Origin of the sequence: Jannaschia aquimarina (assembly GCF_000877395.1) — a bacterium.
Taxonomy (GTDB): domain Bacteria; phylum Pseudomonadota; class Alphaproteobacteria; order Rhodobacterales; family Rhodobacteraceae; genus Jannaschia; species Jannaschia aquimarina.
In genome coordinates this window covers 1-54,132 of sequence record NZ_JYFE01000016.1, presented here as the reverse complement: position 1 = coordinate 54,132, position 54,132 = coordinate 1, and the positions used below count along the sequence as shown (strand labels likewise).

General features: G+C 66.3%; 62 protein-coding genes (1 of these 62 only partly in view). 36 read left to right on the top strand and 26 right to left on the bottom strand.

Going from position 1 to position 54,132, the window contains the following annotated elements:
- From jaqu_RS02805 to jaqu_RS02795, 3 genes are all read left to right on the top strand, one after another.
- A protein-coding gene (locus jaqu_RS02805; protein ID WP_043917419.1) for a lysine--tRNA ligase crosses the window boundary here: on the top strand, positions 1–577 show its end. Its footprint begins 998 nt before the window's first position; the window shows 577 of its 1,575 coding nt (coding positions 999–1,575); its start codon lies off the left edge, out of view; the stop codon is at positions 575–577.
- A gap of 60 nt (positions 578–637) precedes the next feature.
- Positions 638–1,033 carry a DUF4864 domain-containing protein gene (locus jaqu_RS02800; protein WP_043917418.1) on the top strand — a complete coding sequence of 132 codons (396 nt, stop codon included), beginning with the start codon at positions 638–640 and terminating at the stop codon, positions 1,031–1,033.
- A 189-nt stretch (positions 1,034–1,222) separates the two neighbouring features.
- On the top strand, positions 1,223–3,520 hold the full coding sequence (locus tag jaqu_RS02795; RefSeq protein ID WP_043917417.1) for a glycosyl hydrolase family 28-related protein: 2,298 nt from the start codon (positions 1,223–1,225) through the stop codon (positions 3,518–3,520).
- Here jaqu_RS02795 and jaqu_RS02790 read toward each other — a convergent pair.
- Entirely contained in the window at positions 3,492–3,980 is a 489-nt protein-coding gene (locus tag jaqu_RS02790) for a YdcF family protein (RefSeq protein ID WP_052500735.1), read from the bottom strand. The genes jaqu_RS02795 and jaqu_RS02790 overlap by 29 nt on opposite strands.
- Complete coding sequence (locus tag jaqu_RS02785; RefSeq protein ID WP_043917474.1) at positions 3,977–4,435, bottom strand: pyridoxamine 5'-phosphate oxidase family protein; 459 nt, start codon at positions 4,433–4,435, stop codon at positions 3,977–3,979. The genes jaqu_RS02790 and jaqu_RS02785 overlap by 4 nt, the downstream gene beginning before the upstream one ends.
- Before the next feature lie 94 nt (positions 4,436–4,529).
- On the opposite strand from jaqu_RS02785, the gene jaqu_RS02780 reads away from it, so the two are divergent.
- The 15 genes from jaqu_RS02780 to jaqu_RS02710 all read left to right on the top strand — a co-directional run bounded on the left by jaqu_RS02780 (position 4,530) and on the right by jaqu_RS02710 (position 17,050).
- Positions 4,530–5,390, top strand: coding sequence for a branched-chain amino acid aminotransferase (locus jaqu_RS02780; RefSeq protein WP_043917416.1), 861 nt, complete (start codon positions 4,530–4,532; stop codon positions 5,388–5,390).
- 65 nt (positions 5,391–5,455) lie between these two features.
- The gene (locus tag jaqu_RS02775; RefSeq protein WP_043917415.1) at positions 5,456–5,911 is read left to right on the top strand and encodes a universal stress protein; all 456 of its coding nucleotides are present in this window, start codon (positions 5,456–5,458) and stop codon (positions 5,909–5,911) included.
- Complete coding sequence (locus tag jaqu_RS02770) at positions 5,905–7,281, top strand: hypothetical protein (RefSeq protein ID WP_043917414.1); 1,377 nt, start codon at positions 5,905–5,907, stop codon at positions 7,279–7,281. Before jaqu_RS02775 ends, jaqu_RS02770 begins: the two co-directional genes overlap by 7 nt.
- Positions 7,282–7,362: 81 nt before the next feature.
- Positions 7,363–7,923, top strand: a complete 561-nt coding sequence (locus tag jaqu_RS02765; RefSeq protein WP_043917413.1) for a NifU family protein — start codon at positions 7,363–7,365, stop codon at positions 7,921–7,923.
- Between the two features lie 25 nt (positions 7,924–7,948).
- Positions 7,949–8,353, top strand: a complete 405-nt coding sequence (locus jaqu_RS02760; protein WP_043917412.1) for a GFA family protein — start codon at positions 7,949–7,951, stop codon at positions 8,351–8,353.
- Entirely contained in the window at positions 8,350–8,973 is a 624-nt protein-coding gene (gene tsaB, locus jaqu_RS02755) for a tRNA (adenosine(37)-N6)-threonylcarbamoyltransferase complex dimerization subunit type 1 TsaB (protein WP_043917411.1), read from the top strand. The genes jaqu_RS02760 and tsaB overlap by 4 nt, the downstream gene beginning before the upstream one ends.
- Before the next feature lie 19 nt (positions 8,974–8,992).
- Positions 8,993–9,466, top strand: coding sequence for a GNAT family N-acetyltransferase (locus jaqu_RS02750; protein ID WP_236687739.1), 474 nt, complete (start codon positions 8,993–8,995; stop codon positions 9,464–9,466).
- Between the two features lie 81 nt (positions 9,467–9,547).
- Positions 9,548–10,555: a BMP family lipoprotein gene (locus tag jaqu_RS02745; protein WP_043917409.1), complete on the top strand. Its 1,008-nt coding sequence runs from the start codon at positions 9,548–9,550 to the stop codon at positions 10,553–10,555.
- Entirely contained in the window at positions 10,555–10,914 is a 360-nt protein-coding gene (locus tag jaqu_RS02740; protein WP_043917408.1) for a hypothetical protein, read from the top strand. The genes jaqu_RS02745 and jaqu_RS02740 overlap by 1 nt, the downstream gene beginning before the upstream one ends.
- Positions 10,911–12,485 (top strand): ABC transporter ATP-binding protein, encoded by a 1,575-nt coding sequence (locus jaqu_RS02735; RefSeq protein WP_043917407.1) that lies wholly within the window; start codon positions 10,911–10,913, stop codon positions 12,483–12,485. Before jaqu_RS02740 ends, jaqu_RS02735 begins: the two co-directional genes overlap by 4 nt.
- A complete protein-coding gene (locus jaqu_RS02730; RefSeq protein ID WP_043917406.1) occupies positions 12,482–13,642 on the top strand; it encodes an ABC transporter permease in 1,161 nt (386 codons plus the stop codon). Before jaqu_RS02735 ends, jaqu_RS02730 begins: the two co-directional genes overlap by 4 nt.
- Entirely contained in the window at positions 13,639–14,280 is a 642-nt protein-coding gene (locus jaqu_RS02725; protein WP_043917405.1) for a LysE family translocator, read from the top strand. Before jaqu_RS02730 ends, jaqu_RS02725 begins: the two co-directional genes overlap by 4 nt.
- Position 14,281: 1 nt before the next feature.
- A complete protein-coding gene (locus tag jaqu_RS02720; protein ID WP_043917404.1) occupies positions 14,282–15,247 on the top strand; it encodes an ABC transporter permease in 966 nt (321 codons plus the stop codon).
- A gap of 127 nt (positions 15,248–15,374) precedes the next feature.
- Positions 15,375–16,298: a sulfite exporter TauE/SafE family protein gene (locus jaqu_RS02715; protein WP_043917473.1), complete on the top strand. Its 924-nt coding sequence runs from the start codon at positions 15,375–15,377 to the stop codon at positions 16,296–16,298.
- Positions 16,295–17,050, top strand: a complete 756-nt coding sequence (locus jaqu_RS02710) for a TIGR02186 family protein (protein ID WP_043917403.1) — start codon at positions 16,295–16,297, stop codon at positions 17,048–17,050. Before jaqu_RS02715 ends, jaqu_RS02710 begins: the two co-directional genes overlap by 4 nt.
- Here the strand turns inward: jaqu_RS02710 and jaqu_RS02705 are convergent.
- From jaqu_RS02705 to jaqu_RS02680, 6 genes are all read right to left on the bottom strand, one after another.
- Positions 17,047–18,570, bottom strand: coding sequence for an AAA family ATPase (locus jaqu_RS02705; protein ID WP_043917402.1), 1,524 nt, complete (start codon positions 18,568–18,570; stop codon positions 17,047–17,049). The two genes, jaqu_RS02710 and jaqu_RS02705, sit on opposite strands and share 4 nt — an antisense overlap.
- A gap of 24 nt (positions 18,571–18,594) precedes the next feature.
- Positions 18,595–19,200, bottom strand: a complete 606-nt coding sequence (locus jaqu_RS02700; RefSeq protein WP_043917401.1) for an acyl-homoserine-lactone synthase — start codon at positions 19,198–19,200, stop codon at positions 18,595–18,597.
- A gap of 113 nt (positions 19,201–19,313) precedes the next feature.
- Complete coding sequence (locus jaqu_RS02695) at positions 19,314–20,030, bottom strand: helix-turn-helix transcriptional regulator (RefSeq protein WP_236687738.1); 717 nt, start codon at positions 20,028–20,030, stop codon at positions 19,314–19,316.
- A complete protein-coding gene (locus jaqu_RS21830; protein WP_043917399.1) occupies positions 19,984–20,187 on the bottom strand; it encodes a hypothetical protein in 204 nt (67 codons plus the stop codon). The genes jaqu_RS02695 and jaqu_RS21830 overlap by 47 nt, the downstream gene beginning before the upstream one ends.
- Positions 20,188–20,345: 158 nt before the next feature.
- On the bottom strand, positions 20,346–21,632 hold the full coding sequence (ccrA, locus tag jaqu_RS02685; RefSeq protein ID WP_043917398.1) for a crotonyl-CoA carboxylase/reductase: 1,287 nt from the start codon (positions 21,630–21,632) through the stop codon (positions 20,346–20,348).
- Between the two features lie 98 nt (positions 21,633–21,730).
- Complete coding sequence (locus jaqu_RS02680; RefSeq protein ID WP_043917397.1) at positions 21,731–23,104, bottom strand: 1-acyl-sn-glycerol-3-phosphate acyltransferase; 1,374 nt, start codon at positions 23,102–23,104, stop codon at positions 21,731–21,733.
- A 124-nt stretch (positions 23,105–23,228) separates the two neighbouring features.
- On the opposite strand from jaqu_RS02680, the gene jaqu_RS02675 reads away from it, so the two are divergent.
- The 3 genes from jaqu_RS02675 (at position 23,229) to deoD (ending at position 26,433) form a co-directional block, all read left to right on the top strand.
- Complete coding sequence (locus jaqu_RS02675) at positions 23,229–25,247, top strand: methylmalonyl-CoA mutase family protein (protein WP_084629309.1); 2,019 nt, start codon at positions 23,229–23,231, stop codon at positions 25,245–25,247.
- A gap of 76 nt (positions 25,248–25,323) precedes the next feature.
- Positions 25,324–25,668: an H-NS histone family protein gene (locus jaqu_RS02670; RefSeq protein ID WP_236687737.1), complete on the top strand. Its 345-nt coding sequence runs from the start codon at positions 25,324–25,326 to the stop codon at positions 25,666–25,668.
- 60 nt (positions 25,669–25,728) lie between these two features.
- Positions 25,729–26,433: a purine-nucleoside phosphorylase gene (gene deoD, locus jaqu_RS02665; protein WP_043917395.1), complete on the top strand. Its 705-nt coding sequence runs from the start codon at positions 25,729–25,731 to the stop codon at positions 26,431–26,433.
- Positions 26,434–26,759: 326 nt separating this feature from the next.
- Here the strand turns inward: deoD and creD are convergent, their stop codons facing one another.
- Both creD and jaqu_RS02655 read right to left on the bottom strand, forming a co-directional pair.
- Positions 26,760–28,289: a cell envelope integrity protein CreD gene (gene creD, locus jaqu_RS02660; RefSeq protein WP_052500734.1), complete on the bottom strand. Its 1,530-nt coding sequence runs from the start codon at positions 28,287–28,289 to the stop codon at positions 26,760–26,762.
- An 84-nt stretch (positions 28,290–28,373) separates the two neighbouring features.
- The gene (locus tag jaqu_RS02655) at positions 28,374–29,546 is read right to left on the bottom strand and encodes a type III PLP-dependent enzyme (protein ID WP_043917470.1); all 1,173 of its coding nucleotides are present in this window, start codon (positions 29,544–29,546) and stop codon (positions 28,374–28,376) included.
- Between the two features lie 233 nt (positions 29,547–29,779).
- On the opposite strand from jaqu_RS02655, the gene jaqu_RS02650 reads away from it, so the two are divergent.
- Both jaqu_RS02650 and jaqu_RS21560 read left to right on the top strand, forming a co-directional pair.
- Entirely contained in the window at positions 29,780–29,962 is a 183-nt protein-coding gene (locus jaqu_RS02650) for a hypothetical protein (RefSeq protein ID WP_043917394.1), read from the top strand.
- A complete protein-coding gene (locus tag jaqu_RS21560) occupies positions 29,959–30,096 on the top strand; it encodes a hypothetical protein (protein WP_161793816.1) in 138 nt (45 codons plus the stop codon). Before jaqu_RS02650 ends, jaqu_RS21560 begins: the two co-directional genes overlap by 4 nt.
- Before the next feature lie 34 nt (positions 30,097–30,130).
- Here the strand turns inward: jaqu_RS21560 and jaqu_RS02645 are convergent, their stop codons facing one another.
- From jaqu_RS02645 to sdhC, 9 genes are all read right to left on the bottom strand, one after another.
- Positions 30,131–31,015, bottom strand: coding sequence for a hypothetical protein (locus jaqu_RS02645; protein ID WP_043917393.1), 885 nt, complete (start codon positions 31,013–31,015; stop codon positions 30,131–30,133).
- A 42-nt stretch (positions 31,016–31,057) separates the two neighbouring features.
- Positions 31,058–31,687, bottom strand: a complete 630-nt coding sequence (locus jaqu_RS02640) for a hypothetical protein (RefSeq protein ID WP_043917392.1) — start codon at positions 31,685–31,687, stop codon at positions 31,058–31,060.
- A gap of 9 nt (positions 31,688–31,696) precedes the next feature.
- Positions 31,697–32,476, bottom strand: coding sequence for a succinate dehydrogenase iron-sulfur subunit (locus jaqu_RS02635; RefSeq protein WP_043917391.1), 780 nt, complete (start codon positions 32,474–32,476; stop codon positions 31,697–31,699).
- A 64-nt stretch (positions 32,477–32,540) separates the two neighbouring features.
- The gene (locus tag jaqu_RS02630; protein ID WP_052500733.1) at positions 32,541–33,338 is read right to left on the bottom strand and encodes a sulfotransferase family protein; all 798 of its coding nucleotides are present in this window, start codon (positions 33,336–33,338) and stop codon (positions 32,541–32,543) included.
- Positions 33,335–33,484, bottom strand: coding sequence for a hypothetical protein (locus tag jaqu_RS21555; protein WP_161793815.1), 150 nt, complete (start codon positions 33,482–33,484; stop codon positions 33,335–33,337). Before jaqu_RS21555 ends, jaqu_RS02630 begins: the two co-directional genes overlap by 4 nt.
- Before the next feature lie 120 nt (positions 33,485–33,604).
- Positions 33,605–33,850, bottom strand: a complete 246-nt coding sequence (locus tag jaqu_RS02620; RefSeq protein ID WP_043917389.1) for a hypothetical protein — start codon at positions 33,848–33,850, stop codon at positions 33,605–33,607.
- A gap of 2 nt (positions 33,851–33,852) precedes the next feature.
- Positions 33,853–35,664 (bottom strand): succinate dehydrogenase flavoprotein subunit, encoded by a 1,812-nt coding sequence (sdhA, locus tag jaqu_RS02615; protein WP_043917388.1) that lies wholly within the window; start codon positions 35,662–35,664, stop codon positions 33,853–33,855.
- Positions 35,665–35,683: 19 nt separating this feature from the next.
- Positions 35,684–36,055, bottom strand: a complete 372-nt coding sequence (gene sdhD, locus jaqu_RS02610) for a succinate dehydrogenase, hydrophobic membrane anchor protein (protein ID WP_043917387.1) — start codon at positions 36,053–36,055, stop codon at positions 35,684–35,686.
- 5 nt (positions 36,056–36,060) lie between these two features.
- Positions 36,061–36,447, bottom strand: a complete 387-nt coding sequence (gene sdhC, locus jaqu_RS02605; RefSeq protein WP_043917386.1) for a succinate dehydrogenase, cytochrome b556 subunit — start codon at positions 36,445–36,447, stop codon at positions 36,061–36,063.
- A 202-nt stretch (positions 36,448–36,649) separates the two neighbouring features.
- Between sdhC and jaqu_RS02600 the strand changes: the two genes are divergently transcribed.
- Positions 36,650–36,994, top strand: a complete 345-nt coding sequence (locus tag jaqu_RS02600) for a DUF3140 domain-containing protein (protein WP_043917468.1) — start codon at positions 36,650–36,652, stop codon at positions 36,992–36,994.
- 34 nt (positions 36,995–37,028) lie between these two features.
- Here the strand turns inward: jaqu_RS02600 and jaqu_RS02595 are convergent, their stop codons facing one another.
- Genes jaqu_RS02595 through jaqu_RS02570 form a run of 6 tightly spaced genes read right to left on the bottom strand, consistent with a single transcriptional unit; the run spans position 37,029 to position 41,470 of the window.
- Positions 37,029–37,715 carry a DUF4344 domain-containing metallopeptidase gene (locus jaqu_RS02595; protein WP_043917385.1) on the bottom strand — a complete coding sequence of 229 codons (687 nt, stop codon included), beginning with the start codon at positions 37,713–37,715 and terminating at the stop codon, positions 37,029–37,031.
- Positions 37,716–37,753: 38 nt separating this feature from the next.
- A complete protein-coding gene (locus jaqu_RS02590; protein WP_043917384.1) occupies positions 37,754–38,854 on the bottom strand; it encodes a M48 family metallopeptidase in 1,101 nt (366 codons plus the stop codon).
- Positions 38,851–39,876 carry a MaoC family dehydratase gene (locus jaqu_RS02585; protein ID WP_043917383.1) on the bottom strand — a complete coding sequence of 342 codons (1,026 nt, stop codon included), beginning with the start codon at positions 39,874–39,876 and terminating at the stop codon, positions 38,851–38,853. The genes jaqu_RS02590 and jaqu_RS02585 overlap by 4 nt, the downstream gene beginning before the upstream one ends.
- A complete protein-coding gene (locus jaqu_RS02580) occupies positions 39,873–40,079 on the bottom strand; it encodes a DUF1737 domain-containing protein (RefSeq protein WP_043917382.1) in 207 nt (68 codons plus the stop codon). The genes jaqu_RS02585 and jaqu_RS02580 overlap by 4 nt, the downstream gene beginning before the upstream one ends.
- Before the next feature lies 1 nt (position 40,080).
- Positions 40,081–40,638: an NnrU family protein gene (locus tag jaqu_RS02575; RefSeq protein ID WP_043917381.1), complete on the bottom strand. Its 558-nt coding sequence runs from the start codon at positions 40,636–40,638 to the stop codon at positions 40,081–40,083.
- Position 40,639: 1 nt separating this feature from the next.
- Positions 40,640–41,470, bottom strand: coding sequence for an HpcH/HpaI aldolase/citrate lyase family protein (locus jaqu_RS02570; protein ID WP_043917380.1), 831 nt, complete (start codon positions 41,468–41,470; stop codon positions 40,640–40,642).
- Between the two features lie 242 nt (positions 41,471–41,712).
- Between jaqu_RS02570 and jaqu_RS02565 the strand changes: the two genes are divergently transcribed.
- From jaqu_RS02565 to jaqu_RS02555, 3 genes are all read left to right on the top strand, one after another.
- A complete protein-coding gene (locus jaqu_RS02565) occupies positions 41,713–42,075 on the top strand; it encodes a hypothetical protein (protein WP_043917379.1) in 363 nt (120 codons plus the stop codon).
- Between the two features lie 139 nt (positions 42,076–42,214).
- On the top strand, positions 42,215–43,177 hold the full coding sequence (gene mdh / locus jaqu_RS02560) for a malate dehydrogenase (protein ID WP_043917378.1): 963 nt from the start codon (positions 42,215–42,217) through the stop codon (positions 43,175–43,177).
- Between the two features lie 117 nt (positions 43,178–43,294).
- Positions 43,295–44,272, top strand: coding sequence for a glycosyltransferase family 2 protein (locus tag jaqu_RS02555; RefSeq protein WP_043917377.1), 978 nt, complete (start codon positions 43,295–43,297; stop codon positions 44,270–44,272).
- Here jaqu_RS02555 and jaqu_RS20400 read toward each other — a convergent pair.
- Entirely contained in the window at positions 44,254–45,021 is a 768-nt protein-coding gene (locus tag jaqu_RS20400) for an FkbM family methyltransferase (protein WP_052500732.1), read from the bottom strand. The two genes, jaqu_RS02555 and jaqu_RS20400, sit on opposite strands and share 19 nt — an antisense overlap.
- 226 nt (positions 45,022–45,247) lie before the next feature.
- Between jaqu_RS20400 and sucC the strand changes: the two genes are divergently transcribed.
- From sucC to jaqu_RS02505, 9 genes are all read left to right on the top strand, one after another.
- Complete coding sequence (gene sucC / locus jaqu_RS02545; RefSeq protein ID WP_043917466.1) at positions 45,248–46,441, top strand: ADP-forming succinate--CoA ligase subunit beta; 1,194 nt, start codon at positions 45,248–45,250, stop codon at positions 46,439–46,441.
- A gap of 116 nt (positions 46,442–46,557) precedes the next feature.
- Complete coding sequence (locus jaqu_RS02540) at positions 46,558–46,902, top strand: hypothetical protein (RefSeq protein WP_043917376.1); 345 nt, start codon at positions 46,558–46,560, stop codon at positions 46,900–46,902.
- Between the two features lie 317 nt (positions 46,903–47,219).
- Positions 47,220–47,606, top strand: a complete 387-nt coding sequence (locus jaqu_RS02535) for a hypothetical protein (RefSeq protein WP_043917375.1) — start codon at positions 47,220–47,222, stop codon at positions 47,604–47,606.
- A complete protein-coding gene (locus jaqu_RS02530; protein WP_052500731.1) occupies positions 47,599–48,126 on the top strand; it encodes a hypothetical protein in 528 nt (175 codons plus the stop codon). The genes jaqu_RS02535 and jaqu_RS02530 overlap by 8 nt, the downstream gene beginning before the upstream one ends.
- A 34-nt stretch (positions 48,127–48,160) precedes the next feature.
- Positions 48,161–48,751: a hypothetical protein gene (locus jaqu_RS02525; protein ID WP_043917374.1), complete on the top strand. Its 591-nt coding sequence runs from the start codon at positions 48,161–48,163 to the stop codon at positions 48,749–48,751.
- Between the two features lie 30 nt (positions 48,752–48,781).
- A complete protein-coding gene (gene sucD / locus jaqu_RS02520) occupies positions 48,782–49,669 on the top strand; it encodes a succinate--CoA ligase subunit alpha (protein ID WP_043917373.1) in 888 nt (295 codons plus the stop codon).
- A 71-nt stretch (positions 49,670–49,740) separates the two neighbouring features.
- Positions 49,741–50,292 (top strand): hypothetical protein, encoded by a 552-nt coding sequence (locus jaqu_RS02515; protein ID WP_043917372.1) that lies wholly within the window; start codon positions 49,741–49,743, stop codon positions 50,290–50,292.
- Positions 50,289–53,258, top strand: a complete 2,970-nt coding sequence (locus tag jaqu_RS02510) for a 2-oxoglutarate dehydrogenase E1 component (protein WP_043917371.1) — start codon at positions 50,289–50,291, stop codon at positions 53,256–53,258. Before jaqu_RS02515 ends, jaqu_RS02510 begins: the two co-directional genes overlap by 4 nt.
- 3 nt (positions 53,259–53,261) lie before the next feature.
- The coding region (locus tag jaqu_RS02505) for a biotin/lipoyl-containing protein (RefSeq protein ID WP_043917370.1) at positions 53,262–54,132 on the top strand (871 nt) is incomplete at its 3' end.

The window sequence follows — 54,132 nt, the reverse complement described above, 5'->3', positions numbered from 1 at the left end:
GGTAGACGAGTACCACCAACAATTGCGTGCCTATCCCGGTCAGGACGACGCACAGAAGGCGGCCAATCCCGTCTTCCACATCCATTCGGGCGACGTGCCCGAAAGCGACATGGTCGTCCCGTTCTCGATGCTCCTGAACCTCGCCTCGGTCGCAGGGGCGGAGGACAAGGAGACGCTGTGGGGATTCATCCGCCGCTATGCGCCCGAAGCCAGCCCGGACGGCAACCCGCAGCTGGATCGCGCGGCGGAAGGGGCAGTTCGCTACTACAACGATTTCGTCAAGCCGACCAAAGTGTTCCGTGCCCCGACCGGGCAGGAGCGAGAGGCGATGGAGGAGCTTTGCATACGATTGCAAGAGCATGATGGCCCGGTCACGGACGAGGCGATGCAACAGATCATCTACGATGTCGGCCGCGACCGGTTCGACCCGATGCGCGATTGGTTCAAGGCGCTCTATCAGGTCCTGCTGGGTGCCGATCAGGGGCCGCGCTTCGGGGGCTTCATCGCGCTTTACGGCGTGGACGAAACGATCGCCCTGATCCGCCGCGCCCTGGCGGGGGAGCTGGCGGCGGCGTGACGCAGGGGAATTGATCCCCTCGGGCCAAGAGCTACGGTTGCCGGCAGGAGGATCCGATCCATGCGCGCCATCCTGACAGCTTTCTCCCTTGTCCTCGTCTCGCCCGCCGCTGCGGACGAGGTGGCGATCCAGGGCACGATCGACAGCCAGATCGAAGCGTTCCGCGCCGACGATTTCGCCACAGCCTTCACCTTCGCGGCCCCCGGCATCCGGAGCATCTTTCGCACGCCGGGGAACTTCGGGACGATGGTCCAGCAGGGCTATCCGATGGTCTGGCGCCCTGCCGAGGTCGAGTATCTGGGGGCCCGCGACATCGGCGCAGCCTGGGAACAGGAGGTGCTGATCACCGACGGCTCCGGGCGGCTTCACAAGCTTCTTTACCGGATGATCGAGACGCCGGACGGCTGGCGCATCGCCGGCGTGCAGCTTCTGGAGTCGAGCGCCCCGGCCGTCTGAACGGCCTACCGCACGCTGCCCCGCCCCCCTTAACCCTCCGTTAGGCGCTCGAGGCGAAGAATCGCCCCCATCGGCCGCGTGGCATTTGCCTCGCATGCCATTCGCTCACGGACAGAGGATCGCGACCCGGGACAGGCCCGGCGCGATCCTCCTTTCGTTCCAGGGGGTCCGACGAAAGGGGTTCGGAACATGAACAAGGCGATCACCGAGGGTCTGCAGCTTACGCCGGATCCGTTCATCGACGGCTTGCAGAACTGGTCGAGCCAAAACGGCCGGCATGGCGACGACAGCTACATCAACCGCTCGGACGCGGTCGTAGTGCCCGCCGATCAGGATTTCGGCGGCTGTGTCGAGATCTCCAAGACCATGTCCGTCCAGCCTCTGCGCTGGTTCACGCGGATCCCCGTGACGCCCGGCTGCTACCTGCGGGTCCGGGCCCGGGTGAAGATGGTCTCGGGTAACCTGCCCGACGTGACGGTCTCGTGTGTGCCGATCAACAGCGGTGGAGGGGTCGTCAGCGGGCTGCCCCAGGATGCGCCCGCCATCTCGCTGCGGAGCTATGGCGATGTCGTTGTGGTCGAGGGGATCCTCGGGACCGGCGCGCGGGGCGGCGTCGATCTGGCCTGGGACGACCGGGTCCGGCATGTCCATGTGGGCCTGTCGCTGACCGGGCCGACGGGCGGGATCATCCGCATCGACGATCTGGAGGTCGAAGACATCACAGGCGCGTTTCTCCGTGACCTGATCGACGTCGTGGACGTGCGCGATTACGGCGCCGTGGGCGACGGGTCCACCGACGACACCGCTGCCTTCCTTGCCGCGGACAACGCCGCCGACGGGCGCACGGTGCTTGTGAGTGCGGGCACCTACCGGCTGACGGATCATGTCACGATCGACAGCGCGGTCCGGTTCGAGGGAACGGTCACCATGCCGCGATCCAAGCGGCTTCAACTGGTGCGGAGCTACGACCTGCCCACCTATATCGACGCGTTCGGCGACGAGCAGGAGGGCTTCCAGAAGGCGATCCAGGCGCTGTTCGACTTCACCGACCACGATACGCTGGACATGATGGGCCGCCGGGTCGAGCTGACCCAGCCGACCGACGTGCAGGCGGCTGTGGGCGACAAACGGAGCTACGCGAACCAGCGCAAGATCCGCAACGGGCAGATCCACATCCAGGATGGCCCGGCCTTCAACACCGAGACCCATAGCGAAGCCTGCACCTACGACCCGGATCGCCCGAAAGAGCTGTCGGATGTCGCGAATGTCAGTGCCATCCCGGTCGGCAGCCTTGTGGTCGCGGGCCAGGGCGTTGGCCGCGAGGTCTACGTGTCCGGCAAGGACGTGGCACGCAACCGACTCTATCTGAGCCAGCCGCTCTGGGGCGCGCCGTCATCGCAGACCTATACCTTCCACCGCTTCAAATACGCGCTGGACTTCTCGGGCTTCGACAACCTGCAACGCTTCGTCCTGCAGGACATCGAATTCCTGCTGGCCGACAAGGCGAGCGGAATCCTTCTGCCCAAGGTCGGTCTGATCTTCCACGTGAAGGATTGCTTCTTCACCGGACCGAAGGACCGCGGCCTGACAAGTCATGCAGAAGGCTGTCAGGGGCTTCTGATCGACCGGTGCCAGTTCCTGTCGTCCGAAAGCGGCCAGGACGTGGCCGACCGCCATACGATCGGCTTCAACACAAACAAGAACGACACCAAGATCCGGAACAACCGCGCCGTCAGGTTCCGCACCTGGGCCGTGATGGGCGGGACGGGTCACATCGTGACCGGGAACCACTTCTTCCAGGGCGACACCGTAAGCCTTGGGCCGCGGACCGCGGGCATCGTCTTCGCGGAGCCTCAGGCGAAGACGGTCTTCTCGGCCAACTACGTGGACAATTGCTATATCGAGTGGACGAACGAGTACGACCCTGCGCCCGACTTCTCCGGAGAGTTGAGCTTTGGCGGCCTTCACATCACGGGGAACATCATCTTCTCGTCGAATGTCAGCCGGAACTACGCACCGATCCATGTCAAACCCTTCGGATCAGGTCACTATCTGAACGGCATGAGCATCACCGCGAACACGTTCAAGACGATCAAGGGGCAGGCGCTGGACCGCGTAGATCTGGTCGATACGACCCACGCGGATCTCGACTACGGCCGGTTCGTGGATGTGGCCGTGCATTCGAACACGTTCCACGGGATCGGCAAGCAGATCCAGAACCCGGTCACGGTTCCGATCGTCAGCAGCACCGGCGACACGACCTGGGACATCGACCTGAGCGATTTCCTGCCCTTCGGCGGCGAGGCGCGGGTCGTGACCGCCATCGTTCCGGAAGGGCGCATCAAGGACAACGCCAATGCAACGATCTGGGACATGCCCTATTGCGCGGGCGGGATCGGAGCGAATCGGCGATCGGTCCGCGTGAACTGGCGGGTTCCGGCCCGCGGCAAGGTCTTCGTCACGGCCCGCTGCGACGCGCCCACCTGATTGCCCTGACCGCCGAAGGGGCCATGGCGGCCCCTTCCCGAAGCATCTGGCGCGCCGTCCAGAGAGGCGGCGCCTGCCCGGCCGGACCCGATCCGGCCGGGTCCGGCAGTCCGACGATGCGCGCGATCATAAGCGCGCGGGGAAGGTGCCACCGGTTCGAGACCAGGACCGTCTGCTCCACCCCGGCCGGCAACAGGGCCAGCGCATGGGTCAGGTTGGACAGGGTGGAGGTCGAGACGGTTTCCGGCAGGATCCGGTCCATCGGGACGCCCGCCTCGTGCATCAGAGCCGCCCCGATCCGACCTTCGGCTCTGTCTTCCGGGCCGCCCCCGGTCGGAACCAGAAGATCGACCGTTCCCCTGTGAAAGAGATCCGCGGCGTGCAGACAGCGCAGTCGAAGGGTCTCCGACGGCGTCCCGTCCGGCCTGACCGCAGCGCCGAGAACGATCGCCGCGATCACGCCCGCTCCAGATCCTCGGGGGACAGGCGATAGGCCTTTCCGAACCCCCCGTTCAGGAGCGCGTCATCGACCTCGATGCGCCAGACCGCGAAGTCGGCGAAGTCGAAATAGAGCTTCGTCTTGGGGCGTTGCTTGAGCCATTCGGTCCGCAGTTCGTCCTTGGCACAGACCGCGGCCCGGCCCCGGACCGTCAGGCGCGGGTGGGTCAGCGGATCCCCCTTGGTCCCCGGATCGCCCAGCAGCGCGGAACAGCGCGGGTCGGCCCGAAGCGATTTCGCGTGATCGGACAACGATGAGACCAGCAGGGTGAGGCCCACCCCTGCGACCCAGAGGCAGGCGGCGCGGCTGACGACCGGCGCACCGTCCGTCAGCGTCCCGAGCGCACAGGACTGAGACGCCCGCAAGGTGGCGGCAAGCGACAGGGCGTCCGCGTCGACGAGGCGATAGGGATCCATCCGAAAGACGGTGAAACCTTCGGCCCCGCAGCGCAAGGCCCGCTGGACGCCCCGGGTCCGCCGTCCTAGCGTCTTTCCGCAAAGGAGACACGGAATGGCATTCGGAAAGGCGATCTGCACCTGGTTCGACGGCACCTGGCATGACGGCGACGCCATGGTCATGCGCGCGGCCGACCACGGTCTGTGGCAAGGGTCGAGCGTCTTCGACGGCGCGAGGCGGTTCGAAGGGGTGACGCCCGACCTCGACCGGCATTGCGCCAGGGTGAACCGCAGCGCCGAGGCGCTGATGCTGAAGCCGACGATGACACCCGAACGGATGGTCGAGCTGATCCATGAGGGCCTCGAGGGCTTTGCGCCCGACGCGGCGATCTACATCCGGCCGATGTATTGGGGCATCCACGGCAGCGAGCTTGGTCTGGTGCCGTCGCGCGAGGAGACGGGCTTTGCCATCTGCCTCGAGGAAGTGCCGATGTACGGCCCGGACAAGACCACGACCCTGACGACAACGCGATTTCGACGCCCGGTCCTGGAAGACAACGTGTGCGACGCGAAGGCCGGATGCCTCTATCCGAACAACGCGCGGATGCTGGCCGAGGCGCAGGCGAAGGGGTTCGGGAACGCGCTGGTGGCGGACGCCATGGGCAACGTGGCCGAGAGCGCCACGTCGAACGTCTTCATCGTGAAGGACGGTGAAGTCTTCACGCCGATTGCGAACGGGACGTTCCTGTCCGGGATCACCCGCGCGCGCCATCTCTCCAATCTGCGCGCGGATGGTGTGGATTGCCATGAGACGGTCCTGACCTTCGACGATTTCCGCGACGCCGACGAGGTCTTCCTTTCGGGCAATCTGACGAAGGTGACCCCGGTGACCGCGTTCGATGATCGTCAATATCAGGTCGGCCCGGTCACCCGACGGGTTCGCGAGATGTACTGGGACTGGGCGCTCTCGGCCTGATGCATGGTGGACAGGGTCGGGATCGGGCGTCATCCTGACGCGGGACCATCAGGCCCGGGGGGAGCATGAGAAAATTCCTCGTCGTTCTCGACGATAGCCGCGAATGCCTCAACGCCATGCGTTTCGCCTCCATGCGGGCCCAGAAGACAGGCGGTGGGATCGAGGTTCTTTCGGTGATCCCGCCGGACGAGTTCAACCACTGGATCGGCGTCGGCGACCTGATGCGCGAAGAAGCGAGGGATCGCATCGTGGCGCATTTCGAGGTCTTCGCGAAATGGATGCGCGACAAGCACGATCTCGACCCGCATCTCGTCATCCGCGAAGGCGTTCCCGTCGAAGAGATCCTCAGTCAGGTCAGGGAGGACCCGGAGATCGGCGTCCTGGTGCTTGGCGCGAGCTCCGAAAAGGGCGGGCCCGGGCCGCTCGTCACGCAGCTTTCCAAGAGTTCAGGCACATTGCCCGTCCCGATCACCATCGTGCCCGGAAACCTTTCAAAGGAACAACTGGAGGCGATATGCTGATCCGGATCTTTGCTCTTCTTCTGATCTTGGCCGCCCCGTCCGCGATGGCCCAGGGCTTCGATGGTCGTGACCTACCGCCCGCCGATGTGAGACGTGTGCAGGCCGCGCTGGCTTATTCGGGCGACTATACCGCATTTCTCGACGGCGATTGGGGGCGCGGGACGCAAAGCGCGCTGGAAGAGTGGTCGCGCCGCGAGACGGGGCGTGCGCCGAACCGACGCGCGGTCGCTCGGCTGATCCAGGACTTCGAAGCCGAACGGGTTTCGGGAGGGTGGCGCCAGATCTGGCACGAGGACGCACGGATCTCTCATCTGCTGCCCGAAGCCCTGCTCGAGCGCCGGAATACGCCCGGAGAGATCCGCTACTCGTCTGCCGATGGCGGCCTCGTGGTGCGTTTCCAGCAGGATCCGTTCCTGCCGGAAGACGTCCACGACGCCTTCCGAGATGCGATATCGGGCTCGCCTTACGAAGCGCGCCGCAGCGACAGGCTGATCACCTCGGGGCGGTTGCGGCAAGGCGTCAGCGCCTATGTCCGCTCCGACCGGGAGGGCGTCCGGTGGTTTACGCATGTCATCATCGCGGACGATGCAAATGCGGGGCGGATGCGCCTCATCGCGGCCTCCATCGCGCGGGAGCGTCAGCCGTCGCTGGCGCCGCCGCCGGGCCGCGACGTGTCGGAGCGGATCGAACCGCGCGAGCAGCCTTCCGGACCGCCACAAGGTCCGCGCCGCGTCACGATCGAGGAAGCCCTGGAACTGGTCCTGCGGAACGCGGTCCGCAACCGGCGCGACGAACGGCCGGCCGCGCGAGATGACGAGGCGCGGACCGGGGTCGCGACCGCGTTCAGGGTCAACACGACGGACCTCGTGACGAGCGCGGCGGCCGTCGAACGCTGCGACCGGCGGATCGAGTCCCATCGCGGCACCGCGCTCTCGGTCCAGTTCGTCGACCGCGACCTCGGGATCGCGGTGGTCTCGCAGGCCGGACGGGGAGAGAACTGGATCCCTGTCGCGGCGCAGACGTCTCTGAGGCGGGGAGCGGAAGTCCGGCTTGCACAGCGTCGCGCCGAACAGGGAGTGCGCCTTTCGCGGACCGCGTTGACGGAGCCTGCCAGCGGCACGCGCACGGCCTTCCGGCGCGGGGACGAACGGCGCATTGCCGGCACCCCTCTTCTGGACGCATCGGGACGGGTTGTCGCGATGGCCTTGGGCGGGCGGTCCGGGGATGCGGTCCCGGCCTCCGCCTTCGCGGACCGGCTGATCGAAGCGCGGGTCCCGTTCTACGAGGGCGTGGTCGAGATCCCGGGCAGCGAAGAGGGCGACACACGGCTCGGCTGGTCTCTGATCACGATCCGCTGCGCTGGCGACTGACGCAGTTTAGAACCGTTCCAGATCCTTGACACTCAACCCGGCGCCGCGCACATAGAAGGTCCGCAGCCGGAGGGACGCACCATGTTCATTCAGACCGAGACGACGCCGAATCCAGCAACTCTCAAGTTCCTGCCCGGCCAGACCGTTCTCGACGCGGGGACGGCGGACTTCCCCACCGCCGACGCGGGTGCGCAAAGCCCTCTCGCGAGGCGTATCTTCGCCGTCGACGGTGTCACGGGTGTCTTCCTCGGGAACGATTTCGTGACGGTGACCAAGACCGACGGCACCGAGTGGGATCACGTCAAGCCGTCGATCCTCGGCGCGATCATGGAGCATTTCCAGTCCGGCGATCCGGCGATGGAAGGCGAGGCGGAGGCCGCGCACGGCTCAAACCATGACGAGGCCGACGAGGAAGTGGTCGGCCAGATCAAGGAACTTCTCGACACCCGCGTTCGGCCCGCCGTGGCGCAGGATGGCGGCGACATCACGTTTCACGGCTTCGACCGGGGCGTGGTCTATCTTCAGATGCGCGGCGCCTGCGCGGGCTGTCCCTCCTCGACGATGACGTTGAAGATGGGGATCGAGAACCTTCTGCGTCATTACATTCCCGAAGTGCTCGAGGTTCGCCCTGTCGGGCTCTGACCCGGGCAGCGACGCGACGTCAGACATGACCGGGCGGTGCTATTGCGGCGCCTCCAGCGTCGTCGCGACGGGCGAGCCGGAGATCGTGACCTATTGCCATTGTGCCGATTGCAGGCGCGTGACCGGCGCGCCGGTGGCGGCCTTCGCCGCCTTTCGGAGCGAGGCGGTGGATGTTCGGGCCGGTAAGCCCGTTTCGCATTCCGCGGGCGTCGCGCGTTGGTTCTGCCGGTCATGCGGCAGTCCGATGGCGGCGTGTTTCGACTATCTTCCTGGGCAGGTCTTCGTGCCAGTCGGCGTGCTGGACAAGGCCGCCGACCTGGCACCCGTCCTGCACTGCCATTCCGCCTCCGCCCTGCCCTGGCTGACGATATCCGACGATGTGCCGAGGGAAGCAGGAAGCGGACGCGCCGCCCTCGATCCTGTGAAATGAGGCGGCTCGACCTCGTTTTGGGCTTCGACACGTCCGCAGGTCATTGCAGGGCTGCCCTTGTGCACAAGGGGGAGATCGTCGCCGAAGCCCACGAAGAGATGGCGCGCGGACAGGCGGAGAGGCTGCTGCCGCTCCTCGCGGATGTGCTCCGGAAAGGTGGAGCGGATTGGCAGGAGATCGACGCGCTCGGCGTGGGGACGGGGCCCGGCAACTTCACCGGCATCCGGCTCGGCGTCGCCGCGGCGCGCGGCCTATCCCTCGGGTTGGACATCCCGGCCGAGGGCGTCTCTGCGATTGATGCGCTGGCCCTGGAGCGCGGGGACGTCACCGTCGCGCTGCCGGCACCGCGCGGAGGGCTCCATTTGGGGCATCGAGGCCACGTCGTATCGCTCTCGGCCGGAGATCCATGGCCAGAGGGCTGGCCGACCCGCGTCGCCGGACCGGGTGCAGAACGCCTCGACGGGGTGGACTACGTCGAAGCCGCGCCCCTTGCGGCGTCGATCGCACGGATCGCCAGCGCGCGCGCCGGACCGGGAAGGCCCCGGCCCGCGCCGATCTACCTGCGAGCCGCCGATGCTGCGAAGCCCGCGGACCGACCACCGATGATCCTGCCGGGCTGACCATGCGGCAATCAAATTCGTGGCGTCCGGCCTCGAAGATGTGCACAATGGGAGGGCAATGAACGACCTCAGTGCAGACCGGCTTGCGGCCATCCATGCACGCGCCTTCGATGGGCCGGCCCGCTGGTCAGCACCGTCCTTCCGGAAGGCGCTCGCCGACCCGGCCTGCTTCTTCATATCGGAAAGCGACGCCGCCGAGGGATTTGCCCTGGGCCGTGTCGTCGCCGACGAATGCGAGTTGCTTACCCTCGTTGTCGATCCTGAGTTCCGCCGGCGCGGGATCGCCCGTACGCTTCTGCGGTGTTTCGAAACCGAGGCGCGTCGGCGGGGTGCCACGCGAATGTTCCTCGAAGTCGCCGCCGATAACCACTTCGCCCTCGCGCTTTATGAAGGCGCCCAATGGAGTGCGGTAGGTCGTCGGCCTGCCTATTACGGCGACGTCGACGCCATCCTGATGGAAAGGACCCTGCGTCAGACCCAGCAGGCCGGTTGACCTTCCGGCGCCTCTGCGGCCTAGATATCGCCCATGGCCAAGGGCGTGGACTCAACCCGCCCAGTTCAACGGGAGAGATCAATGACCGCGAAGCAGACGCTTCTAGGAGCCGCCGGCGCGCTGGCCCTGACCGCCGGGATGGCGGCAGCTCAGGACGCCAATCCGGGCCTCATCATCGACCTGGGCGGCAAGTTCGACAAGTCGTTCAACGAGAGCGCGTTCAACGGGGCGCAGCGCTGGGTCGAGGAGACCGGCGGCGAGTACATGGAAACCGAGCTGGCCAACGAGGCTCAGCGCGAGCAGACGATGCGCCGCATGGCCGACCGTGGCGCGAACCCGGTCGTGGTGCTGGGCTTCGCCAATGCGTCGACGCTGGATCAGGTCGCCCCCGACTATCCCGACACCGAATTCGTCATCGTGGACATGGTCGTCGACCAGCCGAACGTGAAGTCGATCGTGTTTTCGGAGCACGAAGGCAGCTATCTTGTCGGCATGATGGCGGCGATGGCCTCGGAAACCGGGACCGTCAGCTTCGTCGGCGGCATGGACGTTCCGCTGATCTCCAAGTTCGCCTGCGGCTATGCCCAAGGCGTCAAGGCGGTGAACCCGGATGCCAACGTCATCGTCAACATGACGGGCACCACGCCGACCGCTTGGAACGATCCCGTGCGCGGCGCCGAACTCACGCGTAGCCAGATCAGCCAGGGGTCTGACGTCGTCTTCGCCGCAGCAGGCGGCACCGGTATCGGCGTGCTGCAAGCGGCAGCCGACGAGGATATCCTGTCCATCGGCGTCGACAGCAACCAGAACTACCTGCATCCCGGCGAAGTCCTGACCTCGATGGTCAAGCGGGTCGACAACGCCGTCTATGACAGCTTCGTCGCCGCCGCCGAAGGCAACCTCGAGCCCGGCATCACCGTGATGGGCCTGGAAAACGACGGTGTGGGCTACGCGCTGGACGAGAACAACCAGGACCTTGTGACCGACGAGATGCGCGCCGCGGTCGAGGAAGCCCAGGCCGCAATCATCGCCGGCGAGATCGAGGTTCACGACTATTTGTCCGATAACAGCTGCCCGGTGCCGCTTTGATGGCAGGCAACGCGGGCGAGATGCTGGTCAAGCTGCTGACGGCCTGGAACGAGGCCGATGCTGACGCCCGTGCCGACATCTTGAACGAGGCCCTCGGGGCCTCGTTCATCTACGAGGATCCGCACGCGCCAGCCCCGTTCGAGGGGCCGAACGGGATGGCGGAGTACCTGACGATCTTCCGCGAGAATCTGCCCGACGCGATGCTGCTTCCGATGGGGTCGCCTCAGGTCACGCATGGAACCGCGATCATCCATGCTCGGCTGGACCGTGACGGGACCCCGTTCGCACGCCTCAACTTCGTCGGATCCATGGGCGAGGATGGCCTGACCCGCGTCACCGGCTTCGTCGAAAGCGAATGACCTCCGCGTCCCTCGGCCCCTCCCATACGCCTGCGCTGGGCGACGAAGGTCTCGCGCTCGAATTGCGCGGCATCTCCAAGGCGTTCGGTCCGGTCCAGGCGAACAAGGATATCTCGATACAGGTCCGGCGGGGGACGATCCACGGGATCATCGGCGAGAACGGTGCCGGAAAGTCGACCCTGATGTCGATCCTCTACGGCTTCTACAAGGCCGATGCGGGCGAGATCTATATCGGCGGCCGCAGGACCGAGATCCCCGATAGCCAGACCGCCATCGCGTCGGGCATCGGGATGGTCTTTCAGCACTTCAAGCTGGTACCGAACTTCACCGTTCTCGAAAACGTGGTGCTCGGCGCCGAAGACGGCGCGATGCTTCGACCGAGCCTTGCCAAAGCCCGCAAGCTGCTGACCGATCTGGCCCATGAGTACGAGATGGACGTCGATCCGGACGCTGTGGTCGAGGACCTCTCCGTCGGGCTGCAGCAACGGGTCGAGATCCTGAAGGCGCTCTATCGCGAGGCGGATATCCTGATTCTGGACGAGCCGACGGGCGTTCTGACGCCAGCCGAGGCCGACCACCTGTTCCGCATCCTCCGCGGCCTGCGCGACCAGGGCAAGACGATCATCCTGATCACCCACAAGCTGCGCGAGATCATGGAGATTACCGACAGCGTCAGCGTCATGCGGCGTGGCGAGATGACGGCCACTGTGCAGACCGCCAAGACCAGCCCCGAGCAATTGGCCGAACTCATGGTCGGCCGGAAGGTCCTGTTGCGTGTCGACAAGGCCCCCGCCACGCCTGGCGATACCGTTCTGGAAGTGCGCAACCTCCAGGTGGTCAACAGCCAGGGCGTCGAAAAGCTGCGAGGCATCGACCTCGATCTGCGTGCCGGAGAGATCCTGGGGATCGCCGGGGTCGCCGGGAACGGCCAGTCCGAACTGCTCCAGGTGCTCGGCGGCTATGCCAGCGGCACCGGCTCGATCCGGATCAAGGGACAGGAGATCGACCTGACGGGTACGGCGTCGGATGCCCGGACCCGACGCGCGCGCGGGATCGCCCATGTTCCGGAGGACCGCCAGCGCGAAGGTCTGATCATGGACTTCCACGCCTGGGAGAACATCGCCTTCGGCTATCACGACGACGCGCGTTACGGCAGCGCCTTTCACATGGACAACGCCGCCATGCGCGAGGATTGCGCCGGCAAGATGGAGCGGTTCGACGTCCGCCCCCCCGATCCGTCGCTCGAGGCGAAGAATTTCTCGGGCGGAAACCAGCAGAAGATCGTGCTGGCCCGCGAAATCGAGCGGGATCCGGACCTGCTGCTGATCGGGCAGCCCACGCGGGGCGTCGATATCGGTGCGATTGAGTTCATCCACCAGCAGATCGTCGCCCTGCGCGACCGGGGGAAGGCCATCCTGCTCGTCTCGGTGGAACTGGACGAGATCATGGGGCTGAGCGACCGCATCGCCGTCCTTTTCGACGGACGCATCATGGGCGAGCGTCTGCCATCGGAAACGGATCAGGGCGAGCTGGGTCTTCTGATGGCGGGCATGAGTGGGGAAGCGGCATGACCGACACATTGCCGAAATGGGTCGATATCGCCCTGATCCCGCTGGTCAATGTGACGCTGGCCCTTATCGTGTCGGGCATCGTGGTCGCCCTGATTGGCGAGAACCCCTTCGAGGCCCTGCGGATCCTCGTGAACGGGGCGATCGGTTCGGCTTACGGGTGGGGCTACACGCTCTATTACATGACGAATTTCGTCTTTACCGGGCTCGGCGTCGCCGTCGCCTTCCATGCGCGGATGTTCAACATCGGCGGTGAGGGCCAGGCGGCTCTGGGCGGCCTGGGTGTGGCCCTCTGCCTGCTCTTCATCCCCTGGCCGCATTGGAGCATCGCTCTGATCGCCGCGATCTTCGGTGCGGCGCTGTTCGGTGCGGCCTGGGCGGCGATCCCGGCCTATCTGCAGGCCAAGCGGGGCAGCCACATCGTCATCACGACGATCATGTTCAACTTCATCGCCTCGGCCCTGATGGTCTACCTGCTGAGCCGTGTGCTTCTGGTGCCCGGCGCGGGAGGCTCGCCCGAGACGGCCCGCTTCGTTGAGGCCGTCCACCTGCCGAATGCAGCCACGGTGCTGCCCTTCATGGGTTTCCCGCGCTCGACGCCGCTGAACATCTCGTTCGCCGTCGCGATCCTCGCGTGTTTCTTCGTCTGGTGGCTGATCTGGCGAACCCGGATCGGGTACGAGATCCGCGCCTTCGGTCATGCCGCCCCCGCGGCGATCTATGCCGGTATCGCGCCGGTGCGCATCACCATGATCGCCATGCTCATCTCGGGCGGGCTATGCGGGATGATGGCGATCAACTCGGTCATGGGAGAGGCGGAACGCCTGGTGATCGACCCGGTCCAGGGCGCGGGGTTCGTCGGGATCGCCGTGGCCCTGATGGGCCGGTCCCATCCCGTCGGCGTCGCGCTGGCCGCGCTGTTGTTCGGGATGCTCTATCAAGGCGGGGCCGAACTGGAATTCGAGATCCCGGGCATCAGCCGCGAGATGGTCATCGTGATCCAGGCCCTAGTCATCCTGTTCACCGGCGCGCTCGACAACATGGTGCGCGGACCGCTCGAGAAAGCATTCGTCGCCCGCCGGAAACGCCCATCGAAACCCGAACCGACCACGCCCCTGGAAGCGGGCGGGCACCCCGAGCGCAAGCAGGTTGAGCCATGAGCGATCTGCTGGTCTTCCTGCCCGGTTTCGCGGCGGCCTACGCCATACAGATCGCGGGGGGGGCTTCACCTGGTCCGGCGGTCGCGATGCTTTTGGGGATCGGAACGACGCATGGTCGCCGAGCTGCGCTTGTCGCTTGTTTGGGAATTGCGACCGCCGGGGCGTTCTGGGCGTTGGTCGCATCGCTTGGGATGGGCGCTGTTCTGACACAAGCGGAATGGGCCGCGACGACGATCCGCCTTGCAGGTGCTGCCTATCTCGCCTGGCTCGCCTACGGAGCATTCCGCAATGCCTGGCGAAATCCGCCCTTTGACGAAGGGCGATCCGACATCACCGCGCGATCCGCATTTGCGCATTATCGCACTGGCCTGTTGTTTCAGCTTTCCAATCCCAAGGCCTTGGTTTTCTGGGTGGCCATCGCAGCCCTCGGCCCGACTGCCGGCGGCGGATTGGACATCATCCTGTTGTTCTGCGTAGGCGCCTACATCATCGCGTTCTCCACGCATGGCGCCTGGGCCTTCGCGCTTTCATCGCGCCCCGCGAGGAAGGCCTATGCCTCCGCACGACGCTGGATCGAAATGACACTCGGCGCGGTGTTCACCGCCTTCGCCTACCGGCTCGCCACGGAGAGAAGCTGAGATGGACCTCGCTACGATCATCCAGATCCTCGACAGCGCGATGCGCCTTGCGACCCCGCTGCTTCTGGCCTGCCTCGCCGGGCTCTTCAGCGAGCGGGCGGGCATCTTCGACATCGGGCTGGAAGGCAAGATGCTGGCGGCCGCCTTTTTGTCCGCATCGGTGGCATTCGCGACGAATTCGGCATGGCTGGGTCTTTGCGCCGGTATGGCCGCATCGCTCATCCTGGCCACGATCCACGGCGTCGCCTCGATCACGTTCCGCGGCAATCAGCTCATCTCCGGCGTCGCGATCAACTTCCTCGCCTCTGGCCTTACGGTGGTGATCGGCGAAGCGTGGTTCGGTCTGGGCGGGCGGACCCCCGCCCTCGCCGGGCCCGCCCGGTTCCAGGAAATCGACCTGCCCTTCGCGGACGCGCTGCAGGGAATTCCGGTCCTCGGGCCGATCTATCACGATCTCCTCTCAGGCCATTCGGTCCTCGTCTACATGGGCCTCGCCGCCGTGCCGCTGACCTGGTGGATCCTCTTCCGCACGCGCTTTGGGCTGCGCTTGCGCGCGGTGGGCGAAAACCCGGCCGCCGTGGATACCGCCGGCGTCAGTGTCGTCGGCCTGCGCTTCGCCGCCGTGATGATCTGCGGCCTGCTCTGCGGACTTGCCGGTGCGCATCTGGCGACCGCGCTGGGTGCGGGTTTCGTCAAGGAGATGTCGGCGGGCCGCGGCTTCATCGCGCTGGCCGCCCTGATCTTCGCCAAGTGGCGGCCGTGGTACGCGCTGGGCGCCTGCCTGCTGTTCGGCCTGCTGGAGGCGCTGGGCAACCGCTACCAGAACATCGACATCGCCGGCATCGACGTGCCGACGCAGTTCATGCAGGCCCTGCCCTATATCCTGACGGTCGTGATCCTTGCAGGTTTCGTGGGAAAGGCGATCCCGCCCCGTGCCGGTGGTGAGCCCTACGTCAAGGAGCGGTGAGGCCAGATCGACACAAGGCATCGGTCCACCAGACCGGAAATGAGTTCGATCGGAGGCTCGGCGCGACTGACATTTGACAGGGCGCCGCGTCCGCGCGATGGGGCATCATAGCCTCGAAAGGGCCGCGGTGCAGATCTATCTTCCCATCGCCGAAGTCTCCGTGAACGCCTTCCTGCTGCTGGGCCTCGGCGGTGTGGTGGGTATCCTGTCGGGCATGTTCGGCGTGGGCGGCGGATTTCTGATGACACCGCTTCTGTTCATGATCGGCATTCCGCCCGCGGTCGCGGTCGCGACCGAGGCGAACCAGATCGTCGCCTCCAGCTTCTCCGGCGTCCTTGCCCATGTAAGACGGAAGACGGTCGATTTCCGAATGGGCCTCGTGCTGCTGGCAGGCGGTCTGGTGGGCGCAGCGCTCGGGGTCCAGGTCTTCAACATCCTGAGGGAGCTGGGTCAGGTCGATCTGCTCGTGCGCCTGTGCTACGTCGTCTTTCTCGGCGTGATCGGCAGCCTGATGTTCGTCGAAAGCCTGAACGCCATCCGCAAGGCACGCCGCAAGGGCCCGGTCCAGCGCATCGTGCGGCGGCAGCGCGGCTGGGTCCACGCCCTTCCGATGAAGATGAAGTTCCGCACCTCGGGTCTTTATATCAGTGCGATCCCGCCTTTCGTCGTCGGCCTGATCGTCGGAGTTCTGGCCGCGGTGATGGGCGTGGGCGGTGGATTCATCATGGTCCCGGCGATGATCTACATCCTGGGGATGCCCACGAAGGTCGTCGTGGGGACGTCGCTCTTCCAGATCATCTTCGTGACGGCCTTCGCGACGCTGCTGCATGCGACGACGAACTACACCGTCGACATGCTGCTGGCGGTTCTGCTGCTGGTGGGCGGGGTCGTGGGCGCCCAGATCGGGACGCAGATCGGCACTCGTCTCAAGGCGGAGCAACTCCGCATCCTTCTGGCAGTCATGGTGCTCGCGGTCTGTGGCAAGCTCGCCTCGGACCTCTTGATCGAACCTGCGGAGCTCTACTCCATCGGCGCGGGAGCGGGGCATTGATCCGCCTGGCGCTCTTCCTGTGGCTTGCCGCCCTGCCCGCCGCGGCCGAAGAGGTCATAGCGGCGCTGAGCCAGGATCGGGTCTCGATCTCGACCTCGTTCGACGGCTCCGAGATCCTGGTCTTCGGTGCCGTCAAGCGAACCGAGCCGATCCCCCGAGGGCAGCCGCTCCAAGTCATCGTTACGATCGCCGGGCCCGCCGAACCCGTCACGGTCCGCCGCAAGGATCGCCGCTTCGGCATCTGGATCAACACCGAAGCCGTCGAGGTCGACAGCGCGCCCAGCTTCTACGCCGTGGCCACGACCGCACCCCTATCCGAGGCTCTGACCCGCACGGAAGACCAGCGCTGGCGCATCTCGCCGCGCCGGGTGGTGCGCGCGGTTGACGTGGCCGGTATGAGCGATCACGCCCCTGATTTCCTCACGGCACTCATTCGCGTGCGGCAGGCCAATGGCAGCTACGTCATCGCCGAGGAGGAGGTGATCCTTCGCGACGACACCCTGTTCTCGACGGAGATCGACCTGCCGGCCAACCTGACCGAGGGGAATTACGACACCCGCATCTTTCTCACGCGCGACGGCCAGGTCATCGACAGCTTCGCAACGTCGATCTTCGTACGAAAGGTCGGGCTGGAACGGTGGATCTACAATCTGGCCCACGAGCAACCGCTCATCTACGGATTGCTGTCCCTCGCCATAGCGATCGCCGCCGGGTGGGGCGCATCCGCCGTGTTCCAGCTTGTCCGGCGCTAGCTCTCTGCTTCCGGGGCCTGCAACGTCAGCGGCGCGGGCACGGTGTCCAGATCGTCGGTCCCGAGCGGCGCCTTCGGCAGCGCCAGCGCGGCACGCCGCACCCAGACAAGCCGCGTCACGGCGCGCGTGATCGCGACATAGGCGAGACGCTTCCAGAGCGGCTGGCCCGCCTCGCTGCGCCCCATCCTGTTGGCGACCTCCAGATCCGGGGCGAAGACCTGAACCTCGTCCCACTGACTGCCCTGGGCCTTGTGGATCGTCACGGCGGCCCCGTGCAGGAAGGCCGCCCCCATCCGGGCCGCGAAAGGCAGGAACGGCTCTTCGGTATCGGGATCCTCGATCTTGACGATGGACGAGACGCTGACCAGCGGATCGGGCGCCCCCAGGACGTGTAGCCGAGAGAAGCCCGGTTTCTTGCCCGGTCCCAGATAGACCACCTGCGCCCCCTTGATCAGGCCGCGCGCCTCGAGGTCGATGCGGCGCTTGCGGTGCTTCAGCGGCAATTCCAGCCCATCGCAGATCAGCGGCTCACCCGGCAGGAGATGGGTATTGTCCGCCCCGTGCGCCTGCCGGAAAGCGCGGATCAGCTTCACCCGCGTCGCGTTGCGCCAGACCAGAACGGGCGAGCGCGCCATCAGGTCGCTGTCCACCCGGCTGGCAACGACCACACGGTCGTCGCGCTGCGCCGCCTCTTCGACCATCTGCTCGAAGCGCCAGAAGTCGATCTGGTCGTCCCCCAGAGCGTGCGCCAGGTCCAGGATCGGGCTGTCCGCCTCTTGCCGATGAATGCGGCTGAGATGCTTGTGGTCGTCGCCCTCGAACCGGTCGAAGACCATCCGTCCCGACTGATTGACAGGCGCAAGCTGTGCCGGATCGCCGAACAGAACCAGCGTCGGAAAGATCTCGCGCAGGTCTTCGTATTGCTTGTCGTCCAGCATCGACGCCTCGTCGACGAAGCCGATATCCAGCGGACTGTCCCGGCGCTTCCACCCCGTGATGAAATCCGATCCCCGCAATCCGGCGGCCGCCAGCGCGCCGGGAACGGACGAGGTCTCGTCGTAGACACGCTTGGCACGGTCCAGCGCCTCGTCGGTCAGCCCCTCGACCGAGGGGCGGTCCCGGTCGCCCGCCAGCCACTCGGCGATCTTCTCGTATTCCGGGTCATAGACGGGCGTGTAGATGATCCGGTGGATCGTCGTGGCGGGGACGCCCCGCGCGCGCAGGACGCTGGCGGCCTTGTTGGTCGGCGCGAGCACGGCTAGCGTGCGGCGATCGCGCTTCTTCCGCTCGTAGTCGCCTGAAACGACATCGAGGCCAGCGTCGCGAAGCGCCCCGACGAGCCCGGCCAGCAGAAGCGTCTTTCCCGATCCCGCCTTGCCCGTCACGCCGAGGACGCGCGTCTCGTCATCCTCCCGCATCGCGGCCCAGCCTTCGGTCAGGTCAACGCCTGAGTCGGACAGGATTTCCGCGATGCGGTCCCAGGCCTCGGCCTGGTCTTCGGACAGTTCGGGAAGCGACATGCGCCCCTTGTGGCGCGCGCCGTCTCAGGTGGGAAGGGGCAGATGGCCCAGATCGGCCTCGAACCAGTCACGCGCACGCTGAGGCGAGACCCCGGTGGCATGGCACAGCCGATCATGGATCGCGGGATCGAACGTCCAGCGCCCTGCCGCGATCCCGGCGGCCTGACCCAGGACTTCCGGTTCCCAGCCAAGGCGGCGGTAGACGCGCGGCATCGCGCCATCGAACACGCCCAGCGCATGGGTAAGTCCCATGGAAAGCCCAAGCTGCGACGCGGCCAGCAGCAGGAGCCGCGCCGTCCCCAAAGGCGAACGAGGCGCGAGGCAGAAGCGCGTCGCTTCCCAGACATCCCGATCATGGATCCGGGGCGCCAGATGCGGAAACACCTCGGCGAGCATGTGCGGGCCCGTGGTCGGAAGAAACCGAAGCGATCCGAGATGGGCCCCGGACCGATCCGTCGCGATGACATAAAGCGGATCGCAGACATCGTACTGATCCGTTTCCCAGCCGAGGGCGTCGACCTGCACGTCCCAGCCAAGCCGATCGCGGAACTGGGCCGCGCGATCGCGGAACATCCCCGCGGCAAGATCGGGGGCACGTTCGAGGTCGGTTGCGTAGAGGTAGCGCAGCATCGGCGGAAACTCCTTCCAGTCGGATGACCGGAGGAGGTGCCGCTGAGCGGGTTAAGAGATCCTCACCGCTCGCTGCCGGAAAGATCCCGCAACAGGGGTGATCGGACCGGCATTCACAGGCAGATCAGGCCGAGGCTCATCGCATGGGCGACGGCGTGGAGCGTATTGCGTGCGCCCAGCTTGTTGCGCGCACTCTCCACATAGACACGGAAGGTGTGCTCGGAAATCGCGAGCCTCTCCGCCGCCTGGGCACGGCCCAGGCCCTTCGCCAGAAGTGTGAGCGCATCCGTCTCGCGTGGCGACAGCGTGCGGAGCTTGGCGACGGGCTCGGCCTCCATCTCCTGCGCGCGCGAGTCGATGTAATGCGCGGCGAGGATCATCTCGTCGACCCGGGCATCGGTGAACCTGGACCGGAGCCCGTCGGACATCCGGTCGTTCACGCTGAAGAGGGCATATCGTCCGCTCGGCCCACGAACTCCCAGACTGCATCCCTGGCTCCCCAGGCCCGATGCGGTGGCCGAGCCCAGCAGTTCCCGCGCCGGCCGCGCGCTCCAGTCGAGCGCCTTCCAGTCGACGGGCGTCGGCCGCGAGAAGCACGCCGCGACCACCGGGTCGATCGATTTGAAATCCTCTTTGACGTAGGCGTCGACCCACTCCTTCGGATAGGTCAATGCCCCCCATTGTTCGCCCCCCGAGCGGACGCAATGGTAGACCACGTGTTCGACGTCATAGGTGTCCCGCAGACCTGCGACGGCTCGCGCGAGGTCGTCGTGATCCTGCGCCTCAGATAGCCGTTCGCAAAGCTCCCCAAGCCTGAGTTCTGTTTGCACCATTCCCCTCCGCCGCACTGGCGTCGCCATCCTGGGCGATCTCTACCGATGCGACGGCCAGCGCCTCGTCCATATGCTCGGCGAGGGCGGGCAGATTGTTGTCGGCCGAGAATGCGCGCAGGTCGCGTAGCACGTCGATGATCCAGTCCTTCGACATCCGAGAGTTCCTCTGCGGTGGTTAAGAAAGCCTTAAGCCCGACCTTAGAAGACGCGCGATCAGGGCGATATTCGCGAAAAAAGCCTCCCCCAAAATGGGGAGGCTCGTAAGCGTAAGCATCTGATTCCGGTCCAAGACCAGAACAGAATAAGAACGACTCAGCGGCGGCCCGCTTCGACGACATCCTCAACCGTGCGCAGGCCGGTGGTCGGCGCCTGGACCAGCACCGACATGTTGCCGGGCAGATGCTCGTTGCGGCGCATCTTCATGTGGGCCTCGGGCAATTGCTCCCACGGGAAGCATTCGGACATACACGGATCGAGGCGCTGCTCGACCATGAGCTGGTTCGCCGCGCTGGCCTGCTTGAGATGCGCGAAATGGCTGCCCTGAAGGCGCTTCTGGTGCATCCACATGTAGCGGACGTCGAAGGTCAGGTTGTAGCCCGTCGTGCCCGCACAGATCACGACCATGCCGCCCTTCTTGCAGACGAAGGTCGAGACCGGGAAGGTCGCCTCGCCGGGATGTTCGAACACCATGTCGACATTCACACCCTTGCCGGTAATGTCCCAGATGGCCTTGCCGAACTTCCGGGCTTCCTTGAACCACTCGTTGTATTCGGGCGTGTTCACCTTCGGGAGCTGACCCCAGCACGTGAAGTCGTTGCGGTTGATGACGCCTTTCGCGCCGAGGCCCATGACGAAATCGCGCTTGCTCTCGTCCGAGATGACGCCGATCGCATTGGCGCCCGCCGTGTTGATGAGCTGGATCGCATAGGAGCCGAGGCCGCCGGACGCCCCCCAGACCAGCACGTTCTGACCGGGCTTCAGATCGTGGGGCTCATGTCCGAAGAGCATCCGGTAGGCGGTGGCCAGCGTCAGCGTGTAGCAGGCCGACTCCTCCCAGGTCAGGTGCTTTGGACGCGGCATGAGCTGCTGGGCCTGAACGGCGGTGAACTGGGCGAAGCTGCCGTCGGGCGTCTCGTAACCCCAGATGCGCTGGCTGGGCGAATACATCGGATCGCCGCCGTTGCAATGTTCGTCGTCGCCGTCGTCCTGATTGCAGTGGATCACGACCTCGTCGCCGACCTTCCAGCGCTTGACCTTGTCACCCACGGCCCAGACCACGCCAGATGCGTCGGAGCCGGCGATGTGATAGGGCGCGCCATGGCCGTCGAAGGGGCTGATCGGCACACCGAGCGACGCCCAGACACCGTTGTAGTTCACCCCGGCCGCCATCACGAGCACCAGCACATCGTGGCTGTCGAGCTTAGGGATATCAACGACTTCCTGCTGCATGGCGGTGTCTGGCTCGCCATGTCGCTCGCGCCGGATGGTCCAGGCATACATCTGCTTGGGGATGTGCCCGAGCGGGGGCATCTCGCCCATCTCGTATAGCTCTTTCACGGGGGCGTCCTCGAGGACGGGATGCTTCGTATCCAAGGCCATTCTCCACCTCCTGCGGTTCATGCTGCGTCGCAGGATGAACCTGCTGCGTCGGCGAAGAACTAACAGGCCCCGGGCAATATTCCAACCTCAAATAACCGCTAGGCGTAATTTTGTTTCTCACTGCTTCGCTGCAATGGCAGCGTACGGGCGTAAAATGCCAGAATCTCGCGGGCGTCGTCGTCGACTTCGACGTTTTCGCCGTCGAACTCCACGAAACCGCGGGACTCGAGAAGGCGAATCGCCGTCTCGGCGATGGCGGCGGTGGGGCGGTTCGGATGGTGGACGGGGTGCATCGTGTCCTTGAGCGCCGCTTCGCGCAATTCCAGATGAGATGCGATGGCGGGCAGGTCTCGGGCGCCGCCGATCAGCGCTTCGGCCACGAGCGGCGTCGGGAGAACGGGGAGGACTTCGGCGATGCGCTCCATCAACGCCTCGGCCACGGCGGCGGCGGGGTCCGGGCGCTCCTCCTGCAGGAAATCGTGAAGCGAGAGGGGCCGTCCATAGGTCACGGCGGCGTAGCCGAACCGCGCGAAGCGACCCGTCATCCGAACCCGGAGGTGATCGAGGAAGTAGAGCGCGACGGCGATCCAGCTCAGCTGCGCGGCGCCGGGTTTCAGCCGATCGGCGAGGAGGCTGCGATCCTCGAGGACGCGTTCGTAATTCAGCGCGACGGGCACGAAGACCACATCGCGCCCCGCGGGATCGTAGCCATCGAGGATGTAGCTGAGGATGCCCAGCTTGGGCGGTTGCAACGCGCCGTCACGTGAAAGCCGGCCTTCCGGAAAGACGGCCTGGGTCACGCCCGCGCGCGTGGCGATCTGCACGTAGCGGGACAAAACCTTCCGGTACAATGGGTTGAGGTCCCGCCTGCGTACGAAATAGCCGCCCATCGCGCGGATCAGGGGCCGGAGGGGCCAGCGCCGCGCCCATTCGCCGACAGCGTAAGCCAGCGAGGTTTGTTGCGCCATCAGCCACGTGACCAGCACGTAGTCCATATTCGAGCGGTGGTTCATCACGAAGACCGTCGTGACGTCCGGCCCGATCACCGAGGCGGCCCGATCCGCACCCGACACACGCACACGGTAGAGCCCTTGGCTGAGCCATCTCGCGGCCCAGGTCGCCAGGCCGAAATAGAGGCGGGCCGAAAAGCTGGGCACGATCTCCCGGGCGTAGCGGCCGGCTTTCTCGAAGGCGACCTGTTCGGGAATGTCCCGCTCGGCCGCGTGGTCCGCGATGGCTTGGGCCACTTCGGGATCGTGGACCAGCCGCATAATCGTGTCCTTGCGAGCGGCCAGCTTGAAGGGCTGGATCGGTTCCTTGAGGCGGGTATTCAACCGCGCGACCAGCCGTTCCGCCCGCTTGCGAAAGAACCAGCGCACCGACGGAAACAGGAAATGCGACGCGAACGTCACCGCGGCGAACGCACAGAGCAGGAGCAGGGTCCAGAGGGGAAGCTCTACGGTCTGGAACATGCCTCTCCGGCGGTCAAAACTCGGTTAACAACGCGTACACCCCCTGTGCACCCCCTGTGCACCCCCCGTCTGCACAAATGGCAGACTCCGGGCATTTCGGCGCGCCGCAGCGCAGCGAATTGACATGGGCAGGAAATTTCCGATATGGCGGTCTTTGAGTAATTTTCTTGCGGAGACCGTCGCCATGTCGCAGAAGGACCGTCCCTGGCTGTTCCGGACCTATGCGGGCCATTCGACTGCCGCCAAGTCCAACGCGCTGTACCGCACGAACCTGTCCAAGGGTCAGACCGGCCTGTCGGTCGCCTTCGACCTGCCGACGCAGACGGGCTACGATTCCGATCACATCCTGGCACGCGGAGAGGTGGGCAAGGTCGGCGTCCCGGTCAGCCATCTGGGCGACATGCGCACGCTGTTCCAGGACATCCCGCTGGACCAGATGAACACGTCGATGACGATCAACGCCACGGCCCCCTGGCTGCTGGCGCTGTATGTCGCCGTGGCCGAGGAGCAGGGCGCCGATATCGCCGGCCTTCAGGGGACGGTCCAGAACGATCTGGTGAAGGAATATCTGAGCCGGGGCACCTACGTCCTGCCCCCGCGCCCATCGATGAAGCTGATCGGGGACGTGGCCGAATGGTGCGCAGGGCACGCGCCCAAATGGAACCCGATGAACGTCTGCTCCTACCACCTGCAGGAAGCCGGCGCGACGCCCGAGCAGGAACTGGCCTTCGCCCTGGCGACCGCGCAGGCCGTGCTGGACGAGTTGCGGCCCCGTGTCGACCCGGCGGATTTCCCGCGCATGGTCGGGCGCATCAGCTTCTTCGTGAATGCGGGCATCCGGTTCGTCACCGAGATGTGCAAGATGCGCGCCTTCACCGAGCTTTGGGACGAGATCTGCCGCGAACGCTACGGCGTCGAGGACCCGAAGTTCCGCCGTTTCCGTTATGGCGTGCAGGTCAACAGCCTCGGCCTGACCGAACAGCAGCCCGAGAACAACGTCTATCGCATCCTGCTGGAGATGCTGGCGGTGACGCTGTCCAAGGGCGCCCGGGCGCGCGCCGTTCAATTGCCCGCCTGGAATGAGGCGTTGGGCTTGCCGCGCCCGTGGGACCAGCAATGGTCGCTTCGCATGCAGCAGGTGCTGGCCTACGAAACCGACCTTCTGGAATACGGCGATCTCTTCGACGGCTCTCCGGTGGTGGCGGCCAAGGTCGACGAATTGAAGGACCGCGCCCGCGAGGAACTGGCCGCCATCGAAGGGATGGGCGGCGCGGTGGATGCGATCGAATACATGAAGTCCCGTCTGGTCGAGGCCAATTCGGACCGTCTGGGCGCCATCGAGCGCGGCGAGACGGTCGTGGTCGGCGTGAACCGCTGGGAGGAGGGCGAACCCTCGCCGCTGGTCGGCTCGGATGGCGGCATCATGGTCGTGGATCCAGGCGTGGAGGCGGACCAGATCGACCGGCTCCAGGCCTGGCGCGCCGCGCGGGACCCGGCAGCCGTTGAGGAGGCGCTGTCGGATCTGTCCCACGCGGCGCGAGAGGGCGGCAACGTGATGCCCGCCTCGATCGCCGCTGCGAAGGCGGGCGTGACCACCGGCGAATGGGCGGGCGTCATGCGCTCGGTCCACGGGGAGTATCGGGGGCCCACCGGGGTCTCGGCCTCGCCCTCGAACCGGACCGAGGGGCTGGAGCCCCTCCGCGACGCGGTGGATGCGGCGAGCGACCGGCTGGGGCGCCGTCTGACCTTCCTGATGGGCAAGCCGGGCCTGGACGGCCATTCCAACGGGGCCGAGCAGATCGCCGTGCGCGCGCGCGATTGCGGGATGCAGGTGAGCTATGCCGGGATCCGCCTGACACCCGAGGCCATCGTGGACGCGGCGCGCGAGGACGGGGCCCATGTGGTGGGCCTGTCGATCCTGTCGGGCAGCCACCTGCCGCTGGTCGAGGATGTCATGGCCCGGCTGCGTGCCGAGGGGCTGGACCTGCCCGTCGTGGTCGGCGGGATCATCCCCGACGAAGACGCCGACCGGCTGCGCGGAATGGGCGTCGCCCGGGTCTATACACCGAAGGATTTCGAATTGAATCGGATCATGGGCGATCTGGTCGAATTGGCAGCACCGCCGGAATTGGCCGCCGAGTAGACCGAATAGATAGGTTGCGCGATTGAGCGTCCGAACGTAATGGCGAATTACCAAAGCCATTGCGAAGGGAAGAGTCGTGGCAAAGATCGACAAGATGAACAGGGATGAACTGGAAAAGGCGAAGGCCGAAGCGGAGGCGCAATTGAAAGCGATCGCGAAGGCCCAGGCCGATTACGACGGGCGCCGCATCAAGGAATTGCGCGCCGAGGTCGAGGCGATGCTGGCCAAGGAAGGCTATACGCTCGACGATCTGACGGGTGGCAAATCGGGCAAGCGGAACACCGCCGGTCGCGCGAAATTGCCTGCGAAATACCGCCACCCCGAGAATGCCGCGATGACCTGGTCCGGCCGGGGCCGTCAGCCGCAATGGTACAAGGATCACATCGAAAACGGCGGCAAGGCCGAGGATCTGGCGATCTAGCTTTCTCGCCGAACCGGGATTAGGGGCGTCGGGGACGCCCCTTTTTCTTTCGGAGAGACCATGACCCCCCATATCCGCGCCGCCAAGGGAGAGATCGCCGAGACCGTCCTGATGCCGGGGGACCCCCTGCGCGCGAAATGGGCCGCCGAAACGTTTCTCGAAAGCCCGCGCCTGGTGAACGACGTCCGGGGAATGCTGGGCTTTACCGGGATGTGGAACGGCAACGAAGTGACGATCCACGGTTCGGGAATGGGGATGCCGAGCCTGTCGATCTATGCCAACGAACTGATCTCGCAATACGGCGCGAAGACGTTGATCCGCATCGGCTCTTGCGGGGCGATGCAGAAGGACGTGGCGATCCGCGACGTGATCCTCGCCATGACCGCCTCCACGATCTCGACGCCTTCGCGGGGGATCCTCCGGGAGTTGAACTACGCCCCCTGCGCCGATTGGACCCTGCTGAAGGCGGCAGAGGCTGCGGCGCTGGCCAAGGCGTCGAACGTTCATGTCGGCGGCATCTATTCGTCGGACGTCTTCTACGACGAGCGGCCGGACCTGACAGAGCAGATGACGCGCCATGGCGTGCTCGCCGTCGAGATGGAGGCGGCCGAGCTTTATACTCTGGCGGCCCGCCACGATTGCCGCGCGCTGGCGGTGCTGACGGTCAGCGACCACCTGCTGACCCACGAGGCCCTGCCGTCCGAGGATCGCCAGTCGAGCTTCGGGGACATGGTCGAGATCGCGCTGGAGGCGGCCTTCGCCTGAGCGTCGCCCGCTCCGGCCCCTCGCCGGCGGCGCAGGTGGCGAACGAGCCGGGGCTCTGCCCCGGACCCCGGAGTATTTGAGCCGAGAAGAAGCAGGAACGCATTAAAGTAAACGGCGTGTGGGCGTGCCTCGAAAAGGGGCCTGCATCGACGGCACGCATGGGCGGGTCCGCCCATGGCGGGACGAATGCCGGATACGGAACGGGCCGCCCGGGACGCATCCGCGGCTCGGGTCTTCTTCTCGGTGGAAATACTCCGGGGGGAGCGCAGCGGGGGGCAGCGCCCCCCTCCCCCCTTGGATCTGGACGGATCGGCGCCCTCCCTGCTTCACCCGGACGGGGGTGGAGCGGTCGGGGCGGGCGGCGGCGCGGTCGAGGCGTCAGGACGCGCGGGCGGACCGCTGGTGAACGAGAAGCGGCCCGGGCCGCCTTCGCCGTACCAGTTCTCGTTCCGCGTCGCGATCATCGTCAATGCAAGCGCGCCGAAGGCCAGCGTGGCCCCGGCCAGAAGCGCCAGATCCGTCGACTGAAGGATCATGTAGAGCACCGTATAGACGACGGCGAGCGCCGCCCCGAGGACCAGGGTCCGACGCCCCAGTCCCAAGGCGATCCAGCCGAACATCGTCAGCAGCGCCGTGGTCGCCCCGGCGGATAGCAGGTAGGCGGGCAGGAAGCCGATCTGTTCGGCATAGGCGACCATCAGCAACACGAAGATCGCCTGGACGAGACCGATCAGGACGTATTGGACCGGATGGGTGGGGGCGCCACGACGCTCGATCAGCAGGATCGTCAGAAAGGTCAGCGCGACGAAGAGGACGCCATAACGCGCGGCGCGAAACGCCTTTTGATAGAAGTCGTTGACGCGCACGAATTCCGTGCCGAACGAGAAGGCCCTTGCCTCGGTGAAGCTCCCGCGGGAGGTCTGAGGCAGGTTCCGCGCCAGATGAGGGATGGTCCAGCTTGCCTCGTATCCGTTCTCGGTCACCTCGCGGGCGTCGGGAAGGAAAGCGCCGGTGAAAGAGGGGGCGGCCCTGTCTCCACTCATGCGGACCGCGCTGTCGCGGCCCACCGGCGAGACAAGGAGGCGCTGTGCTCCGTTCAGCGTGAACGTGGCGTCGATCTCGAAGGGGTCTTCGGAGAGAGGAAAGCCCGCCTCGATCCCGGCTCCGCGCGGGGCCTGGGAGATGGCGGCGGTGGACGCGCCCCCTTCGGCGGCCATCGCCTCGACATCCGCGGCGGCCGCCGCGACCTCGCGCCGGGCGCCGCCGAAGGCCGCGACGATGCCGCTGCCTGTCCCGGTGGCGAACGGCTCCAGTTCGAGGGGGCCGTCCGGCCCCTCGATCCGCGTCTCACCGCGAAGCCCGGAATTGGAACTCAGCCCCATGCGCAGGACGGCTTCGTCCCAGATCGGCCGTTCGCCCGCATCGAGGGCGCCCTGGATGCGCGAGGGGTCGAACCGCGCATTCAGCGAAATGTCGGCCGTGTAGACGGGAACGTCGAAGATGCCCCGGCTGCGGATATCCGTCCGGGTCGACATCGCGACATCGAGCGTCTCGGGCAGGATGACGACCGGCTCCACGCGGCCACGCTCCCGGATGGTGACGGTCTCGAATGTCACCACGCCGTCCGCATCCGGGCGTTCGCGGCGCGCTTTGCGGGTGACGTCGCCTTCGACCGGGACCACGAGAGCAGATCCGGTGAGGATCTGTTCGCCACCCCATTCGCGACCGACGTCGTTACGGGTCCGGTCGGCCAGTCGCGAGCGGTCTTCGATCACCGCCGCGGCAAGAAAGAGCGGGATGATCATCAGGAGCGTCAGAAAGCCGACGCTCAGATAGCGATATCCGGTGGACAGCATGGGCTGGCTCCGTTGTGAACAGCGTTTGCCCGAGCCCAGGCGATCCCCCTATGACAGCGGAAAGGCGATCACGACCGTTTCCCGTCAGGTGACGATCACGTCCAGCGGGGGGAAGCCGTTGAACCCCACCGAGGAGTAGCTCGACGTGTAGGCCCCGCAATTGCGGATCACGACGCGGTCGCCCGCCCGGAGCGAGAGCGGCAGCGCGACGGGGCGGCGTTCATAGAGCACATCCGCAGAGTCGCAGGACGGGCCGGCGAGGATGCAGGGCCCGGTCGGTTCGCCGTCGCGCGAAGTGACGAACTGGTAGCGGATCGCCTCGTCGATGGTCTCGGCCAGGCCGGAGAACTTGCCGATATCCAGATAGACCCAGCGGTGGAGGTCGTCGTCCGACTTGCGCGCGGAGAGCATGACCTCGGCGGCGATGGCGCCCGCCTCGGCCACGAGACCCCGGCCGGGCTCCGCCATGATCTGGGCGACGTCGCCGAAGCGGGCGTCGATGCGCTGCATCACGGCGGCCGCATAGTCGGTCGGATGCGCGATCTCGGCGCCGTAGAAGGCAGGGAAGCCGCCGCCGATATTCAGAAGTTGAAGGTCGTGACCCGCGGCGCGGGCGGCGTGCCAGACCTGCGCCACCTGATCGAGGGTGCCGTCCCACATCCGCGCCTCGCGCGTCTGGGAGCCGACATGGAACGACAGGCCAAACGGCACGAGACCGACATGCGCGGCGTGGTCCAGAAGACCTTGGGCGCGGGTCGTGGGCACGCCGAACTTGCGGCTAAGCGGCCAGTCGGCCTCGGGGTTGTCGACGAGCATGCGGATATAGACGCGAGCCCCCGGAGCGTGGGCCGCGATCTTGTCCAGTTCTTCCTCGGCATCGGCCGCGAAGAGGGTGATCCCCGCCTGATGCGCGAAGGCGACATCCGCTGCCCGCTTGATCGTGTTGCCGAAGGAGATGCGGGCCGGGTCGGCGCCGAGGCTCAGGCAGAGCTCGATCTCTCCGCGCGAGGCGGCGTCGAAGCCGGAGCCCAGCGCCAGCAGCCGTTCGATCACGTCGCGATGGGGGTTGGCTTTGACCGCGTAGTGGATGTGCGCGCGACCCAGCCCGGCGGCCAGCGCGCGATACTGCGCCTCGACCGCATCGATGTCGATCACGAGCGTCGGCCGGTCGAAGATGTGGGCCTGAATGTAGGCTTCGGCGCGCGAAGCGGACGACGAGACAGCGCGGCCCGACAGGCCGGTTACGAGAGCATTCATGGTCATCTCCAAAAGACCCGGCCATGCCGGGATCCCGGCGCAGACCGCTCACTTCCAAGGAGACGTTACCGTCGCTGCGTAACCGTGCGTTGGCCGTGCCAGAGGCGCGTGCGTTGGCGTCTGAGGCGCGCAATTGCGGTGCGCGCGCGATTCCGTCAAGAGGCAAAACGCGGGATGCGGAACTTTGGATGCAAATCGTCGGTTGGCCCTGCATCACACCGCAGGAGCCTTCCATGAATAACGGATACAAACTGACGGCCGCCGTGCCGCTCATCCTTCTTCTTGCGGCCTGCAACGGCGCAGGCAACCGGGTCGACAATCTTCAAGAAATCGAGGCGACCACCGACATCGATGTCGACGGCGACGGTACGATCACCGAAGGGGCCTTCGAAGTGAACGAGGACGACGACGAATGATGCGCCTGTCCCGACTGCTTTTCGCCCTGCCGCTGCTCACGCTCTTGGCGGCCTGCGTCGACGAGGGAGAGGGCGACGCCCCCGACCTGAACCCGACGCTGCCCGGAACCGGAGGGATCCCCTCGGACGTCTGAACCTCTGACGTCTGAACGAGGTCCGGCGCCGCGATCACGCGGCGTCGCGCCAATCCTGCCAGCGCTGCCCCTGGTGCGGAAACGCCGTCAGGGGCTTTTCGATGAGCGCAGGCCGCGGCGGCAGCCAGCCCGCCTCGCGCGGGACGGCCCAGGGGAGCAGATCCGCCCCCGACAGCCAAGAGGCGAACCCAGCGGCATCCTCGACCTGCCCGACCGGCGGGAGGTGGCAGCCCGACAGAAGGACCGTCTCGAGCGACAGAAGCCCGACACCGCGGGCATAGCCCAGCCGCGCCTCCGGCGCGTAGCGGCGCGGGCCATCTTTCGACAGGGCGGTCCCGTCATATCCCACCACGTTCCGATCGAGGCCGAGCCGCGCCCCGTGAGCCAGCAAGGTCCGCACGTAGTCTGTCGGATAGGCGAAATCATCTGACAGGAGCAGGACGCGATCCACCTCGCCCGGACGGGGAAGGAACAATCCGCCGAGCCCCAAGTCGTGCTTGGGAATGAAGGGCGACACGTTTCCGTAGGCCCCGAGGACCTCCGGAATCGCGTCAAAGCCGTTCAGAACGAGGTGCAGCCGGTCCACCTGCGGGGCGATCCGGGCCACCGTCTCCAACATGGCCTCTTCCCGCTCCGGAACGGTGACCATGTGGCCGCGTGTGACCGGGCCGATCACACGCGCCGGCGGGCGGCCCCGGTTCAGGCGCCGCCGAATGGGTCGCACCCCCAGAGCGGCGAGTGCGATGCCCACGGGTACCATCCAGAGACCCAGACCGGGAAGCCACCAGAAGAGCGCCGCCAGCACCGCGATCAGGATGCCGAGCGGCAGGCGCCACGGCTCCGCGACCTTGAGGCGAAGCCAGGCCAGTCCACGCCGCAGCGCGCGGCGCCAGTTATCGGGAAGGCGGGGGCGTTTCATCACCGCGAGTTAGGGTGCGCAGGGCCGCCGGACCATAGGCGATCAGGTACAACGATGCAGTCTTCGTGGCAGGTCAGCGTTTCCACCGACATTGGGCGGCAGGCGGTACCAATCGCTTTCGGCGTAACTCCACCCATATCTCTCGCCCCCCTCGTCGAAGCCGGCATGGAGGTCGAATTGCCACTCCCTAGGTGCGTGGAACCAGCTCCAGAGAAGCGAGTTTCGGCGGAATTCCGTGATCCCGCGCGCCTCGGCGGCCAGACACATGAGGTGGCGGGACTGGACCTCCCCGATCGCGAAGGCCGCGACGACAGCAGCGATGATACCGGCCGCGAGGGAAAAGCCCCGAAGCGTTCGGGAGGCGGCGAACGCCAAAGCGACGCCGAGACCGACCGCGAGAGCCCAGGGCAGGATCCGGGCGACGAATTCCCAGCTCTCCTCGAATGTCGGATCGAGAAGCACAGCGGGTGGAACAAGGGCATAGAGAATAGCGGCCAGACCTGCAAAAGGTTGCGGCTTGCCCGCGTAGAGGAGAAACAGGGCCGCCGACAGGGCCAACAGTCCGGGCGTCCAGGCTGACACACGCCGACCGTGTCTGATGACATGCCTCAGGGCCAGTACCACCAACGCTGCCCCGAAAGGCAGCGTGCCCACCACGATGACGGCCAGCATATCCCCCGTTCAGAGCTGCCGTTCGACCATCATCTTCTTGATCGACGCGATGGCCTTGGCCGGGTTCAGGCCCTTGGGGCAGGTCTTTGTGCAGTTCATGATCGTGTGGCAACGATACAGCTTGAACGGATCCTCGAGCTGGTCCAGCCGCTCTCCGGTCGCCTCGTCGCGTGAGTCGATGATCCAGCGATAGGCATGCAGCAGCGCCGCCGGCCCCAGATAGCGGTCGCCGTTCCACCAGTAGGACGGGCAGGCCGTCGAGCAGGAGGCGCACATGATGCATTCGTAGAGGCCGTCGAGCTTCTTGCGGTCCTCGATGGATTGCTTCCATTCCTTCGCCGGCGTGTTCGTCTTGGTCTCGAGCCACGGCATGACGCTGGCATGCTGGGCATAGAAATGCGTCAGGTCGGGGATCAGGTCCTTGACAACCGGCATGTGCGGCAGCGGGTAGATCTTCACGTCGCCGTCGACCTCGTCGATGCCGTAGGTGCAGGCCAGCGTGTTGGCGCCGTCGATATTCATGGCACACGACCCGCAGATCCCTTCGCGGCAGGAGCGGCGGAAGGTCAGCGTCGGGTCGATCTCGTTCTTGATCTTGATCAGCGCGTCCAGGACCATCGGACCGCAGGTGTCGAGATCGACGAAATAGGTGTCGACGCGAGGGTTCTTCCCGTCTTCCGGGTTCCAGCGGTAGATCTTGAAGGTCTTGAGCCGGTTCGCGCCTTCGGGCTTGGGCCAAGTCTTGCCTGTCGTGATCTTCGAATTCTTGGGCAGGGTGAATTGCACCATGGGTCGATCCTCCTAGAGGGTGTGTGCGCCGGTCCGGGGGCGCGCATGTGGGGCGGGGACGGGGTCAGGCCGCATGACGCAGCTCCGACAGCCATCGGGTGGGATGATCCTCGTATCCCAGCGCGACGAGGGCAGGACCGAACTCGTCCGCGTAGGGTTCGGCGACGTCGCGGGGCAGTTCGGTCCGCCAGCGGGCGACCTTGCCCGAGGAGACATGGGCGGCGATGCGGTTATGGCGCGCCGCCTCATCGGCCAGACCGCCCCAAAGCGACTTGGCCCAGAAGATCTCTACCCCCGTCTCGACCTCGGGCTCTGGCAAGCCGAGATCGCGCAGATGCTCGCGGAAGGCGGTCCCGGTCTCGTCGGACATCAACACCTCGTAGCGGGCCTCGACGGTGTTCGGGGCGGGCTGCCACGCGGTCATCTCGGCGACGGTCCGGGCATGCTTGCCGCGCATCTCGAAGAGCAGCTTGTCGCGCTGCGTCGGTAGCGCGTTGAGGTGCTGCTGATAGGTCTTTCCGTCCAGATCCTCGCGCGGCTCGTGCAGGAACTGCTCTCCCTTTGGACCCGCGTGGGCGTGGTAGGCCGCCCCCGACAGAAGCACGTCCCGCGGATCGCGGATCAGGTGCAGGATGCGGGCGTCCGGGCGCGCGCGCAGCCAGTCCGGAAAGCGCGAGGACCAGGAGAGCAGGATCGACCGTTCGCCGTCGCGGGTCACCTTGCACACCCCCGTCGCCGGGTAGACGACATGGCTCGCCACGCCCAACGCCGCGGCGAGGCGTCGAAAGACGGCCCGCATCCACAGCGTGCCGGTCTTGTGATGCGTGCCGACGCAATAAAGGCGGGGGGCTGTCAGGATCATCGCGGCAGCGCCTCGCAGGCATCCAGCAACTCGAAATCCGCGTTGTCGCGGACGCGGATACGCCCGTCGATCACCGGGACGCCCTGATCGCGCGCGCAATCGAGATAGGCCGCGCGCCGCCCCTCGGGCGTGTCGAGGGCGGGCATGCAGGCAGTGAGCCCACCGAGCACGCCGAATAGCGTGAGCCGGGGGATGCAGTGGTGACCCATCTCAGGCGCACCGCCTGCATGGAAGCATGGCGCCGACGGAGGTCGAACGCAGCCCTGTCACGCCTCCCCCCCTCTGCGACGCAGGTCGAACACGGTCGGAACCCCTCGCCGATCAAGGCAGCGGTTCAGTTCCGTCAATTGCCGATTGCGCAGGCCCGGCGTCCGCATGTCGTCATCGAGCGGATCAAGTCCTTGGGCAGCCAGACACGCATTCACCTCATCAAAAGATGCGGGATCCGGCACGCGAAGCTCGACCGCGCAAGCCGGCAGCAGAAGCACCGAAGCCAGACCGGTGGCACCCATTCTCAATACACCCGGGCCTTCGGCGCGATCTTCTTGGGGTCGATGCCGCCCTCGTTGTGCGAGGTGAGCGAGTCCAGATGCACGCCGCGATAGCCCAAGTCTGACTTCATCTCGTCGCCCTTGAACCAGACGAGGCTGTGCTTGCGCCAGTTCTCGTCGTCGCGGTCGGGGAAGTCCTCATGCGCATGGGCGCCGCGGCTTTCCTTGCGGGCCTCGGCGGCCGTCACGGTGGCGACGGCGTTGGGCATCAGGTTCGCGAGTTCCAGCGTCTCCATCAGGTCGGAGTTCCAGATCAGCGTGTTGTCGGTCACGGCGAGGTCGTCGAGCTTGTCGGCGATGCCGTCCATCGCCTCCTTGCCCTGCGCGAGCGTCTCGGAGGTGCGGAAGACGGCGGCATCGCGCTGCATGGTCTTCTGCATCTCGAGACGCAACTCGGCGGTGGCGACCTGGCCGCGCGCATGGCGCAGCCCGTCGAAACGCGCCAGCGCCATCTCGACCGAGCGCATGTTCGGGCTGGGAACGGCGGTGTCCGGGTCGACGACCTGACCGGCGCGGATCGCGGCGGCGCGACCGAAAACCACGAGGTCGATCAACGAGTTCGAGCCGAGGCGGTTCGCGCCGTGTACGGATGCGCAGCCCGCCTCGCCCACGGCCATCAGGCCGGGCGACACGCGGTCGGAATCGTCTTTGGTCGGCGCGAGCACCTCGCCCCAGTAATTCGTCGGGATGCCCCCCATATTGTAGTGCACGGTCGGCAGGACGGGGATCGGCTCTTTCGTGACGTCGACACCGGCGAAGATACGTGCGGATTCGGAAATGCCAGGCAGGCGTTCGGCCAGTACATCGGGCGGCAGGTGGTTGAGGTGGAGGTGGATATGGTCGCCTTCCTTGCCGACGCCGCGGCCCTCGCGGATTTCCAGCGTCATGCAGCGACTGACGACGTCTCGGCTGGCGAGGTCCTTGTAGGTGGGCGCATAGCGCTCCATGAACCGCTCGCCCTCGGAATTCGTCAGGTAGCCGCCCTCACCCCGTGCGCCTTCGGTGATGAGGCAGCCGGCGCCGTAGATGCCCGTCGGGTGGAACTGCACGAATTCCATGTCCTGCAGCGGCAGGCCCGCGCGGGCCACCATGCCGTTGCCGTCGCCGGTGCAGGTATGGGCGGACGTGGCGCTGAAGTAGGCGCGCCCATAGCCGCCGGTGGCAAGCACGGTCATCTTGGCGCTGAAGAGGTGCAGCGTACCGTCGTCCAGCTTCCAGCAGAGGACGCCCTGGCACGCGCCGTCCTCGGACATGATGAGGTCGATGGCGAAGTATTCGATGAAGAACTGCGCCTGCTGCTTGAGCGATTGACCATAGAGCGTGTGCAGGATCGCGTGGCCGGTGCGGTCGGCGGCGGCGCAGGTGCGCTGAACCGGGGGGCCTTCGCCATATTCTGTCGTGTGGCCGCCGAAGGGGCGCTGATAGATCTTGCCTTCCTCGGTGCGCGAGAAGGGGACGCCGTAATGCTCCAGCTCGTAGACGGCCTTGGGCGCCTCGCGGGCGAGGTATTCCATCGCGTCGGTGTCGCCCAGCCAGTCCGAGCCCTTGACGGTGTCGTACATGTGCCACTGCCAGCTATCGGGGCCCATATTGCCCAGCGAGGCGGCGATGCCCCCCTGCGCGGCCACCGTATGAGAGCGGGTCGGGAACACCTTGGTCACGCAGGCCGTGCGCAGGCCCTGCTCGGCCATGCCGAGCGTGGCGCGCAGCCCGGCACCGCCGGCACCGACGACGACGACGTCGTATTCGTGGGTCTCGTATTCGTAAGCGGGCATGGTCGTTCCTCTTACCGGATTACAGGGCCAGCCGGGCCAGCGCGTAGACGCTGGCCAGCGCGGCGGCGTAGCTGATGCAGGTGGTGGCGACGATCAGGGCCTTGCGGGCGAAGCCGCCGACGTAATCCTCGATCAGGACCTGTACGCCCTTGGCGAAATGGACCCAGCCGACCGTCAGCGTCAGGACGGCGATCAGCGCGGGCCAGGGGCGGGAGTAATAGGCCACGACCTCTTCGTAGGGGGCGCCGAAGATCGAGCCGAAGGTGATGACGAAGAGCGGGACCAGCACGACCAGCGCCGCCGACAGGACCGTCTGGTGCCAGTGATGTTCCGTTCCGGACCCGGCAGAGCCCAGGCCCATGACGCGCTTGCGATCTGTGACGAAGCTCATGACGCTCACCAGAAGATGACGATTGTGAAGAGGGTCAGCATGACGGACGCGATCAGGATCACCCAGCCCGACGCCTCTGCCTTTTCGAGTTCGAGCATCCGGCCCGTATCCCAGATCAGGTGCCGGATCCCGGCAAGCGTGTGATACCAGAGCCCCAGCACCGAGAAGAGCATCACCAAATCGCCGAACCAGCTTCGCAGGAAAGCGTCGGCCGTGGCGAATGCGTCCGGACCGGCCGCCGCGGCCACGAACCACCATGTGATCATGAGCGACGCCACGATGAGCGCGTTCCCCGTGATCCGCGTCAGGATCGACGTCATCGACGTCAATTGCGGGCGGTAGATCTGGAGATGCGGGGATAGCGGGCGGTCGCCCCGGTTCACGTCGGCCATTGGGGCCCCTTCTCTTCGGTCCGGTCAGTCTGACAGCGTTCTAGCGATTTCCCCCGGCATGTCACGGGGGCGTCACGTCGCACGGCCGGAAAGACAGTCCTTTTGGCCCCTCCGTGATCACACACTCGAAATGTGTGATCACAAAAGAGGCCGGAACCACGGTTCACCGCTCTCGTTGGCGAAGACCATCATGGAGGACGAAATGAGCAAGTCGAGAGATCAGATCTGGGACGAATGGGGCGATCTGGTGAACATGGCGCCCTCCGAGATCGAGGACTGGCTGGACACCGACAAGTCAAAGGATGTCGGCGCCGATAGCGGCGATGGCGAGTCGAAGGGCCGGAAGTCCGCCAAGCGCATCATCGAGATCAAGCGGACGAACAAGGACGATCTGAGCGACGACGACTGGGACCATATGGCTGATGTCATCGGCTACATCAAACGTCACGGCGCGCAGGTACCCGACGACCCGAAGGATACCGATTGGGAATACTCGATGAAGAACTGGGGGCACGATCCGTTCGGCGAGAACGGCATGGCGAACTGAGCCGGAACACCGCCCAGATCCGGTCGCCAGCCCGCTAGGGCGTCTTCGTTCGCCGGGCCTTCAGAGCGGGAAGCATTTCTTCGCAGAAGACGATCTCTTCCTCCTCTGGATAGTAGAAGGCGTTGTCCTCGCCGCAGCGCTCGACCACCACCGGGACCTGTCGCGGAAGGCGGATCGTCCGGTTCAGCCTCAGCAGGTCTTCTTGGAGCAGGCGCAGCGTCCGGTCATAGCCGTAGGCGCGGAAGCTGGTCGATCCATCGTGCGGCCCCTGGGCGGCAAGAATCTCGTCCCAGCCGCCCGTGATACGCCGGGCCGCATCGAGGCAGTGGCTCTCCTTCTGCGGCGGGAGGCCAAGCGCGCGGGCCAGCGGACGAGCGGACGGCGACAGCCCGTAGCCCACGCAGATCAGCCAAGCGACGCGCTGCGCGCCCGGCATGTAGGGGGACCATGCGTCGAAGACCTCGTCAACAGCATCGCGCCGCGCCTGTTCGGCGACGTCGGACAAAAGCTGCGCCATCTCGTCCGGACCGAGCAGCCGCGCCGCGAGCATGAGCGCGAAGCCGTCGGCGATCGCCTCTTCCGGTCCGCGGATCGGGACGTCCATTTGGTCGATCACCGCATGGCCGGCTTCGTGCCAGAGCGTGAAGCGCAGATTGTTCAGCACATAATCCGCGCGTGCCGGAACAGCACAGAGCAACAGAAGGACCACGAGACGAACCATGATCCCATCGTGCCAATCCGCGCCGATCTGTCGAGCGCTTACTGCGGCTGTGCGGCCCGGAAGCCACGATTTCCGATCGCGACGATGTCTGCCTGCCACTCGGCCTCGATCCTGTCCCAGTCGATCGGCCCCAGATCCAGTGGCGGCTCTGACAATCCGCTCAGAAAGCGCAAACGGAGCGAAGTGGGCGGATGGCTCTCATCGACGGAGTGCAATTGCGCCTCGGCCTCGCGGAACAGCGCCTGCCGCCGGTCCCCCGGCACATCGCGCAGCGCGGCGGCCACAATATCGACCCATTCCATCCCTCGTGGCGTCTCGGGGCCGTAGAAGCCCCTCATGCACCGTCCGGCCTCGGGCGCCGTCAGCATCAGGCGGAGCGCGGACGCCGTCGCATCGGCGCCGGCGACACGGGCCGCGATGGCATCGGCTAGGTATTCGGCATGCTGGCTGTCGCCGTAGGTCAGCCGCGTCAGGAGACGTATCAATCCCTCGCTGGCGAAGGCCAGCGGGACGGTCACGATATCGCTGACGGGATCTGCGTCATGACCCGGCTCGGTCAGGTCCAACCATCGGTGCAGGATGCTTCCGGCAAGGGCGGTAAGACCCAGGCGGCGCGGATCGTCGTTGATCTGATGGGCGAATTCATGGGCGAGGATGGCGATCCTCTGATCTGGAGAAGACGCCCGCCATAGGATACCGCCCATTCCCAGCAGCGTCTGCCCCCTGACTTGGGCAATGAAGGCGTTGATGTCGTCCAGGACCAGAAGGCGATCCGCCCCCCTTGCGCCAACGGCCGCCGCGATCCGATCGAGCAGCTCGAACGTGGCGGGCATGGTGTCCCTGCCCCGAGTTCCCCTGGGCATCCGGCCGCGCCTCGGAAGCATGTAGAGACCTGCGCCGATCAACAGACCGCCGGGGATCCAGGCCCCCCAGGCGGGCCAGAAGGACCAGATCAGGAGCACGCCGCAGAGCACGATGCCCGGAGGCGCGGCCAGGATCGTCAGGGCCAGCAGGCGGCCCGTCCATCCGGTCACGCCCCTCGGGAGGAGGCGGCCCTCTGCGGCATTCCGCGCGGCCTCCTCCAGTTGCGCCTCGGCGCGGCGGGCATGGAGACGGTCGAGAAACGTCGCGACGGTCAAGCGGGCATCAGCACCCAGTAATCCAGATCGAGCAGCACGTCGGGCAGGTACTTGCCGTCCTCGCCCGTCAGTTCGAACGGCGTGCCGCGGGTGGCGACCGTCCGCAGGCGCAGGGCGCCCACGTCATCGCGCAGCTTCGCGACCTCGCGCACCTCGGACCAGGCGCGGACCGTGTCGCCGGCGAAGGAGGGATTCGCGTGCGCCCCGGCATTGATCGCGGCAATGCATTGGGCGTTGGCGAGACCGTTGAACGATAGGGCGCGCGCGAGGCTGATGACATGGCCGCCATAGATCAGACGCCTGCCGTCCTCGCGGTTGGTGGCGTCGAAATGCACCTTGGCCGTGTTCTGCCACAGGCGCGTGGCCATCATGTGCTCGGCTTCTTCGATCGTGACGGCATCGACATGGTCGATCCGCTCGCCTGCCTCGTAGTCGGACGCGCGGTGGGCCTCGCCCGCCAGTTCGAAATCGTAATCGGCGAAGCTCAGACCGTCGGGGATCGTCAGGTCGCCGGCCGGGACCGCCTTTTCCAGATCGGGTACATGAGTGTCCGGCGCTGGGGCGTCCGCGTCGCGTTTGCGCACCATGACCCAGCGGACATAGGACAGCACCACTTCGTCCATCTGGTTCAGGCCACGCGTGCGGACCCAGACGATCCCGGATTTCCCATTGGAGTTCTGCTTGAGGCCGATCACCTCGGATTCGGAACGCAGCGTGTCGCCGGGCATGACGGGCCGCAGGAACCGCCCTTCGGCATAGCCCAGATTGGCGACCGCGTTCAGCGAGATGTCGGGTACCGTCTTGCCGAAGACCGTATGGAAGGCGATCAGATCGTCCATCGGCGCCCCGTCCAGACCGCACTCGGCGGCGAAGGCATCGGACGAATGCAACGCGAACCGGCTGGGGTAAAGCGCGTGGTAAAGCGCCCTCTCCCCCTCGGCGACGGTGCGGGGCGTGGCGTGGCGGATGACGTCACCGAGGCGGTAATCCTCGAAGAAGCGGCCCGGATTGGTCTTGGTCATTGCTGTCCCAGCTTCATGTCGGGGGAATAGGGCATGTTCACATCCTTGGTGACGGCCTGCGCGCAACGCATCACGCCAGCCGCATGGTCCCAGGCATAGGCGGGCGAGCCGTGCAGGACCCAGCCCTTGTCCAGCGCGTCCGAGACCTTGTGGCAAAAGGCGGACGTGTCCTCTTCGGTCAGCAGGCGGTAGAGCGTGGGCATGTCAGGCTCCCCAGGGCACGACGCCCAGCCAATTGTGGATCACCATGACGACCACCATCGCCACAAGCGCGATGATCGGGGTCGTGATCTCTTTCTTCAGGGGCGCACGGGGCGGCGGGGTCCACGGCCCTTCCTTGGCGTTGATCACGAGGATCTCGGTCACCGCCCAGGCGAGCAGGCCGCCGAACAGCACGAAGGACGGCACGTCGCCGTTCACCAGCAGGTGCGCGACGCAGAAGACGATCACCGCGGTCAGTTGCGGATGCCGCATCTTGGTGCCGAGCCAGACCTTCGCCCCTTTCGGCCCGCTCACCGCGAAGAGGTAGAAGGCCAACAGCATCAGCAGATTGTTGATCCCGACCATGGCGGGACTGCGCCCCCAGAACCAGGCACCGTCGGCGTTGCGATAGCCGATCACCATCAGGACGATCGAGACGACGAGGGCCAGTGCCACGGCCCCCTTGCCCGCGTCGCCCATGCGCGCGCGCAGATCGGGGGCGACCCGCTTGAACAGATGGGCGGCCCACCACAGGGCCACGCCCGCGATCAGAATCGGCATCTCAGCTCTCCAGCGATTGGATCGCCTCCAGCTTTGCCAGCGTCCGCCTGGCCGTGTCCACATGCAGGTTCTCGACGATGCGCCCGTCGAGAACGGCGACGCCCTGCCCCGCGGCGATCGCCTCGTCGAAGGCGGCGATCTGGCGGCGGGCGAGATCGACCTCTTCGTCGGTGGGCGCGAAGGCGGCATTCGTCGTGGCGACCTGAGCCGGATGGATCAGGGTCTTGCCATCCATGCCCAGCGCGCGACCCTGCTTGCATTCGTATGCAAGGCCGTCCTCGTCCTTGAAGGCGTTGAAAACGCCGTCGATGCAGGGAATGCCCGCCGCCCGCGCCGCCAGAAGGCAGGTTTGCAACGCTGTCATCATCGGCATCCGGTCGGCGGATGTGGCGCAGCCAAGCTCCTTCGCCAGATCGTTCGTCCCCAGCACCAGCCCGCCCGCGGCGCGGGCGATGGCGGCCGCGTTCAGGATGCCTTCGGCCGTTTCCATCATCGCCCAGACGGGCTTGGCGGCCTTCACCGCGGCGATATCGTCGGGGCCGTTCACCTTTGGCAGCAACAGCGCGTCGCAGGCCGCATCGGCGAAGGCGGCGACGTCGTCCGCGCCCCATTCCGTATCGAGCCCGTTGACCCGGACCAGCTTGTAGCGGGGGCCGTAATCCTGCTGCAACGCGGCGCGAAGCGTGTCGCGCGCGGCCGTCTTTTCATCGGGGGCGACGGCGTCTTCCAGGTCGAAGATGATCGCGTCGACCGGCAGCGTCGCGGCCTTGTCGAGGGCCCTCTGCTTGGATCCGGGGATGTAGAGGACGGAGCGGAAAGGTCTGTCGGTCATGCCCGCGGGATTGGCAGGCTACGCAACGATTGGCAAGTCTTGGCGCTCATTTGCGCATCTTTTAATCTCATGTGCCTTCTGCATCGCAGCGCGAGCGCGGCTCGCATCGTTAACCCAATATCAACCCTCCGGGCGCACCTTTGGACCCGTCTTCCGGCACGAGGCCGGACCGTCTTCCCGAGGATCGTGCGCCCCCCGCGATCCCGTGCGGCGGCCCGGTCTCAGCCTGAAAGGATCGCGCCATGACGACCAAGGTTCACACCCTGAATGCCGGCCTCGCCGCCTTGCTGGCCGCCACGCTTGCGCTGTTCGCGTCCCATTCCGCCAATGCCGAAGATGCGGCCCGCCTGCTCGATGCGCAGGGCGCCAATTGCGGTCCCCGCGCCGGTATCGTGTCGCGCCTCGCGTCCCATTTCGGCGAGACACGGCGCGGCATCGGCCTCGGCACGAAAGGCCGCATCGTGGAGGTGTTCGCATCCGACGCGACCGGAAGCTGGACCATCGCCATCACCTTGCCGGACGGGCGGATGTGCCTGATGGCCTCCGGCCGCAACTGGGAGGACCGGATGGACGACCTCTCCCATCTGGCCGATGCCGATGCGTGACAGCCACCGCAGCTGAGCGCGATTTGCGGCGTCCCTCGGGGCGCCGTTTTCACGTGCGACCCCCGGCCCCTTGCGCCGCACGCCCCGCTTCCGCTACCCCTCCGCGCGATTTGGCATCCACCCAAACGGAGACATCCAAATGGCCCGACCCAAGATCGCGCTCATCGGCGCGGGGCAGATCGGCGGCACGCTCGCCCACCTCGCCAGCCTCAAGGAGCTGGGCGACGTCGTCCTGTTCGACATCGCCGACGGCACCCCGCAGGGCAAGGCGCTCGACATCGCCGAATCGGGCCCGGTCGAGGGCTTCGACGCCAAGCTGAAGGGCACGACCGACTATGCCGATATCGCGGGTGCCGATGTCTGCATCGTCACCGCAGGTGTTCCCCGCAAGCCGGGCATGAGCCGCGACGACCTGTTGGGCATCAACCTCAAGGTCATGAAATCCGTCGGCGAAGGTATCCGCGACAACGCGCCCGACGCCTTCGTGATCTGCATCACCAATCCGCTCGACGCGATGGTATGGGCGCTGCGCGAATATTCGGGCCTGCCCCACGAAAAGGTCGTCGGCATGGCCGGCGTTCTGGACTCGGCGCGGTTCCGCCACTTCCTCAGCCTGGAATTCGACGTCTCGATGCGCGACGTCAGCGCCTTCGTGCTGGGCGGCCACGGCGACACGATGGTGCCGCTGACCCGCTATTCGACTGTCGGAGGCATCCCCCTGCCCGACCTCGTCGAGATGGGCTGGACCAGCCAGGAATCGCTGGATGCCGTCGTGCAGCGCACCCGTGACGGCGGCGCCGAGATCGTCGGCCTGCTGAAGACTGGCAGCGCCTTCTACGCCCCTGCCGCCAGCGCGATCGAGATGGCCGAAGCCTACCTGAAGGATCAGAAGCGCCTTCTGCCCTGCGCCGCCTATGTGGACGGCGCGCTAGGCCTGAACGGCATGTATGTCGGCGTGCCCACCGTGATCGGCGCCGGTGGGATCGAGCGGATCGTCGACATCAAGCTCAACCGCGACGAACAGGCGATGTTCGACAAGTCGGTCGACGCCGTGAAGGGCCTCGTCGAAGCCTGCAAGGGCATCGACAGCAACCTGGGCTGATCGGCCCCGACGCGATCCTTGCGGGGTGCGGCGTGGATGCGTCGCACCCCGTTTCGTTCCGGTCTCTACGCGAGCGCGGACTTGTCAGGCGCGCCCCGATCTCGCAGCGTGCCGCCGATGTCTGATGAAGCCCCCGACACGATCCGCCCGGCGGCCGGCGACGCCGCGATCACGTTCGCCTCTCCTCCACCGGAGGGCCGCGCGCGCCGGGTGCTCTTTTCCGTGCAGAAGAACGAGGGGCCGTTTCTGGTCGAGTGGATCGCCTTTCACAAGGTGATCGGCTTCGACGAGATCGTGATCTATTCCAACGATTGCAGCGACGGGTCGGATGCGCTGCTGGACCGTCTGGCCGATCTGGGAGAGATCCATCACCGCAGCCACTCGCCTGCCCCCGGCACGCCCCCGCAGCAGGACGCGGCGCGGCTGTTCCGCGATTCCGGCGCGCTGTCCGAGGGCGACCTCGTGTTGTGGCTCGATGTGGACGAGTACCTTTGCGTGAATGTCGGTGACGGGACCATGGACGCGCTGCTGGGCGCGGTCGGACCCTTCGACGCCTTCCTGATCGCGTGGCGTCATTTCGGGGACGGCGGCAACGAGACTTGGCCGGGCCGGCAGATCTCGCGTGACTTCGTGATGGCCCGCACCCGCGACCCGGAGCATCAGCCTTACGTCAAGACGATCACGCGCTGGTCCGATATGGTCGAGCAATTGGACATCCATCGCCCCAAGCTGGTCGACGGGCTGACGCCCAAGGACTTCCATGCGATCACCAGCGCCGACCGGCGGATGCGGCGGCGCTTCGTGAGGTCTCATGCGGACAAGTTCAACCGGCTGACGGATCCCGGCGAACATCACAAGCTCGCCCAGGTGAACCATTACACCGTTCGGACCTGGGACAAGTTCCGCGAAAAGAAGGAGCGCGGCCGCGGGAACCGGTCGAACGAGGGCCGCAACGGGCGCCACACCCACAGCTACTTCAAGGCGCACAACTTCAACGAGGTCGTGGACGACCGGATCCTGATCCATCTCGACGCGCTGGGTGCAGAGATCGCCCGGCTGGAAGGCCGCCTTTCGGGTCAGTCCCCGGCGACATAGAGCGCGTTGGCCCGGAACCGGCCGCCTTCCTTGAAGCCGGCATTCGTCAGCGCATCGGTGACGCTCTCGCTCCAATGCTCGCCGTGGCTGTCCTCGAAGTAGATCCGGCGGATCGCGCCCTTCGGCATCTTGCGGATCGCGGGCAGGATGACGCGATCCTCGACCCCTTCGACATCGACCTTCAGCAGATCGACCTCCTCGATCCCGAGCGTGGTCAGGAGGTCGGGCAGCGTCGTCACCTCTACATCGATCCCGCCCGCATCGGTGTCGAACGCGATGCCGAGACGTGCCTCTCCCTGATTGTCGTTCGGCGAAAAATGCAGGGTCATGCGCCCCGGTTCGTCGCTGATGGCCACTTCGACCACTTCGACATCCGTCAGTCCGTTCAGCGCGATGTTCGCCCGTAACCGCGCCAGGACTTCGGGATTCGGCTCGACCAGAACGAACCGCGAGCCGGGCGCCGCGACCCGCGCCAGAGGCAGCGAGAAGATCCCGGCATTCGCGCCGACATCCACCATCGTGATCCGCTTGTCGCGAAACAGGTCGCACAGATGTTGGGTTGCCTTGTGCTCCGGCGGGCGTCCCTTCTGCCAGAGAAAGAACTCCGTGTGGTTCCGTGCCGGCGCGATGAGAAGGTCCAGATCGGCGTAGCGGGCGCGAACCGTCGGCAGGTTTGCCTGAAGTCGACGCCGCATCGGCCGCGGGGCGGACTGGATCAGCCGGCGGACCATCTCTTCGTACTCGTTCATTCCCGCATGGCCTCCCTGATCGGCATGGGCACAGATGTGGCAGGTCCGGATTCGCGTCGCAACACCGGACATCTACGGCCTTGTGATCACACCAGCGGGCGGTGTGATCACAGAGCGCGTGTTTTTCCGCCGGATCACGACAAATGCTTTCGTCTCGCTTTGCAAGCAAGGGTTGCGGGTGCAAAGCCGGTCGGGACCCACGACCAACCAGACGGGAAGGCGTCCCATGAACATCCACGAGTATCAGGCCAAGGCCCTCCTGCGCGATTACGGTGCGCCCGTCAGCGACGGCGTCGCCGTCACGAAGGCGTCCGAGGCGAAGACCGCGGCGGGTCAGCTCGACGGTCCGCTCTGGGTGGTCAAGGCACAGATCCATGCCGGCGGCCGCGGAAAGGGCCACTTCAAGGAGCCGGAGGCCGGCGACAAGGGCGGCGTCCGGCTGGCCAAGTCCGTCGAGGAGGCCGAGGCCCATGCCAAGGCGATGCTGGGCAACACGCTGGTGACGCATCAGACCGGCCCGGCGGGCAAGCAGGTCAACCGCATCTACATCGAGGACGGCAGCGGCATCGCGCGTGAACTGTACCTCGCCCTGCTCGTCGACCGCGCCAGCAGCCGCATCGGCTTCGTCTGCTCGACCGAAGGCGGCATGGATATCGAGGAAGTCGCCGCGTCGACCCCCGAGAAGATCGTCAGCTTCGATGTCGACCCCGCGACGGGCTACATGCCCTATCACGGGCGCCGCATCGCGTTCGCGCTGGGGCTGGAAGGCGCGCAAATCAAGCAATGCGTCTCGCTGATGGGCAAGCTCTACCAGGCCTTCACCGAGAAGGACATGGAGATGCTCGAGATCAACCCGCTGATCGTGACCGATGCGGGCGACCTCAAGGTGCTGGATGCCAAGGTCGGCTTCGACGGTAACGCCATCTACCGCCACAAGGACATCGCCGAACTGCGCGACGAGACCGAGGAAGACCCCAAGGAGCTCGCCGCGTCCAAATACGACCTGAACTACATCGCGCTCGATGGCGAGATCGGTTGCATGGTCAACGGCGCCGGCCTCGCCATGGCCACGATGGACATCATCAAGCTCTACGGGGCGGAGCCTGCCAACTTCCTCGACGTGGGCGGCGGCGCGACCAAGGAGAAGGTGACGGAAGCCTTCAAGATCATCACGTCGGACGACAACGTGAAGGGCATCCTCGTCAACATCTTCGGCGGCATCATGCGCTGCGACGTCATCGCCGAGGGCGTGGTCGCGGCGGTCAAGGAAGTCGGCCTTCAGGTCCCGCTGGTGGTGCGCCTGGAGGGGACGAATGTCGAGAAGGGCAAGGAGATCATCAACACGTCCGGCCTGAACGTCATCGCCGCCGACGACCTGAAGGACGGCGCGCAGAAGATCGTGAAGGCGGTGAAGGGGTGAGGCGCGCTCTGGCACAGCCGGCGAATGGTCCAGTGGACCTTTCGAGCGCCGAACGGGCTGAGCCCTGGATTGCCTCATCTGTTCCAGACGCCTGAACGAACCTTAGGATCGCCCCCATGTCACCTCGCAGCACCGCCTCGACCTTGACCGTTGCAGCAGCAATGCTGCCGACGGCCGCCGCGGCGACGCAAGGTGGTGGGGAGCCGTCGTCGGATACGGCGACCGAGCTGGTCGGCACCGGCGTTGTGCTCATAGCCATCAGCTACGGCGCGCAGGCGATGTACTGGGTCAGCGCCAAGCTTGGCTTCATCCAGCCCGGCATACGGGCTGGGTATCATACCTACGGGTCCCATCGCCGGAGTATGCGAGCGGTCTTTTGCGGAACCAGGTTCTTCGGCCTCGGCATCAACTTTCCGGGGGTCTTCGACCTCGCCGTGGGCTTTGCGAAGGAGACCCTCTGATGGGTGCCTACTCGTCCCACCTCTCGGCCGCCCAGCGACGTAACCACCAGACCAAGCGGGCAATCGATGCGGCGGATTGCCCATCGCCCGGAAGCGGCGCGTCGATCGGCCTTGCGCGGGCGTGGCAGGCGGGCTTCGCTTCCTGCCGGCCAGCCCCCGCTGCACGGTCGGGCTGCCGACAAGCGATAAAAGGCGAGGGAATACCGATGACCGCCAGACTTACAACGCGCGCCGCGGTACCCACATCCGCCGTCCTCCTATCAGGTTGCCAAGCCAGCGGCATCGGCACCACGCCCGAGGATACCACCCCGGTCTCAATGGCCAGCGCCGACCTCGAACAGGCCCTGACCGTGTTCCAGGATGTCTGCGTCGCCACCTATCCCAGCTTCACGGATTTCGGGGCGCGGGCCATGGCGGCCGGGCTGACGGAGCGGCTCGGCAACGGCGGCCTCGGGGCGATCGACCGATCCTTGGCGGCCGTCATCCGTCAGCGCGATGACGGGCCGGATGCCTGCCTCGTGAACTTCTTCTCGACGGCCACGGACCCGGAGGCGCGCGGGACGTACCTCGCCACTTTCGACGGGGCAGAGATGCGCGGGGCGGATGTCGCCGCGCCGGTCGAGGGCGGGGAGATTCTAGCATCCGAGGGCATCAACACCGGCGGCGGGAACCGCTTCGAACTCAGGATCCAGCCCGTTGAATGACGGCCCTGCATACGGCCTCACGCGGCGTCCCGTCTCAGCGACCGCGATCGCGCTCTGTGCCTCAGCAGGATCCGCGGCTGCGAACCCTTTCGACGCCTTCGCCGCCCACTGCTTCTCGCCCTTTCTCACAGCCGACCGGGCGGCCGAGGTGCTGCCCGCCCGCCACGATTTCTACGACCTCAATCCCTTTTCCGATGCCGCGCCCTCTCCGGCCTCTACCCCCGTGACCCCCGGCACCGACCGGCGCTGCGAGGTGACGCTCGACGGAGACCATGGCGATGCAGCCGCCGGGACCGTAGTCGAGGCCCTGGCGGCCGAGGGGATCACCCGCGACACCGCGCTTCCCGCGACCCACGAGGATGCGGCGCTGCCGGGAACGACCCTGCTGGCAGCCCGCTTTCTCAATCCGGCCCGGATCGCCGTCGTCCATACGGGCACGCGCCCGGGCCCGAACGGGACCGAGACGTTCCTGAACGTCGAACGCCTCACGCCAGAGGCCAGTGCGGAGGCTGCGAGATGAATGGAATGACCCTCTGCACGGCAAGGACAGAACGATGATGCGCGCGATCCTAACCGGCCTTTCTGCGCTGATCCTGTCGGGCTGCGTGCAATCCACCTCGACCAACGGCTTCGATGCGGCGACAAGCCAGGTCGCGTTGCAGCGGATGCGCTTCGCGGCCGAGGCCGTCTGCCTCAACAACCGGACGCGGGCGTCGCAGGACCGGGCGGCGCGGCGCCTCGCCTTCCCCGTGCGGGAACGCCAGGACGGTGCGATCACCTACGTCAATCCCGGCACGCTGACCTTCCTGCGGCTCGGCCCTTCGCCGGTGCAGGCGCTGAACACGGCCGACGGGCGGCGGACCTTCGGGGGCGGGCATGGCTGTTCGGTCGGCTCTCCGGCGGTGGGGCTCGCGGCGGCCAACCGGGTGGTCGGCGAACTTCTGGCCCCTCGCCTGCTGGAGGGCGATCCCCGCGTCGCCTCTCCGCTGGGCGCGGGCTCGAACGCAGCCGATGGGGCGGGCGTCTTCTTCGACGACCTCGCCGTGACGGTGCCGATCGCCCAGACCACGATCACCGACAGCGAGGGGCGCGGGCAGCGCTTCACGCATCCGGTGATCCTCATTCTTCACGAAAGGGCGCGCTAGAGGCGTGCCGCACAAGCAAGGAACGACTGCATGGCCATCCTGATCGACAAGGACACGAAGGTGATCTGCCAGGGGTTCACCGGCTCCCAGGGGACGTTTCACAGCGAGCAGGCCATCGCCTACGGCACGCAGATGGTGGGGGGCGTCACCCCCGGGAAGGGCGGCCAGACGCATCTGGACCTGCCCGTCTTCGACAGCTGCTTCGAGGCGGTCGAAAAGACCGGAGCCGATGCCTCGGTCATCTATGTTCCGCCGCCCTTCGCCGCCGACTCGATCCTGGAGGCGATCGACGCCGAGATCCCGCTGGTCGTCTGCATCACAGAGGGCATTCCGGTGCTCGACATGATGAAGGTCAAGCGCGCGCTGGACGGCTCCAAGACGCGTCTGATCGGGCCGAACTGCCCCGGCGTGATCACGCCGGATGCCTGCAAGATCGGTATCATGCCCGGCCATATCCATAAGCGCGGCTCGGTGGGCGTTGTGTCCCGGTCGGGCACGCTTACCTACGAGGCCGTGAAACAGACGACAGATATGGGGCTGGGCCAGTCGACCGCCGTGGGCATCGGCGGCGACCCGATCAAGGGGACCGAGCATATCGACGTGCTCGAGATGTTCCTGGCCGACGACGAGACGACCTCGATCATCATGATCGGCGAGATCGGCGGCACCGCCGAGGAGGAGGCCGCCGAGTTCCTCGCCTCCGAGAAGAAGAAGGGCCGCTGGAAGCCCACCGCCGGCTTCATCGCCGGCCGCACCGCCCCGCCGGGCCGCCGCATGGGCCATGCCGGCGCCATCGTCGCGGGCGGCAAGGGCGACGCCGAAAGCAAGATCGAAGCCATGCGCAGCGCGGGCATCGTCGTGGCCGACAGCCCAGCGACACTGGGCGAGGCCGTGAAGGAGGCGATCGACAAAGGATGACCGGACGGGGCCGTCAGATAGCGCGCAGCGCAGGCAGGCGCCGGCCGACCGCCAGACGCGGCCCGGGCCCGATGGGCCTGGGGGTCACGCTCGCGGGCGGCATGGGCCTGTGGGTCGCGCTCGCGGGTGGCCCCGCCTCGGCCTTCACCGACAGCCTGATGGCCTGCAACGCGTCCGCCTTCGAGGCGGCGGAAGACTTCTTGCGCGAGCGCGGGTTCGCGCGCGTCCATGCAGCCGGAGATCTGAGCCCGGCGCAGGCGCGCGGTGCGGCCTGGACGCTCATGCCCCCCTATCTCGACAGCCTCGGGACGCGGGCCGATCGGGGCGGGCAGGACGTCGCCGCGCTCTTCGAAATACAGCGCCGGGCCGTGCCCGGTCTGTTCAGACGGGTCGAGACCGGAACGGCGCGCTTCCGCGTCTACGTCCGGGGCGACGACGTGATGACGATGACGCAATCGGATGCGGGGGACGGGCGCGCGCGCCGCAGCTGCCGGCTCGCGCTCGGGCCAGATGCGCGCGACGTTGTTAGCTCGGGCCCCCTGAATACTGCGAACCACCCGGACGCCCCTGCCCGCGGGCTTTACAGCAAAGAGTTCATTCTCCCCGAGGAGACCTCAGAATGACCGACCAGTCCCCCAACGACGTCTTCCATAACACCTCGTTCATGCAGGGGCACAATGCCGCCTACCTGGAACAGATGTATGCGCGCTATGCCAACGACCCCAAGGCGGTCGATGAAAGCTGGGCGCAGTTCTTCCGCTCGCTGCAGGACAGCCCGCAGGATGCCCGGGCCGAAGCCGAGGGCCCGAGCTGGGCGCGGACCGACTGGCCGCCGGTGCCGGGCGACGATCTGACCGCCGCGCTGACCGGTGAATGGCCCGCTCCGCCCGCCGATCCCAAAGAGGCCAAGGCGGCAGGCGACAAGATCAAGGCCAAGGCCGAGGCCCGCGGCGAGGCGGTCACCGACGAGCAGGTGCGCCGTGCCGTGCTCGACTCGATCCGCGCGCTGATGCTGATCCGTGCCTACCGGATCCGGGGCCATCTGGTCGCCGATCTCGATCCGTTGGGCATGCGCAGCCAGGAGCCGCATCCCGAGCTTGAGCCCAAATCCTACGGCTTCACCGACGCCGACATGGACCGTCCGATCTTCATCGATCAGGTGCTGGGCCTCGAAGTCGCGACGCTGCGCGAGATCGTCTCGATCCTCAAGCGCACCTACTGCGGCACCTTCGCGCTGCAATACATGCACATCTCGGATCCGGAGCAATCTGCCTGGCTGAAGGAGCGGATCGAGGGTCTGGGTAAGGAGATCGAGTTCACCAAGAACGGCCGCCGGGCCATCCTGAACAAGCTGGTCGAGGCCGAGGGCTTCGAGAAGTTCCTGCACGTCAAGTACATGGGCACCAAGCGGTTCGGGCTGGATGGCGGCGAGGCCCTGATCCCCGCGATGGAGCAGATCATCAAGCGCGGCGGCCAGCTGGGCCTCAGCGACATCGTGATCGGCATGCCGCACCGGGGCCGTCTGAGCGTCTTGGCCAACGTGATGGGCAAGCCCTACAAGGCGATCTTCAACGAGTTCCAGGGCGGCAGCTTCAAGCCTGAGGACGTGGACGGCTCGGGCGACGTGAAATACCACCTCGGCGCGTCCAGCGACCGCGAATTCGATGGCAACGTCGTCCACCTGTCGCTGACCGCGAACCCCTCGCACCTCGAGGCGGTGAACCCGGTCGTGCTGGGCAAGGTCCGTGCCAAGCAGGATCAGTTGGACGACACCGAACGGACCAAGGTGACCGGCGTCCTGCTGCATGGCGACGCGGCCTTTGCGGGTCAGGGCGTGGTGGCGGAGTGTTTTGCGCTCTCGGGCGTGCGCGGTCACAGGACCGGCGGCACGATCCACCTTGTGGTCAACAACCAGATCGGCTTCACGACCGCGCCGCACTTCTCGCGATCCAGCCCCTATCCCACGGACAACGCGCTGGTGGTCGAGGCGCCCATCTTCCACGTCAACGGCGACGACCCCGAGGCCGTGGTCCATGCCGCGAAGGTCGCCACCGAGTTCCGTCAGAAGTTCGGCAAGGACGTCGTCATCGACATCTTCTGCTACCGCCGCTTCGGGCATAACGAGGGCGACGAGCCCATGTTCACCAACCCGATCATGTACAAGCGGATCAAGGGTCACAAGACGACCCTGTCGCTCTACACGGACCGGCTGGTCAAGGACGGCCTGATCCCCGAGGGCGAGATCGAGGACATGAAGGCCTCGTTCCAATCGCATCTGAACGAGGAATTCGAGGCCGGGAAGGACTACAAGCCCAACAAGGCCGACTGGCTGGACGGCCGGTGGAAGCATATCGACCGTCGCGGTGACGCGGAATATGTCCGCGGGGATACCGGCATCGCCGAGGCGACGCTGAATGCGGTCGGTGACGCCCTTACGAAGATCCCCGACGGATTCCCGTTGCACAAGACGGTCGGGCGGCTGATCGACGGCCGGGCCAAGATGTTCGAGACCGGCGAGGGGTTCGACTGGGCCACGGCCGAGGCGCTGGCCTTCGGATCGCTCCTGACCGAAGGCTACCGCGTCAGGCTGGCGGGTCAGGATTCGACGCGCGGCACCTTCTCGCAACGCCATTCCGGTCTGGTGAACCAGGAGACAGAGGAGCGGTATTACCCCCTCAATCATGTGCGCGAGGGCCAGGCGCATTACGAAGTGATCGACAGTGCCCTGTCGGAATATGCGGTGCTGGGCTTCGAATATGGCTACTCGTTGGCCGAGCCCAATGCGCTGACGATGTGGGAGGCCCAGTTCGGCGATTTCGCCAACGGCGCGCAGATCATGTTCGATCAGTTCATCTCTTCGGGCGAGTCGAAGTGGCTGCGCATGTCGGGCCTCGTCTGCCTGCTGCCCCATGGCTACGAGGGCCAGGGGCCAGAGCATTCTTCGGCCCGGCTCGAGCGGTTCCTGCAGATGTGCGGCCAGGACAACTGGATCGTCGCGAATTGCACCACGCCCGCGAACTACTTCCACATCCTGCGCCGTCAGTTGCACCGGACCTTCCGCAAGCCGCTGATCCTGATGACGCCGAAATCGCTGTTGCGGCACAAGATGGCCGTCAGCCGCATGGAAGAGTTCCTCGAAGGATCGACCTTCCACCGTGTGCTCTGGGACGACGCGCAGCAGGGCAATTCCGAGCTGAAGTTGAAGCCGGACGACAAGATAAAGCGCGTCGTGATCTGTTCGGGCAAGGTCTACTACGACCTGCTGGAAGCGCGCGACGAGGCGGGAAAGGACGACACCTACATCCTGCGGCTGGAGCAGTTCTATCCGTTCCCGGCGCTGGCCATGGTCAAGGAGCTCGAACGCTTCAAGCAGGCCGAGATCGTCTGGTGTCAGGAAGAGCCCAAGAACCAGGGCGGCTGGACCTTCGTCGAACCGAACATCGAATGGGTGCTGACGCGCATCGGCGCCAGCCACACCCGGCCCGTCTATGCGGGCCGCGCCGCATCGGCTTCGCCCGCAACGGGCCTCGCCTCTCAACACAAGGCACAGCAGCAGGCGCTCGTGAACGACGCGCTGGGCATGGAGTAAGGAATGACCATCGAAGTTAAGGTGCCCACCCTGGGCGAGTCCGTGACCGAGGCCACCGTCGCGACCTGGTTCAAGCAACCCGGCGACGAGGTCGCGACCGACGAGATGCTGTGCGAGTTGGAGACCGACAAGGTGACGGTCGAGGTGCCCTCCCCGGCGACCGGCACCCTGGGCGAGATCGTCGCCCCGGAGGGTGAGACGGTGGGCGTCGACGCGCTGCTGGCCACGATCTCCGAAGGGGCCGGCGCCGATGCGTCCTACTCCGCCGCTCCCGCCGCCGTGGCGCAGCCGGGTTCCGAAGAAGGGACCTCGGACGCGGGCGGCACGACGGACGCCTCCGACGCAAGCGGAGACGGGGGCGAAGGCCAGGCGGTCGACGTGATGGTCCCGGCCTTGGGCGAGAGCGTCTCGGAAGCCACCGTCGCCACCTGGTTCAAGTCGGTCGGCGACAGCGTCGAGCAGGACGAGATGCTGTGCGAGCTGGAGACCGACAAGGTCTCGGTCGAGGTGCCGGCCCCCGCGGCGGGCACCCTGTCCGAGATCGTCGTCGATGAGGGCGGAACTGTGCAGGCCGGCGGCAAGCTGGCCGTGCTGATGGCCGGTGCCGGGGCGGATGTACATGCGCCCCATGCGGTCGATCCGCGCCCGAACCCCGATGCCGGCCCCGAGGAGGTCGAGCAGGCCAAGGCCAACGTGGCCGCCGCCGGAGGCGGGCGGGACACCGAGGACGCGCCGTCGGCCAAGAAGATCATGGCCGAGAAAGGTCTCGACCCGAGCCAGGTGACCGGCACCGGCCGCGACGGCCGGATCATGAAGGAGGACGCGCTGAAGGCCGGCAAGGCCCCCGCCCCCGCGCCGCAGCCCGCGCAGGCCC

What these genes read in the sequence shown, in the direction of transcription:
- jaqu_RS02800 (WP_043917418.1), top strand. Translation starts at nt 638, where the DNA reads ATGCGCGCCATCCTGACAGCTTTCTCCCTTGTCCTCGTCTCGCCCGCC.
- jaqu_RS02795 (WP_043917417.1), top strand. Translation starts at nt 1,223, where the DNA reads ATGAACAAGGCGATCACCGAGGGTCTGCAGCTTACGCCGGATCCGTTC.
- jaqu_RS02785 (WP_043917474.1), bottom strand. Translation starts at nt 4,435, where the DNA reads ATGGATCCCTATCGCCTCGTCGACGCGGACGCCCTGTCGCTTGCCGCC.
- jaqu_RS02780 (WP_043917416.1), top strand. Translation starts at nt 4,530, where the DNA reads ATGGCATTCGGAAAGGCGATCTGCACCTGGTTCGACGGCACCTGGCAT.
- jaqu_RS02775 (WP_043917415.1), top strand. Translation starts at nt 5,456, where the DNA reads ATGAGAAAATTCCTCGTCGTTCTCGACGATAGCCGCGAATGCCTCAAC.
- jaqu_RS02770 (WP_043917414.1), top strand. Translation starts at nt 5,905, where the DNA reads ATGCTGATCCGGATCTTTGCTCTTCTTCTGATCTTGGCCGCCCCGTCC.
- jaqu_RS02765 (WP_043917413.1), top strand. Translation starts at nt 7,363, where the DNA reads ATGTTCATTCAGACCGAGACGACGCCGAATCCAGCAACTCTCAAGTTC.
- jaqu_RS02760 (WP_043917412.1), top strand. Translation starts at nt 7,949, where the DNA reads ATGACCGGGCGGTGCTATTGCGGCGCCTCCAGCGTCGTCGCGACGGGC.
- tsaB (WP_043917411.1), top strand. Translation starts at nt 8,350, where the DNA reads ATGAGGCGGCTCGACCTCGTTTTGGGCTTCGACACGTCCGCAGGTCAT.
- jaqu_RS02745 (WP_043917409.1), top strand. Translation starts at nt 9,548, where the DNA reads ATGACCGCGAAGCAGACGCTTCTAGGAGCCGCCGGCGCGCTGGCCCTG.
- jaqu_RS02740 (WP_043917408.1), top strand. Translation starts at nt 10,555, where the DNA reads ATGGCAGGCAACGCGGGCGAGATGCTGGTCAAGCTGCTGACGGCCTGG.
- jaqu_RS02735 (WP_043917407.1), top strand. Translation starts at nt 10,911, where the DNA reads ATGACCTCCGCGTCCCTCGGCCCCTCCCATACGCCTGCGCTGGGCGAC.
- jaqu_RS02730 (WP_043917406.1), top strand. Translation starts at nt 12,482, where the DNA reads ATGACCGACACATTGCCGAAATGGGTCGATATCGCCCTGATCCCGCTG.
- jaqu_RS02725 (WP_043917405.1), top strand. Translation starts at nt 13,639, where the DNA reads ATGAGCGATCTGCTGGTCTTCCTGCCCGGTTTCGCGGCGGCCTACGCC.
- jaqu_RS02720 (WP_043917404.1), top strand. Translation starts at nt 14,282, where the DNA reads ATGGACCTCGCTACGATCATCCAGATCCTCGACAGCGCGATGCGCCTT.
- jaqu_RS02705 (WP_043917402.1), bottom strand. Translation starts at nt 18,570, where the DNA reads ATGTCGCTTCCCGAACTGTCCGAAGACCAGGCCGAGGCCTGGGACCGC.
- jaqu_RS02700 (WP_043917401.1), bottom strand. Translation starts at nt 19,200, where the DNA reads ATGCTGCGCTACCTCTACGCAACCGACCTCGAACGTGCCCCCGATCTT.
- jaqu_RS21830 (WP_043917399.1), bottom strand. Translation starts at nt 20,187, where the DNA reads ATGTCGAAGGACTGGATCATCGACGTGCTACGCGACCTGCGCGCATTC.
- ccrA (WP_043917398.1), bottom strand. Translation starts at nt 21,632, where the DNA reads ATGGCCTTGGATACGAAGCATCCCGTCCTCGAGGACGCCCCCGTGAAA.
- jaqu_RS02680 (WP_043917397.1), bottom strand. Translation starts at nt 23,104, where the DNA reads ATGTTCCAGACCGTAGAGCTTCCCCTCTGGACCCTGCTCCTGCTCTGT.
- jaqu_RS02675 (WP_084629309.1), top strand. Translation starts at nt 23,229, where the DNA reads ATGGGCAGGAAATTTCCGATATGGCGGTCTTTGAGTAATTTTCTTGCG.
- deoD (WP_043917395.1), top strand. Translation starts at nt 25,729, where the DNA reads ATGACCCCCCATATCCGCGCCGCCAAGGGAGAGATCGCCGAGACCGTC.
- creD (WP_052500734.1), bottom strand. Translation starts at nt 28,289, where the DNA reads ATGCTGTCCACCGGATATCGCTATCTGAGCGTCGGCTTTCTGACGCTC.
- jaqu_RS02655 (WP_043917470.1), bottom strand. Translation starts at nt 29,546, where the DNA reads ATGAATGCTCTCGTAACCGGCCTGTCGGGCCGCGCTGTCTCGTCGTCC.
- jaqu_RS02650 (WP_043917394.1), top strand. Translation starts at nt 29,780, where the DNA reads ATGAATAACGGATACAAACTGACGGCCGCCGTGCCGCTCATCCTTCTT.
- jaqu_RS21560 (WP_161793816.1), top strand. Translation starts at nt 29,959, where the DNA reads ATGATGCGCCTGTCCCGACTGCTTTTCGCCCTGCCGCTGCTCACGCTC.
- jaqu_RS02645 (WP_043917393.1), bottom strand. Translation starts at nt 31,015, where the DNA reads ATGAAACGCCCCCGCCTTCCCGATAACTGGCGCCGCGCGCTGCGGCGT.
- jaqu_RS02640 (WP_043917392.1), bottom strand. Translation starts at nt 31,687, where the DNA reads ATGCTGGCCGTCATCGTGGTGGGCACGCTGCCTTTCGGGGCAGCGTTG.
- jaqu_RS02635 (WP_043917391.1), bottom strand. Translation starts at nt 32,476, where the DNA reads ATGGTGCAATTCACCCTGCCCAAGAATTCGAAGATCACGACAGGCAAG.
- jaqu_RS02630 (WP_052500733.1), bottom strand. Translation starts at nt 33,338, where the DNA reads ATGATCCTGACAGCCCCCCGCCTTTATTGCGTCGGCACGCATCACAAG.
- jaqu_RS21555 (WP_161793815.1), bottom strand. Translation starts at nt 33,484, where the DNA reads ATGCCCGCCCTCGACACGCCCGAGGGGCGGCGCGCGGCCTATCTCGAT.
- jaqu_RS02620 (WP_043917389.1), bottom strand. Translation starts at nt 33,850, where the DNA reads ATGGGTGCCACCGGTCTGGCTTCGGTGCTTCTGCTGCCGGCTTGCGCG.
- sdhA (WP_043917388.1), bottom strand. Translation starts at nt 35,664, where the DNA reads ATGCCCGCTTACGAATACGAGACCCACGAATACGACGTCGTCGTCGTC.
- sdhD (WP_043917387.1), bottom strand. Translation starts at nt 36,055, where the DNA reads ATGAGCTTCGTCACAGATCGCAAGCGCGTCATGGGCCTGGGCTCTGCC.
- sdhC (WP_043917386.1), bottom strand. Translation starts at nt 36,447, where the DNA reads ATGGCCGACGTGAACCGGGGCGACCGCCCGCTATCCCCGCATCTCCAG.
- jaqu_RS02600 (WP_043917468.1), top strand. Translation starts at nt 36,650, where the DNA reads ATGAGCAAGTCGAGAGATCAGATCTGGGACGAATGGGGCGATCTGGTG.
- jaqu_RS02595 (WP_043917385.1), bottom strand. Translation starts at nt 37,715, where the DNA reads ATGGTTCGTCTCGTGGTCCTTCTGTTGCTCTGTGCTGTTCCGGCACGC.
- jaqu_RS02585 (WP_043917383.1), bottom strand. Translation starts at nt 39,876, where the DNA reads ATGACCAAGACCAATCCGGGCCGCTTCTTCGAGGATTACCGCCTCGGT.
- jaqu_RS02580 (WP_043917382.1), bottom strand. Translation starts at nt 40,079, where the DNA reads ATGCCCACGCTCTACCGCCTGCTGACCGAAGAGGACACGTCCGCCTTT.
- jaqu_RS02575 (WP_043917381.1), bottom strand. Translation starts at nt 40,638, where the DNA reads ATGCCGATTCTGATCGCGGGCGTGGCCCTGTGGTGGGCCGCCCATCTG.
- jaqu_RS02570 (WP_043917380.1), bottom strand. Translation starts at nt 41,470, where the DNA reads ATGACCGACAGACCTTTCCGCTCCGTCCTCTACATCCCCGGATCCAAG.
- jaqu_RS02565 (WP_043917379.1), top strand. Translation starts at nt 41,713, where the DNA reads ATGACGACCAAGGTTCACACCCTGAATGCCGGCCTCGCCGCCTTGCTG.
- mdh (WP_043917378.1), top strand. Translation starts at nt 42,215, where the DNA reads ATGGCCCGACCCAAGATCGCGCTCATCGGCGCGGGGCAGATCGGCGGC.
- jaqu_RS02555 (WP_043917377.1), top strand. Translation starts at nt 43,295, where the DNA reads ATGTCTGATGAAGCCCCCGACACGATCCGCCCGGCGGCCGGCGACGCC.
- jaqu_RS20400 (WP_052500732.1), bottom strand. Translation starts at nt 45,021, where the DNA reads ATGAACGAGTACGAAGAGATGGTCCGCCGGCTGATCCAGTCCGCCCCG.
- sucC (WP_043917466.1), top strand. Translation starts at nt 45,248, where the DNA reads ATGAACATCCACGAGTATCAGGCCAAGGCCCTCCTGCGCGATTACGGT.
- jaqu_RS02540 (WP_043917376.1), top strand. Translation starts at nt 46,558, where the DNA reads ATGTCACCTCGCAGCACCGCCTCGACCTTGACCGTTGCAGCAGCAATG.
- jaqu_RS02535 (WP_043917375.1), top strand. Translation starts at nt 47,220, where the DNA reads ATGGCCAGCGCCGACCTCGAACAGGCCCTGACCGTGTTCCAGGATGTC.
- jaqu_RS02525 (WP_043917374.1), top strand. Translation starts at nt 48,161, where the DNA reads ATGATGCGCGCGATCCTAACCGGCCTTTCTGCGCTGATCCTGTCGGGC.
- sucD (WP_043917373.1), top strand. Translation starts at nt 48,782, where the DNA reads ATGGCCATCCTGATCGACAAGGACACGAAGGTGATCTGCCAGGGGTTC.
- jaqu_RS02515 (WP_043917372.1), top strand. Translation starts at nt 49,741, where the DNA reads ATGGGCCTGGGGGTCACGCTCGCGGGCGGCATGGGCCTGTGGGTCGCG.
- jaqu_RS02510 (WP_043917371.1), top strand. Translation starts at nt 50,289, where the DNA reads ATGACCGACCAGTCCCCCAACGACGTCTTCCATAACACCTCGTTCATG.